Raw genomic sequence first — 57,671 nt, 5'->3', positions numbered from 1 at the left:
ATCTAAGAAAAGGTGTTATTGATGCTTTATTTGAAGATGAAGATGTAACATGGTATTTAGAAATGAAAAATGGCAAGTATAATGAGTTTTATACAACAATTAACTATCTTTTTTAAAATTTAAATAATTTCAATAGAGCAAAGTTTAGCAGGTTTGAAATAAGAACTAGATTCTCTTTTAAATATAAAAACCCGACAGATTTTTAAAATCTGTCGGGTTTCTTATTTTAGATATTAGTGTTTTTTACATTTTAGCTTTTACACCCTTATTTCTTCCGAGTTAAAAATTTAAATAATGGATAAGAAACTATTGTGATACCAACTATGATTATAAAGCTTTCTGGGTCACTATATATGAATCCGATTAATAATGCTAATGAAACTAAAATTGCCAAAATAGTAGTCCAAGGATACCAAAATGAGCGATAAGGTCTAGGTAAATCAGGTTCTGTGATTCTTAGTTTTATAAGCGAAAAATAAGCCAATCCCCAAACAATAATAGAGGTGAAGGCAGCAAAGGAAAACAGTACTTCAAACGAGCCGATACAAATCAGGAACAAGCTAAATATTGAGGAAACCAAAAGAGCAACAATTGGAGTACCGCCTTTATTTACAGTTGTTCCTTTTTCAATAAAAAAGCCATCACGACTTAATCCGTATAAAATTCTCGGCGGAATCATCATAAAGGCATTCAGAATACTGATTAAAGAAAAAACTGCAATCACAGTGACTATAATAGCGCCATTCTTTCCAAAAATAATGTTTGCTACATCGGCAGCAGCCAAATTAGATTTAGCCAAAGTTTCGATTGGTAAAACATGAAAGAAAGCAATATTTAATAAAACATAAATAGCAATTACAAGTAGTGCTCCGCTGTATAAAGAACGTGGAATGTTTTTGCTTGGATTATCATTTTCTTCTGCAAAAAAGCAAACACCATTCCAACCATTATAAGTTCCGATAATAAGCTGAAGTGATTTGAAAAATCCAAATAAAAGTCCGATATGATAAAAAGAACTGTCTTTTTGAATAGAAGGTAACTTTACTCCAGAATACATAAAGCAGGCAATAACCAAGGCTACAAAACAAATGACTTTAATAAAACTGGTAATTTGTTGAATGACACTGCCATTTTTTACACCGCTTAAGTGTAGTAATACAAATACAACGAGTAATACTATAGCAATTTCGGTTGAATAGTTTCCTAGATTAGGAAATAGGATAATAAGATATTCGCTAATAACGATGCAGTAAAATGCGGGCGGAATTACATTGGTGATATAATCAAACCAACCTGACAAAAAACCAGCATAATCACCAAAAGCTCTTTTGATATAATTATAAGATCCTCCAGCCTTAGGAAGCATAGTTGCTAGTTCAGCGTACGAATTAGCACCTATTAAGATAAAAAGACCACCAAAAAGCCAAGAAGCAATAATAAGCCAATAATTATCTAGCATTCCAGCAATACTACCGGGTGTTCGTAAAATTCCAACTCCTATTGTTCCTCCAATTAATACCGCAATATTAAAGCTCAGTCCCAGACTTTTCTTTAATTGGTTCTTTTTGGAATCTGACATATTTAGATTTTGTTTTTTGAATTATTAAGTCCACAAAAGTAGTATAAATTAGAGCGCCTTTTTTAAAACAAAAAACCTCGTTTATTAATAAACGAGGTTTTTGATTTAGGAAACTGAAACTATTTCTTAGAATTTATATCTTAAACTTGTCATTACTTGACGAGGTGCAATAGGATTTACACTATAATTCTCGTGTACAGTATAATTTAACTCGTTTGTAATGTTTGATAATTTACATAAGATCGAGAATTTATTCCATTCGTAACCAGCAGAAACATCAATTGTAGTGTATCCAGCTAATGGAATTTCTCTGTCATTTATTGCAAGGATTTTAGCATTTGGATTGTTTGGATCAACAACTTCAACATACTGACTGTTCCATCCACCAGTTCTTTTACCGATATAATTTCCGATAGCACCAAATGTTATTCCTTTTAATACTCCTGTAGGTAATTTATAGAAGAAACTTAAATTAGCTGTATTTGCAGGGGTTCTAGCCAAACGATCTCCTTCAATAAAACTTCCTGCTTTTCCTGATGTTTTAGTATAACGCATATCATTATAGCTATAACCAGCAATTATGTTTAATCCTTCAACTGGTCTTGCAGTAATGTCAATTTCGATACCTTTACTCTTAGTCTCTCCACTTAAGGCTTTAAAGGTTGCATCTGAATTTAGTGTCCCATCAGCTTTAAATTCAGCTGTTTGAACTAAATTGTTATTGGTGATTTGATATACAGTAACATTTGTACTTAATAGTCCTTTAAGGAACTCTGTTTTAATTCCCGCTTCGTATTGGTCAATAATCGATGCCTTTAATGGTTGAGAATCAACAGTTATTCCTGTATTTGGTGTAAAAGAGCTAGAATAGCTAGCAAATAAAGAGATTTCTTTTGTAGGTTGGTATATTAATCCAACTTTTGGAGAAAAAGCATTATCTAATTTTTTATCACCAACAGCTGCTACAGCATTTTCAGGAGCTACGGTTTGCACTCCTCCTGCAAATTTTTCTTTATAAGTTGTAACCTCTGCTTCTTGCCAAGACCAACGAATACCAGCTAATACTTTTATTTTATCTGTAATCGAGATTAAGTCTTGAAAATAAACTCCAAAACGATTGGTATCTGTTTTTAAGATTTGAGTAGCTCTGGCATCAGGAATGTCATTTCTTTGTGTCGAAGGATCAAAGTCAAAAAGATTGATTCTGTCATAAATACTTGGGTCGATTTTGCCGTTTACCATAATTGCTTTTTCGCTGAAAGCATAAGTATAAGCAGTTGCAAATGAATTTTCCCAATCAGCGCCAGCAAATATTTGGTGTTTTACAGATCCAGTATTAAAGTTTCCTTGTATGCTTAATTGGTCTCCAAGTATTTGTTCTAAGTTCTTACCTTGTGTTAATCCTCTATTCCAGTAACCAGGAGTTGGATATATTTTAATATCATCTAAATTAGATAACTGAGCTGTTGATTTTTGAGTTCTATCGTAAGTTTGAAAAGAAGCATTGAAATTAAGTTTCCAATTTTTATTGAATTCATGATTTAATAATGCTGATGCACTGGCAGATTTGGTGTTACCATTAGACCAAAGAGATCCGTAAAAAGAATTACGAGGTAAATCAAGAATTTGTTTACCTATGATTCCTGTTCCAAAATCTGGAGTCCAATCTGCAGTTAAATAATCTCCCTGAACTGTAATTTGCGTTTTAGAGTTTACAACAAAAAGTAAGGAAGGATTCACATATAAACGCTCATTTTTTACAACATCTCTGAAGCTTTCTGAGTTTTCATAAGATCCATTAATTCTAAAAGCAATAGATTTACTAAGAGGTCCGTAAAAATCAAATGAAGGTTTGTAGAAAGAATAGCTTCCCATTTGCATAGAAATTTCTCCACCTTTTTTGAAAGAAGGAGTTTTGGTTACCAGATTTAATATTCCACCTGGAGCTACATTTCCGAATAATAAAGCAGAACCACCTTTAAGGAATTCAACTTTTTCTAAACCAGATACATCAGGAATAGAACCGGCATTATAACGAAAACCATTTTTAAACATATTGTTGGTAGACATGTCGTAACCTCTCGAGAAGAAAGATTCTTGAGCACCACCACGTGCAGAACCTACATAAATACCATTTGCGTTTTTTATAACATCGCTTAATCGTATCGCTTGTTGTTGCTCGATTATTTCGCTGCTTATTATTTGTATATTTTGAGGATTGTCCATTGGTTTTAAACCTGAACGAACAGCAGTAATAGGTTTATGTTCTTTGTTAGTAGTAATGATAACTTCATTAAGTACTTCGCCTTTTTTGTTTTTTACCGTATCAGTAATTACTGTAGCAGTATCTTGATTATCAGTTCTGTTTACTCTACCTTGTGCAAAACCTGACAGACCGAACAATAAGCCTAGTGTAGGCAATAATATATATTTCATGTTTGTTTATTTGGAATAAAAAAAAATAACGGCACAAAAGTAATATCTATGTTTGTATTATCAAAACTTATTTAGATTAATTATATTTAATTTTTAACAAATTTTTATAATTTGGTTTAATGCAAAAAAAAGAAGGAAACCTTATTTGAATTAACAAGGTTTCCTTCTTTTTATATTTAAAATAGGTAAACTATTTTTTGAATTAATTTGGCTTATTTAACTTCTATAGAATAAGTAGCCATTTTCCAGATTTCGTCATATTTTTTTCCATTATGTTCACCAGCACTTTTCTCGGTGTGAGCAAACTCTACCATATATTGTCCAGACCAAATTGGTGTAAATTCAAATTGCCCTTTTTCATCAGTATATAGTTCTTTTTCCCAGCCATTAGGAGCAATTACTTTAATTTTTTGTTTTTTAGCAGCAGTACTTTCATATGAAGCAACACCAGTTATTTTTGTGTTTTTCTTTGCTACATCAGCATTTTCAGAGAATAAACCAATTGTGTTTTTGTTTGCTGTAGTATTATTACCTGCTGCTTTGTTACCAACCACTACATTTGCACTTGAATTATAATCTAATTTCATAGTACCATATACATCTTTTACAGTATGTTGCATTACTACAGTATATACTCCATCTTCTTCAGGAGTAAAAAATGCTTGGTATTTTTTGTCTAAAGCAGTAGGGGTTAATTTGATTTCTTTTTTAGAAGGACTTATCAAAGTCAATGAAAAATCTTTTAAATCAGAAAACCATTTAGCTGCAGGAGTAATATCATTATCTGAAAATTCTCCAAAGTATACCGAAATTTCTTGTGGTTTTCCTTTTGTACCTGTTGCTTTAGTTTCTATCCATAGTGCATGAGCAAACAATTGAGGACTAAGTAATACTGTTAGTAATACTAAAAGAGTTTTTAATGGTGATAATTTCATAATGAAAGTATTTAAGTTAATTTTTGTTAAAAATTTTAAATCAGGGTTTGTATAGAAATTCCATTTTTTGGAATCGAAAGCAAATTTAAAATTTAATATTTATTTACCAATATTTATTTAGACTAATTATTGATAACTTATGAAAAATAATATGGGAATGATTATATTATAACGTTTTCTTGTAGTAATTTCTAATAAAGTTTCAGAAATAACCTCAAAAAAGGATTGAATAGGAGATGTGTTTTCGGAGTAGTTTAATTATTAGGTTTTTATTGCTATTAAAAAATGTGCTATTGCGTTTATTTTTTATTTAAAAGCCCAAAAAGACTTGTTGCTTAGTTTTATAAAGTCTTAATTTTGCAGCTTTAATAAAATGAAATCTTGCTACATGATTATACCTTATTTTAAGAAACTACAGCATTCCCCTAAAGGATTTAGATTAGCAAATACTGTATTTTTCTTTGTTTCTGGATTTGGATATTCATCTTGGGCATCACGAATCCCGAGTATAAAAGCACAATTGCATTTGACAGAAGCGCAATTTGGAGCAGTTTTATTTGCGTTTCCAATAGGTTTGATGTTAACGATGCCATTTACAGGAAAATTATTAAATAAATACAGCAGTAGGTATTGTATGCTTCTTGGAGCTGTTTTGTTTAATATTGTTTTGGCTTTACCCGGGTTTAGTGCTTTTGTTTGGCAATTGGTTATTATCCTTTTAATATTTGGTGCTTCACGAAATATCCTCAATTTATCCATGAATGCTCAAGCTCTGGAAGTACAAAAACTATATCCAAAATCGATTATGACTACTTTTCATGCAGTTTGGAGTTTGGCTGGATTTGCAGGAGCGGGTTTAGGATATATAATGGTGGCTCAGAATATTGCACCGTCATACCATTTGCTTGGGATAAGCGTTGCTATGATGGCAATTACAGCATGTTTTTACCCAATGAGTATTCATACAGAACCTGTGCCAAATAAAAAGAAATTCTTTTCGATGCCTGATAAAAACCTGATGAAGTTTGCTTTAATCTGTTTTGTTTCGATGGCATGCGAAAATACGATGTACGATTGGAGCGGAATCTATTTCCAGAATGTCTTACATGCATCGCCCAAACTTACAACAGCAGCGTTTGTGTTTTTTATGACAGCTGTTACTTTAGGACGTTTTTTTGGAGATTATGCAGTAATGAGATTTGGTGTTAAAAAGATTTTGTTTTACAGCGGTATTTTTATCACAATTGGGTTTTTAATTTGCTTTCTGTTGCCTTTTATTTACCCAACAATATTTGGTTATCTCTTAATCGGAATTGGGGTTTCTTGTGTCGTTCCGTTGGTTTTTAGTATTGCAGGACGATCAAAGAGTTTGAGTAACGGCTCGGCTTTAACTTCTATTTCTACTATTGGCTATCTTGGGTTTTTAATTGTACCACCAATGGTTGGTTTTATATCTGAATTCCTAAGTATGAAATGGGCTTTCTTAATCATGGCATTTTTAGGCGTAATGATGATTTTGATGGTGAATAAGATTGGGGAAGAAGAGGAGTAGGTTTTTTTGAGGTGCTGAGGTACTGAGTGACAAAGGTTCTGAGGTTTTTTTCTTGGTGCGCACATTATACTATAAACTTAACTAGAGAAACTATAACTATAAAAAAAGCTTTATTCTGTTGAGAATAAAGCTTCGCTATTAAAAATTGAATCTTATATAAGATTTTATTTCTTCGTCATTAGATATTTCTCTGAACTTGGTTTTCCTAATTGAATACCAGAAATTTCTGCAGTTAAAGTATTGTTAGCATCTTTTGTATAGCTAATTTTTTGAGGATAATCGTGTTTTGGGTTTTCAAAAACTAATCCTTTTTCTGTTGAATTAGTTAATTTAAAAGCAACTGCCTCATCGTTATTTTGTCCTTTTACGGTGGCGTTATAAGTTAAGATTTCTCCATTTTGTTGTAGTTTGATTGATTCAAAATGAATTGTATCTTTTCCTTTTATGAAAAAAGAACTTCCTTGAAAAGTACTGTCATTTACTTTATTCCATGTTTCGGTTAAAGTTCCTTGTGGAGTAACATTCTCCCATTTTCCAATAAGCCAATCGGCAGCTTTTATTTTATCTTTTTCTGGAGTTTCAGTCTTTTTGCAGGAAACAATTGCCAACAAAAGAAGTATAAGGGTAATTTTTTGAAACATTAGTGTGAATATTAGGGGGTTATTTTTAAATGCTAAAATATAAAAAAAAGGATAGTGAAATGAGAAAATGAGAAAATGAGAAAATGAGAAAATGAGAAAATGAGAAAATGAGAAATATAAATGATAAACATCTACGCTCTTACTTTTGCATCTCTCTTTTTACATCTCACATTTTATATGCCTACATCTAGTGCTAACTGCAAAGGATAGCATAAACGAGTTCTTTGGTAGGCTTTTGATCTTTTAGTTTCTCTCTAACCGTATCAAAAGTAACTTTAAAGTCACAACCTAATTTATAATTGCCACAACCATAAGCAGTATTCCCCTTCATGATTTTCCCTTTTTTGCACTTAGGGCATGCTAATGAATCTGATGTTGCTTTTGTGGTTTTAGGTGTTGCTTTTTTAGGTTCTAATTTGAGTTTATAATTTTCTTCAAAACGAATTAAACCTTCTACAGTACCAGCATCGGTTTTAAAGCCTTTTATATTTACCGTTGATCCTTTCTGAACTAATCTTAAATATTGGTTTTCTGATATTTTTTTGTCTGCAAAAGTATAAGGTAATACAAAATCGCAACCTGCTTTATAATTGCCACAACCATAAGCTGATTTGCCTTTTATAAGTGTTGCTTTTTGGCATTTTGGGCAGGTTTCTGCTAAAATCCCTGCGGCTTTCTTTTTCTCAATAGTAGCTACTTGTTTCTGAACGCTTCCTGCATGCGAAATATTGGCGTGTCTGGTTTCACTTCGTACTTCATATACCAAAGCTTCAACCATTCGTTTCATATTAATAATAAATGCACCAGCGGTAAAAGCTCCTTTCTCAATATCTTTTAACTGCTTTTCCCAAGAACCAGTAAGTTCTGCCGACTTTATTAATTCATTTTGAATAGTTTCAATAAGCTGAATTCCAGTTGGAGTAGGTAGAACCTGTTTTTTATTTCGAACAATGTATTGACGTTTAAAAAGCGTTTCAATAATATTGGCTCGCGTAGATGGACGCCCGATACCATTTTCCTTCATCAGTTCGCGTAAATCTTCATCATCTACCTGTTTACCTGCAGTTTCCATAGCACGCAGTAAAGTTGCCTCTGTAAACTGATTGGGTGGTTTGGTTTCTTTTTCTAAAAACGAAGGTTCGTGTGGACCTTTTTCTCCCACAACAAAATTCGGTAATAAATCTGCTTCTTTTTCTTTAGCATTCGGATCTTCAAAAACAACACGGAATCCTTTTTTTAAGATTACTTTTCCAGTAGTTTTAAAGCTTACATCAGCTGCCTTTCCTATAACGGTAGTATTGGCTACTAAACAATCGTCGTAAAACACAGCAATAAAGCGTTTTGTAATAATATCATATACTTGCTGCTGATTGTATTGCAAATTAGATTGTATCCCTGTTGGAATAATTGCGTGGTGATCCGTTACTTTTTTATCATTAAAAACCTTTGGTGATTTTTTTATCTTTTTCTCTAAAAGAGGTTGGGTTAATGCAGCATAATTAGTTAGATTTTGCAAAATACCAGGTACTTTTGGATAGATGTCGTTTGGTAAAAATGTAGTATCAACTCTAGGGTAGGTAACTACTTTTTGTTCGTAGAGCGTTTGAACAATTTTAAGAGTTTCATCTGCCGAAAATCCAAATTTTGTATTGCAGTATACTTGTAAACCAGTTAAATCAAACAGCTTAGGCGCATACTCATTACCATTCTTTTTATCGATAGAGACAATTTCAAAATCACTCTCTTTAACTTTATTAGCCAAAAGTTCACCGTCTTCTTTTTTCAGGAAGCGTCCTTCTTCATAACTAAAAAGTGTTTCTCTATATAAGGTTTGTAACTCCCAGTAGGGTTGAGGTTTAAAATTCTCGATTTCTTTAAATCGGTCAACTACCATAGCCAATGTTGGGGTTTGTACCCGACCAATAGATAATACTTGTTTATAGCCACCGTGTTTTACAGTGTACAAGCGGGTAGCATTCATACCAAGCAACCAGTCGCCAATGGCTCTGGAAAATCCGGCATAGTACAAATTATCGTAGTTAGCAGAAGGTTTTAAATTTTCGAAACCTTCTTTTATAGCTTCGGTAGTTAAGGATGAAATCCATAAACGCTGAACTTCGCCTTTATAATTGGCTTCATTCATAACCCAACGCTGAATGAGCTCTCCTTCTTGTCCAGCATCCCCACAGTTTATAACCAATTCGGCTTTATCGAATAAAGTTTTTATGATTTTAAATTGCTTCTGAATACCAGAATTCTGTACCACTTTGGTCTCAAATTTTTCAGGAAGCATTGGTAGGTTGTTCAAATCCCAACTTTTCCAATGCGGTTTGTAGTCGTTAGGTTCTTTTAAAGTACATAAATGCCCAAAGGTATAGGTTACAGCATAGCCGTTGCCTTCATAATACCCATCGTGTTTGGTATTGGCTCCTAAAACGGATGCAATTTCTCGTGCTACACTTGGTTTCTCGGCAATACAGACCTTCATTATCTCCTTCTAATTTGAGTCGCAAAATTAAGGATTTTTTATAAGAAAGGAGCAAAGGTTCTTAGGAACAAAGGCACAAAGATTTTTTTAAATATCGCAGAGACACAATTTTTTTGTCCCACGCATATTTTTTAAGAGATTCAAGCAGATATGCGCAGAGAATTTAATAAAATCCGTAGAATCTGCGGAATCTGCGTAAAAAAAAATATTTTATCATAGAATGCACAGCAAACATACTTTTTAATAATATTTATTTTGAATGACTAACTTTCTTTCTCCTAGTGGTTAGGTATTTTCGAATTGGAATATCATAAAAAACCATAGTTAAATAAGCTACGCCAAGTAGTAAAATTGTTCCTGTAGTTATAATAAAAACAAGCTGAGTTGTATCTGGTTTGTAGGTTGTATAATAGTTGGCAAATACAAACATCACTGCATAGTGAGTCATATATAACGGATAAGATATTTTTCCAGAGAAGATACACAATTGTTTGAATTCTTGCTTTAATGTGGCGCCAGCTCCTAGTGCAACTAGCAAAGGAAAATAGAATAATACGATAATGGGCTCAGTTAGCCAATTCCAATTGTTAAAAGGTATTAAGAAGGCTAAGAGCAGCAATGCAGATAAACCAATGAAACCGAGGTTAGATTTAATAATCCAATTAGAACGATAAATTAGCATTCCCGCTAAAAAGGAATACGAAATACGTGCACAACCATCCCAAAAGTTTTCTCCGCTCCATCCGCCCATCAAAGAACCTCCCGCACGATTACTAACAAAACAGATTCCCACTGCAGCTAAAAGAGTTAATAAAAAGAGGTTACGTCGGCTCAATTTGTGAAGGAAAAGTATATAAAGAATATTGGCAACATACTCCCAAAACAAAGACCAAGCAGGGGCATTAAAACCAAATAAGTTAAAATAACGATCTGGCATTACCGGAAATGGAATCATAAATAGAGAACACAGGAATATCAAAATCAATTTACCTGTTTCGTAGGTTTCAGAGTGACTAGAAAATGGATCAAAAAGAAATGTCAGTAAACCCAAGACTGAACCAAAAATTACCAAAGGATGCAATCTGATTAACCTTAATTTAAAAAAGTCGGTAATTTTCATTTTGTCAATGCGATCATGATAAGCATAAGCAATAACAAAACCAGATAAGCAAAAGAAAAAATCAACAGCTAAAAAACCATGTGCGATGAAATTTTTACCAGGTTCATAAACGATTTCCATAAAATGAAAAATTACAATTGCTAATGCTGCTATTCCTCGTAGGCCATCAAGAATTTCAAAATGTTGCTTTGGTTTTAAAACGCTGGTTTCTTGTTTTGTCATGGTTAGTAGTGTGGTATTTTAATAATATGGCTTATAAACTCAATAATAAGAATTTGTAATCGGTTTCTACAAAGATTGATTTTTTCTGTTTATAAAAAAAGCTACAGGAATTATTTTCTTGTAGCTTTTTTGTGTATTTGTTTACTTGTCTAAGAGCAAAGACTATATTGTATTTTATACTTTAAAAACATCAAGTTTTTTCATCCAGAAGATTCCTGACTCTAAAAACGTAAGTTTTGTTTTGATTACTTGATCTGTTTTATCTTTCGGATTTTTGGTTACAAATCTTGCCTTCGAATTATTAAAATCTAATGTGTATTTGTCATTAAAATCTTCTTTTTTATTAGATGAAAAAGTAATTACATTGTCTTTTGAGCTCCATTTTCCTTTTCCGTATTTATTTACTTCTGGAGGATTTCCCCCTTGTATTTTGGAATACGAGTGAAATAGGAATGCCCCGTCTTGATTTAAGGTCAATTTATATTCAATTTCATGCTTGCCTTCTTCTGTAAGTGTACGATTATAATCGCCAAAAAACGGAGTCGTTTGTGCGAATAAAGTCAGGTTGAAAATTAAAAGTAAGGTGGTAATTAGTAGTTTCATTGGTTTGGTTTTGTTGGTTTTGAATTTGGTTGTTTGTGTTATTGCATTATGAGATTTGTATTTTTAACGATAAAATTAATTGCCAATTTTACTTTCTCAGGCTTCGTTAATCTAATAATCTTTTTTCTAAAATAACTTTCATTTTATAAATCTTTAATTAAAATCACTTCGATTTATGAATACCTATTCGATTTTGAAAAATTTAAATTATGACGAATATAAAGCTAAAAAGTCTAATTTAATAATCTTTTTTATGGGCTCAGTTGAATACAACCGATTGTTTACAATCACTTAAAAGTGATTGATTACTTGTAATTTAGTTTCGATGAACAAAGAACTAGAAATCTAACAATTAACGGAAATTCAATCATGGAAGTGCAACATAAAGAATCAGCCACAGAACTTTTAGAATTAATGCATAGAGTAGATTATTTTAAAAAACTAAAGCCAGAGAATAATGCAGATAATTCGTTTGGCGTAACGCTCAAACGAATTAAATCTAATGGTTTCAGATCTTCTTAAGGCAAGTATTATTCTGCTTAATGAAGATGCTCGAAATATGTCAAATGTAGCAGCTGTGACAGATATTAATGTAATGACTTTACTTGAAATAGCCTTACAACTCTTGCCAGAAGATGAAATGGTGTTATTAGATAATTTACATAAAATTCATTTGTAGTCTGAAGCTAGATTTGCTAAATAGAAAAAGGTACAGTTTGATGCTGTACCTTTTAGAGTTTTGTTTTTCGTTGTACGAAGTTCCCTCGTTTGGTGTAATAATTTCAACACATAGAAAGATAGTTTAGCAAAGTCTAAAAAGGCGTTTCACTTAAAATAAATCACATGAGGCTATGCGAAAAAAAATATTTTTACGACCCGAGCGAAGCGAATTGACAAAGTAATTACACCAGCGGGTTGTTTTATTTTTTTCTGAAGAAATTTTTCCTATGTCAGTAGCTTATTGAAAATATGTGCGAAGTCGGGAGACTTTGTACTGCAAACCTCAATTTAATGAAATTATTTCGGTAGATGTGCAATCAATTCAACCTCTAATTTTGCGCTTTGCATGTATAATCGTTGTACTTGTACCCATGTAGCGGCAGGAAAGTCGCCATTGTAGAATTTTTTTCTAGCAGAATTATATTTTTTCACTGTCTCTATATCTGTTGTATATAAATTTTCTTTTACAACATTTTCAAATGTGGCACCATAACTCGCTAGTGAAGCCTTTAAATCGTTATAAACAGTTGTGATTCCTTGTGGAGTTATTTCGGTTGTTACAGCACCCGAAATGTAAAGCACATTGCCAATTTTTAAAACTTGAGCATAACCAATAGCTGTGTCTTGTTTTGTTTCATTGTTCCAATGCCATTTTTCCTTTTTTATTTTGGCTTCTTGTGTGAAACTTTTGTTGAAAATAAATAAAAAAGAAAGTAAAAGAAAGTACTTCATAATTGTTTGGTTTTTAATTGATTGTTAAATGTTTTATAGGTTATGTGCAAAGATATTTAAGTTTTAATCTCCTTGTTGTGAATGATTTGCAAATCAATTGTTAATATCAATGAAGAAGAATATAGGCAGCAGCCTCTTCGCTGAGCGAGGGAATAATGTAATGACTTTACTTGAAATTGCTTTATAACTTTTGCCTGAGGAAGAAATGGCGTTATTTAATGATTTACAGAAACTTCATCTGATGTCTGGTAGAACTTTATGTAAATGATTTTATAAACCTGAATAGTTTTGAGTAGTATTGAAATAGAAAAAGGTACTGTTCACTATGAGCCGTACCTTTTTTGTTTTTTATTTTAAGTTTCGAGAATCTAATTCTTTTTGAAGTTCTTGTTCTAAGATTTTATTATTTTTTGAATTTCTAACAATAAGAAAGGTCAGTATCAAAGGAAAGAAAGTAAAAAAAGTAAACCCGTTTTTTACCGCGCTGAAAACTACAATCCCAATAGTAAAGCCAACTGCTGCAGCATCAATTATTTTATTGTTTTTCATTCCCTTTATTTTCAGTAAAAGTTCTTGGTCGTTTAATTCGGTTAGGTTTTCTGGTTTCATAGATTGAATGGTTGTTATAAATGGTTAGTTTTAGTCTTGTTTGGTTCTGAAATATCGGCTGATATTCTATTAAACGAAAATAGAAAAAAAATGTTAATCATACTATAACCAGTACTTTGATCTTGTCTTTTTGTGTTTGTTGTAGTGTTGGAGTAGGGACGAAATAGTGAAGTCCCATAAAGCAATCGTGAGCTTTAAGAAGATAAATTTCGGATGAGGGGGCTATAACAAATAAACTCTCTTAGTTCCTATAATAATGCTTATCAATAATTAACCCTTGTTTCTATTTTAAACTAATTTTAGAATAAGAATCCAAGAAAGTGTCGGTTGAAATACTATCTCTAACTAATGTTTTTATTCTAAGAATTCTTTTACCCAGATAATAATAAAGCCTTTTATAGTAGATTTTTGCATCAAAATATTCGGCGTTTGCGTTAATCAATAATTGTTGCTTCATCAGTAAATTTTTTTCCATTTATATTGAATTCATTACAAAATGGTCTCCCATATGAAGTTTTTAATCCTCTCTTACAAGCTCCCGTTATATTATATTTCTGCTTATTTATGTAGAAAACAATACTATCCGATTGAAATATTGTGTCCTTTAACTTGAAAATAATCTCTGTCGAAATTGAATTAGAATATTTATTATAAATCTTAAAATTCCCTATATTGATTGTTTTATTGTTTCTTTTAACTTTTACAACTGAATTTAAAATAGCTTTCTCATTAATATTTTGAAATTCAATCTTAAATTCATCTGTTAAAAGGTAATTCTTCTCATAATGACTGTTGCTATTACAATTAAAGAACATAAAACACGATAGTATTATAATTTTATTTTTTAAATTTAACATACCCATAAAAATTAGAATTAAATACTGATTTAAGAAAGTTGCATTTTTGCTATGGTTTTTTCGGTTATGGAGTACTTCATCCTCAATCATATTACTGTCTGTCATCATTAAAATAGTATGGCCTTGTTTGTATTTTCGATCTATAATTTTAAGAAGTGTAACATCTATATCATCAATGGTCTCATTTAATTTTTCTAGCAGAATCAAATGGAAAGCTCAGGTCACCTTCATCGGCAATATATATATTATTATTTACTTCAAAAAGACATTAGTTTACAGCCTATTGCCCAACCTCCCATAGTTCTTCCTGCTGTGTCAATCTTCATTTGCATGTTGCTAATGTCGTATGCTAAAGAGTCATCGAGTACCACGCAATAGTTATATTTCGCCTTAAATACATCAGGAGGGTCTTTGAAATAAACATCAAGTCTATTTTCAACTATTCTTGCTTCTAATAAATCTAAAGATTCAAAATATTTTGTACTTTTTGTATTCTTCTCAAAAAAATATAAACTACCTTTTTTGGGTACATAATTACTTTCTTTATTAAAAATGAAAGTGATATTATATGTTCCTCCATCTTCATCACAATCCACTTTTTCTTGACAAGAAAAAAATAGAATAGCAATCATAAAAAATAGTAATCTTGGTTTCTTTTTAATTTGCTTCGATATATCCATAATAATTACTTTTAAATAACTCGATAGAAATTATTGCTTTACTTATTTCTTTATAATCTTTCCTATCTTGGTTGGAATTTCGATACTCAATGGTGCATTTTTATTATCTAGTTTATGACCGTTAACAACAAGTGATTTTATATTATTCATTATTATCCATTTTTTTCTACCTCTATCAGCAATTGTATCTATCTCATCTTGAATGGCTGTTATTTTGTATTCAAGACTATCATCAATAACTAATCTTATATCATAATTTATTTGACCAGTGAAAAAAATATAAGGGGTTAATACCATTTGATCATTGTAAGTTGATGTTGGTACTTTTTTATTGAATTTATCATATTTTGGTAAGCAATTACTATTTATATCAAAATCAGAACTGCCATTAATTAAATTTTTGAAATTGGAGTTTTTTTTGTATTTCTCAAAAACAACTTTTTGAGGGCATATTGATGAGTTCCATTCTCTAAGATAAATATTTTGAAATGAGTCCTCACTTTTTTTATATTCATTTTTGTAACAGCTTGTAAACAAAAACACTAAGCCTAATAAGCTAATAAATTTCAATGTATCCATAATAATTACTTTTAAATAACTCGATAGAAATTATTGCTTTGATTATTTCTTTATAATTTCCCCAATTTTGGTCGGAATTTCAATAGTAACTTCTCTTGGAGTATGAATTACAGTAGGCTTAGCTATTGTATTGTCTAATTGATGTCCGTTAACAGCTAATGACTTTATACTATTCATTATAACATAATCTCCAGGTCGACCACCTAAAAAAACAGTATCGATTCTATCGTGGATGTCTACTATTTTATATTCAATACTATCATCAATAACCAACCTTATATCATAATTAATCCGTCCTACAAACATCTCATTAGGAAATAATATTCTCTGATTATAAGCTATAGATTTATCATTACAATTAATAACAAAGTCGGAATAACTTTTAATTTTATTTTTAAACTCTGAATTCTTAACATATCGTTCGTAGACAACTTTTTTCGGACATATGGATGAATTCCACTGATCTAAAACGATGTAATAAAAAGATACATCACTTTTTTCATATGTAATTCGTCTGCAATTCACTAATAAAATGCTTAAACCAACTAAGCTAATATATTTCAATATACCCATAATAATTACTTTTAAATGATTCTAACAAAATTCTTTGTTTTTCACGAATTAATACCTTTCTAAGTGGAGCAGGATTTTTATTTTCATCAACTTGATTAACGGGATCATATCCCCAAGTATAAATACGGAAGCCAACAAATTTACTATCTCCAACCTCTAAAAAATTTAATCCTCCTTCATAAACCACCCAATGTACGTTTGTTGTTAAAGCTTTTGGGTTATAACCAGCTTTATCCTCAATCATATCGCTGTCTATCATCATTAGGATAGTATGTCCTTGTTTGTACTTTCGGTCAATGATTTTAAGATGCATAATATCCATATCGCCAATAGCATCGTTTAATTTTCCGGACATTCCTTTTTTATTTGCAATTTGAAGCAACAAAAACAGAACTATTTCATAATCAGTCTATTTTATATAAATATTTATAGTATTAATGTAGTTTGAATTATTTTGAAAATCTTTGTCATCAGAAAAATTATTTTTATAAATAAGACTACAATAATAATCCCCTCTATCTTTCCCCGCTCTTATTCTAGTTGCAATGTTTCTGAAATCATAAAGTTTATATACTTTATTTTCTTCTCCCTCAATTATTAGAGTATCAGATTTTAGAATTTTATAATCTGTATAATATTTATTTACTGCATCTATTTTTTTTTGATATTTATTTTTTTTTCTTTTACCATCTTTTCCTACTGAAATAATAGAAAAATTTCTCATCATTTTGGTAGTACTTATATTCATAGAAAAACAAAAATAAATCCTATTTCCGTCTGCTAAAAATTTGGATGATTCACATTTAGCTTCATTTGTATAATCTTCTACTTTAATGTAGAAAAAACGAAAAATAAAAAAACCAATTATTACTACTAATAAAACTAAAATTATTTTCTTCATTACTTTATTTTAATATATCCGTTATAATTATTCATAAAATGTAATTGAATCATTTTCTTTGTTATTGCCATAAACTCTGGCATACTCGTTATTGTTTTTATGAAAATAATGACGAATAGATACATTCTTATCATTAGAATGAATAATCAAATAATCGTTATTGACAATTTTACATGAAGAGACAATAATAAATAAAATACCAATAATTAATTTACCCTTTTTCATTTGGTTAAATTGCCTTTAGAAAATTTTATTATATCGATTTGTCTTCATTTCCTCTTTTAATTCTAAGATTTTATTCTCAATTACATTTCCTTTTGTGCCTACTTTAAAGCACAGGTAAATATACCCACTTCCAATAGTTGAATATGAAAAACTATATAATTCAATTATTATAACTGTATAATTTATTTTTTTTAAAGCACTTATTCTTTTAGGAATTAGATTTGTAAAACCCGTTAAACTAATGTCCCCAATTGCCCAATTGTTTATTTTAATTATGGGGTTTATAAAAACGTCAGCCTTCTTAATATGTTCGTCTGCAATATTGTAGTTAAGGCATTCTTTCGTAAGTACGTTCTCGGTTTTTAGAACTAATTTGATATCGTTATTATATAACTTTTCATGAATGTGATATACACTTAAAGAATCATTAATTGGTATTCTACAGGATTCGATATTTTTCTGAATAAAATTTTTAGTTTTATTCTGAGAATGTGAATATGCTATACCAAATAAAAAACAGAAAAAAAATGTTGCTATTTTCATAAATTACCAGCAGAATTATTTTCATAACTAAATGAAGTTGACTTATAAATTATAGTTGTACCGAAATCCTCTTTGAATACTGAAACAGATTCAAAAAATGACTCTTCTAATGTATAAAAGTTCGACCAGTTTTTATATGCATTTTTTTTATGTTCTTCCATCTTCATCACAATCCACTTTTGCTTGACAAGAAAAAAATAGAATAACAATCATAAAAAATAGTAATCTTGGTTTCTTTTTAATTTGCTTCGATATATCCATAATAATTACTTTTAAATAACTCGATAGAAATTATTGCTTTACTTATTTCTTTATAATCTTTCCTATCTTGGTTGGAATTTCGATACTCAATGATGCATTTTTATTATCTAGTTTATGACCGTTAACAACAAGTGATTTTATATTATTCATTATAATAAAATCTCCTGGTCGACCGCCAGAGAAAACTGTATCAATTTTATTAACAACATCGGTAATTCTATATTGAATACTGTCATCAATAATTAACCGTATATCATAATTTATGGGACCTACAAATTCGATATTTGGTCTAAGGATCCTTTGATTAGATTCAAAATGTATTGAATCACAATCCATAACTTCAAAATCAGAATAGCTACTTGTCAAAATTTTGAAATTAGAATTTTTAACATACTTTTCTAATACAATTTTTTTGGGACAAATCGATGAATTCCATTTTCTCAAATAGATATCATAGAATGACTTATCAACTTTTGTATATTCGATTCTCTTACAATTTATAAGAATAAAGCATAGTGATAAACTAATATATTTCAATATACCCATAATAGTTGCTTTTAAATGTTACTACACGCTATAATTATTTCTTTAGGGCATGTCCTTGCTCAGATGGTATAATAATATTTGTGTCAGCATGTTTATTATCTGACTTATGACCATTAATCATCATTGAGTAAATTCTATTATTTATATAATACTTCCTTCCTAATGTAAATGTATAATGTGTAGTATCTAATTTACTCTTAATATCTGTTATTTTATACTCTAAACTGTCATTGATTATTAATCTTATATCATAATTTATTTTATTTATATAAGGAAAATATGGACTTAATATTATTTGTTTATTTATGGAATCACAGATAATGTTAAAATCAGGGTCCTTTCCTGTTAAATCTATAAAATTTGAATTCTTAGTATATTTCTCTAATACAATTTTTTCTGGGCAAATTGGAGAATTCCACTCTCTAACCAAAATTGTATTAAACGAATAATTTTCATTATAATATTCATCACAACTTGTGAATAACAAAATAATGAACACTAAACTAAAACATTTCAATATACCCATAATAATTACTTTTAAATGATTCTCTCAGTATAATTATTTCTTTATAATCTTTCCTATTTTTGTTGGAATCCAAATATTATTTTTCGCATCTTTATTGTCTAATTTATGGCCATTAACCATCATTGAGTAAATTCTATTATCTATATAATATTTCCGACCTAAAGTAAATGTAAAACTTGTCGTGTCTAATTTACTCTTAATGTTAGTTATTTCATATTGCAGGCTATCATCAATAATTAATTTTATATCATAATTTATTTGACCTGAATAGAGTGTGGAAGGTGTAAATATCCTTTGATTAAACTTAGACTTAGATCTATTGCAACCCTCAATATTAAAGTTAGAATCTTTTTGAATCAAATTTTTCAAGTTTGAGTTCTTTGCATATTTCTCAAAAACTATTTTTTTGGGACATATCGACGAATCCCATTCTCTTAAATATATCCCATCAAACGAGTAATCTTCTTTATAATATTCATCACAACTTGTGAATAACAAAATAATGCACACTAAACTAAAACACTTCAATGTATCCATAATAATTACTTTTAAATGATTCAATAGAAATTCTTTGTTTCTCACGAATTAATATGTGTTCAATCCTTGCTTTACTTCCAAATTCATCTTCTTGAGTTACTGGGTCAAACCCCCAAGTATAAATACTAAAACCTACAAATCGACTATCTCCTACATCAATAAAAAACAATCCTCCCTCATAAACCACCCAATGTACGTTTGTTGTTAAAGCTTTTGGGTTATAACCAGCTTTATCTTCAATCATATCGCTGTCTATCATCATTAGGATAGTATGTCCTTGTTTGTACTTTCGGTCAATGATTTTAAGATGCATAATATCCATATCGCCAATAGCATCGTTTAATTTTCCGGACATTCCTTTTTTATCAGCAATTTGTAGCAAACCTAAATCAATTGCTTCTGCATTACTAAAACCTGCAACTTCTTTACACATTCTGGTTAACATCTCAGGCCAATTTGCTCCTTTTAACATATCAATATCACCATTTTCAAAACCATTGTACACAAAATAATCGTTTAAACTTTCTTTGCTTCGGGTTGTGGCAAGAACTATCCAATCTATTTCTGGGATCCTCATTGCTTTATATGCTACATCACTTGGCTTTACATCATACATGCTTAAAGCTTTTTCATGGGGTTTAATTATATAACTACCAATTGCATATTCTCCTGTTCTAAACAATTCTTTGGCAAGTTTCTCATATCCTTTTGGGTCACGCTTTGCCATTGCATAATACAAGGCAGCCATGCCACAAAGTGAAGTTTGTGCTTGATTAATCTTCCAAGGGTCATTAACACGGTTTTTTATTTGCTTATGAACAATCATTCTATCAAAAAATCTAAACCTATTGTGTTTCCAAACTTTAAGTTCTCCTTCGTTTTCAGCATCTTTTATGTAAGCTCTAATATACACAAAACGACCGCACATATCTTTTTCGTTTACAGTAAATTTTAGTGTGTCGCCTACTGGAGAAAGTTTTTTTTCTATCCACTTGTTTTCAGATAAGTTATGGAATCTGTACATCCAGTTTATCGACGATTTATTTTCTGGAATTCCCTCGGTATACTCGGTTACTTTAAACTCGTAGGTTTCCCCATAAAGCATTCCTTGCTGTTGGTTTGTTCCTGTACCATCATTAGTAGAACCTAAATCAAGAGTTGTAACACATTTTATTGTTTTTACTCTGGTTTCCTTTTTCTCTTGTTTAGGTACATAAAAAACGGGTTCACTTGGCGGAATCCAAGATTTATTCCAGTATTTTACCAATTCTGCCCCATAATCCTGAATTGCAGGAGATATGGTTAAAACAATGTGCATGCTTTCTGTTTCATCAGTATTAAATACTTCTGAATACTCTATCAAATACGCATCACTAAATTTATATTTTCTTATCGGAATATCTTCATCGCCTTTGTTATAAAAATGTACTTCTCCTTTTTCCATTCTGTCCGTTTCTTTTTCAACGGTCTTTGTCATGTTATGCCAAAATACATCATCGTTTTCTTGTGACATAAAACTTAGGCTCAGAAAGCCTCCTTCGGTATCACTAGTTGGTGAGCCATCTGCTCTCGTACTTCTATAATAATTGGTGTTTATCCATAGTAATTCTCGTTCTTCTCCTAAAATAAATAATTTAGCTGAGGTCATAAATCTATTTCTTTTTATTATTTTAACGGCTGTAAATATAAGTAAAAAGCTATAATTTTTACAATTAAATGATATTTTTTGAAGGATAAAACCTAAATAAAGTACCCGATTGCTATTAGATAGCACGATTTGTTCCATAAAAAAACGCGGTAAAACCTAAGTTTTACTACGTTTTTTAAGTAAATGAATAATAAGAATAAGAGGCTATTTGAAGTTTCTTTGTTTCGTGCTTGTTCCGACTTTTTTAAATTAATTTTTTATACTCAACAATAGGAATCAGGAGGCTTTACTTTATTTTACTTTGCGACTGTGACTTTTGATAAGGAATATTTTGTAGAGCGAGTATTATTGGATAATTTGCATAAACTTCATTTGGAATCTAATACAAAATAAGTATTACCACGCCAGCGGGGAAATATATTCGCATAATAAGTTGAAAATCTAATATAATTTGTCATAACCTATGTCTGTTAATCTTAAGCATTCTATTGCAGTATTTTTTCCCTCATAGGTTACATAGCCGTTTGCTTGTAAATTATTTATAGCATCAGAGAATAAATCTTTTTCTATTGGATTTAGTTGTTGAAATATCGTAAAATTTAAATTCTTAAGCTGTACAATATCATTAGCTCTAGAATTTTGTTGTTTAAATTTATTTAAAATCAATTCTTCAATGTCATCTGTAGATTTACTGTTTTTGTACAAACGTTGAAATCCTAATTCTGTTAATCTCAAGCATTCAAGTTTGCCATTTTCATAGGTTATAAATCCACTATTAATTAAGCTATCAATTGATTTTAATACTTCATCTTGTTGTTTAGGGTTTAACTTTTGAATTATTCCATTACGTAAACTTCGCATCATTATCATGTCTCCCGTAGATGAATTCTGTTGTTCAAATTGTGACAGTATTAAATCTTCCATTTTTTGTTATATTAAATTAGTTTTTTCTGAAATTTTATTTTGCAATTACTACGTGTGCAGATTGGGCCCCGCTTGAATTAATCGAAAAGATATATCTATAAAATCTAAATTATATATTTTCATCACTTTATATTATATAGATAGTTTTCATAAAAACAAACATCGTCTTTTAATTTAAACTAACCACCCCGTATAAATACCTGTTTTATACTGAAATGAAAGTAAAAATCAGTGTTATTGGATTTTATTCCCCTTTTTTATATTCTTTAATGTATTCAGAACCATCATCATAAATTTGAATTATATTAAGTTTATCATCATTTTCGATAAAGCTTATTTTTTCATCATATTGAGAATTTCTCCATCTGCCATCAATATTTGCCCAAAGAATTTTATTTCCATTAAATTTTATTTTGTACTCATATTTTTGATTGTCAGATTTTCTAGTGTATGATACATAATACAAATCATTGGTTTTTGTAGCTTTAATTATTTTTGGAGATTGATCCATAATAGCTGCCATTGTATATCTAGCAATATCTTCATAAGTGAAAGTTTTTGGAATGTTTTCTTCAACTTTACTTATTTCTTGAGTTTGATTTTGTTCTTCTGTGATAGCTTCTTTTTGTTCACTTTGTTTGCAACTAATGATTAAAAGAAAAATTAAAAAAGATATAATTGATTTCATGTTGTGAAAATTATTTAACTTCCTTCAACATTGTAAGCAATTCAGGAATTTTACTTACTTGAGATTCAGTCCAGAAATAATGCTCATTATCTGTAGAACCATTATCTTTTAAATAGATGGATATTCTTCGTACACTTTTCTCAATATAGAAACTGAATGTAATTTCTCTTGAGTTAAAAATATAAGTTGTTGATTGTTTCTTATCAGTTTTATCTTTAAGATTCGGGATAACGTATTGTTCTATAAAATAAATAAATTCATCAACTTCGTCTAAATCAATCCATGAAGATTTGAAGTAGTTATTGTTTTTTCCTCCACTTTGGTATATTACAGTCATATCCATTTGCAATGACTTCACTTTTTTATTTGATTTTAAATCAATTGCTTCAACAGGAAAGAAAGAGACTATCTCTCCAAGTCCAGATTTAAATTCGGCTTTTACATTCCAGTTCTTATTTACTTGTGTTATATCGGCGTTATCAATAAATTGTCTCGTTTCAGAATTTGGTTTTTGTTGAGCATAGTTTATTGACATTATTGAAAGCAGTAAAAATGTAAGTAATGGTTTGTTGAGTTTCATGTTATATTGTTTTAATTATCATTTGTTTTATTGTTTCCCAAAACTAACTCCTTAAAATTCAACATGTTTACGGAAAACCATAAATAGACAAAATTCTAGCCCTGATAGAAGTGAAAATCCTTTTGTGAAGCTTTAGCGGAACAAAAGATTGAAATGTATAGCAGGATAAAGCTCCCAAAAAAGGCTATAATTCCAATAAAATTAAGGGTGGGAGGGTTCTTGAAAAACTTGAAAGTTGAATGATAGAATTTTAAACAAAAATTTTGTAATTTTGCACTCCATAAAAGGATACATAAAATGTTAGATAGACTTCAAATAGTAAAACAACGTTTCGACGAGATTTCGGATTTAATTATCCAACCGGATGTTATTGCGGATCAGAAACGTTATGTGCAATTGAATCAAGAGTACAAGAACTTAAAAGCATTGGCAGAAAAGCGCGACGAGTACGTGCTTTTGTTGGCAAATATAGACGAGGCTAATGAGATAATTTCAGATGGTAGCGATGCCGATATGGTCGAAATGGCCAAAATGCAATTAGACGAAGCTAAGCAGAGATTACCTGAACTAGAGGAAGAAATCAAGTTTATGTTGATTCCTAAAGATCCAGAAGATGCCAAAAACGTAATGGTAGAGATTCGTGCAGGTACGGGTGGAGATGAGGCAAGTATATTTGCTGGGGATCTTTTCCGTATGTACACAAAATACTGTGAGAATCGTGGTTGGAGAACTTCGGTTGTAGATATGAACGAGGGAACATCGGGAGGATTTAAAGAGGTGATTTTTGAAGTTACTGGTGAGGATGTTTATGGAACGTTGAAGTTTGAAGCAGGAGTACACCGTGTACAACGTGTACCTCAAACAGAAACTCAAGGGCGTGTGCATACATCGGCAGCTACGGTAATGGTTCTTCCAGAAGCCGAAGAATTTGATGTACAAATTGATATGAACGATGTACGTGTTGACTTTTTCTGTTCGTCAGGACCAGGAGGACAATCGGTAAATACAACTAAATCGGCAGTGCGTTTAACGCATATTCCAACAGGTTTGGTGGCACAATGTCAAGATCAAAAATCACAACACAAAAATAAAGACAAAGCATTAGGTGTTTTACGTTCTCGTTTATATGAGCAAGAATTAGCCAAAAAAGAAGCTGAAGATGCTACTAAGCGTACATCACAAGTAAGTTCTGGTGACCGTTCGGCTAAGATTCGTACGTATAACTATGCTCAAGGACGTGTTACAGATCACCGTGTAGGGCTTACGTTATATGATTTGGGTAATATCATGAATGGTGATATCCAGAAGATTGTAGACGAGTTACAATTGGTTAACAATACTGAGAAATTAAAAGAAGCTAGTGAAGTTTTTTAATATAAGAAGCTGAAAAACTAGATTTTAAAATTATATAAAATGCCTGACTAAAATTAGTCAGGCATTTTTTTATGTCTTAAGTTTTTTTAAATAAAAAAACCTAAGTATGCTCATACTTAGGTTTTTAGGGTAATATTACTAATTGCGGTATTAATATATAGTGAGAGCATTTACTCAATTAACCGTTTATATAGTAAAACGTATAAAGAAGTAATATACTATGAGAATACTTTTTTTTAAGGTTTTTATTAGAGGTGCAAAGGTTCAGAGTTGCAAAGTGACAAAGGTTCAAAGCTTTGCGCTCTTTGCGGTTAAATCCTTTATCATTACTCTTTACTACTACTTGCTGTTTTTCTCGAAATAAAATTGGTAACTGCCAGTTGAAACATCGAGCCAAAAAAGCCAGTTATTTTGTTCCGTGTGCTTCCTATTAGTATCTTTTTGGATAAATATCCGGCTCCAATACTAAAGATAGATTTCAGCAAATTACTTTTTATGTCGATGCCTTCATTAATTTCCTCCAACGTATTTTTTATAATATTCAGAGGTTTTAGGTCTTCCTTAAAATCATGAAATTTTTCTTTTAAATCAATCCATTCGGCTTCTTGCTGATTTTTTAATTGCAAAATCATTTGATTTAAATCATCGGTAGCAGTGGTATTGGCTCTCATAAGAAATTGGTTTTAAGATTAATTTCAAGACATTTTAATTCCTTTTTTTTAATAAAAGCGAAATTATGATGTTTCCAATAGGACCCTTAATCCATTTGTCTTGTTTTTTGAATAATACAATAGCAAGGATTAAATAAGCTAATGCCAATATGAAAAAGCCATAATAATATTCGCCCAAGAGTTTACCTATCAATAAACTAAGTCCAATATTGAAAAACAAACTAAAAAAAGCAACAACAATCGCTACAATAATTTGTGATGTTAATGACGAAAGCACATCGGCAGATATTGATACCGATTTAAGTTTCAATAATTCAAAACTTGTTTTGGTATAATTCTCGGCTTTATCAAAAAGTGTTTCGGTTGTTGTTGCTTTAGTTTCCATGTGGTAGTATTTGATTGTTAAAAAGAATCACATTTCTCCTTAATTAGTTATGTGTTCAATTCCGTCGCTTACTTCGGCTTTGGCATTATTGTATTTGGATTTTCCCTGATTCATCAGATCTTTACCATTTGCAGAAATAGTGCTTGCAATATTCTCTAATTTGCCTTTGAGTTCATCTTTATAATCTTTGCTTTTGTCAGCTATCTTTTGTCTGGTTTTTGATCCTTTGTCTGGTGCAAACAATACTCCTAATAATGCTCCTGCAGCTGCTGCTCCAATAATTCCTAAAATGGTGTTACTAGTTTTCATAATATTTGTATTTAATGTTTAATAATATAATTTGTTTCTAAACTTCTCGGCCTTTAATTAATCTTAAAAGCACTGCGATAATTGCAATAATCAATAAGATGTGGATAATACTTCCCAGGCTATAAACAAAGAAACCTAAGGCCCACAGAATAACTAAAATAATGGCAATGGTGTATAATAAATTTGACATGGCATTTATATTTAAGGGTTAATAATGGGGGATGCGTAATTTAGCTTGTAGTATAATTTTCTAAAAACATCTTGAATTTAAAATCTAAATCTATGTTTCTAGGCGTTAAATAACTTTTCTACAAATTATACCCAGTGGGTTAATTCAATTTATAGGCAACATATAAGCTTAAATTACTATTTTTTGCATCAGGAAAAGTATAGTTAGTTCCTAAGAAACTGCGTTCTTTTCCTACGGTTGTTAGTCCGTAATTGTAACGTAAACCAATGCTTAGGGGATCAAAATCGACTCCAACACCAGCAGATAATCCAGCGTCGAATCGGTTAAAATCATCAGCATTAATATTTTCTTCAAAATCAAATGCTCCACCGGCATTAGATTCGTTGGTAACTTTACCATCTACCAAATAAGAGGCGTAACCACCTACATGGATATTGAAGTTTTGTGTTAATTTGAATTTCACTAATAATGGAACTTCGATGTAATTAAGTCTAAAACGACCTACTCCGCTTACGAAATCACTATTGTATTCAAGTTCAGCTCCTTTTGTTGTGTATAATATTTCGGGTTGTATAAATATATTATCCGAGATAGGGAATGCTGCGTAAAATCCGGCATTAAAACCATATATAGCATTTTTATCATCGACATCACCAGAATATAGGTTAGACATATTTGCTCCACCTTTAATTCCGAATTCAGGTCCTACGGGAGCGCTTTGAGCATTTAAAATTCCAAAAGAAGCAGAGATAAATACCGTTAGGGCGTATAATAATTGGGCTTTGTTTTTCATAGTTTTTAATTTTATGGCTTAGACATTAATTATGGGATACTATTTAAAAAATTATTATTTTCTTAGTGCTTTCGATTCGTCTAGAAAACGGTATTGAGTAGGCAAATATTTAATTGATAGTTTAATTATATCAGTATCGTTTGTCTCTCTTGTTATCGATTTTAGCAATTCAATCTGGTCGCTTATAGATTCTATTATCAGATCAATATAAGCTTTGTCAAAATTGGCTTTAGTAGCGTCTATTAATGAGTATAAATCATTTTTAGAACCCTTTTCATCTGTATTTATAATAATGATAAGCTTCTGGTTGGCCATTTCGCTTATTTCATGAAGCAATTCATTTTGATTGCTTTCTATTCTACTGCTTAACCTTTTTATTCTTTCGTCTTGGCATTTTTGTTGTGCAATTTGACTTTTTGATATGATAGCTTTACTAATATTTGCTGTAGCTATTAAAAAATAAGCGTCAATTTCTTCTGAATTATTTTTTGAGAAAATCTCATTATCTGGTGTTTTTTCAAAGGCTTCATTTTTTTTACATGACAGCATAGTCGTCAGAATTGCAAAGACAAAAATTGCTTTAATAAGCAAAGATTTAGTGGCTAAAACATTGTGAATTTTCACTTTCTAAAAGTTTATATTACAAAGATGCAACCGATATAGAGTTTATGCCTTACAGCATAAAAAAGAATCGTTATATAATTCCCATAAAATGAATTATATAACGATAAATTGTAAAAGTATAAGAGGTTTACTCAGGTAGGAAAATGGTAAAAACAGAGCCTTTGTTTGGTGTACTGTCAGCAATAATGTGTCCTTTGTGGTTTTCGACAATTTTTTTGCAAATAGCCAATCCAATTCCGGTTCCAGGATATTCATCCGTCTTGGTGTGTAGGCGCTGAAACAGTACAAAGATGGTTTCCTTAAACTGCGGATCAAATCCCATTCCGTTATCGGTAAAAGTAATTTTATAATATTTCTTTATAGACTGTTCTAGTAAATCTGGAAATTCTTTAGCTGTTATCTTTTCACAAAAGATATTGATCTTAGGTGCAATATTTGGTTGGCTGTATTTTAAAGAATTACTAATCAGATTAATGAATAGCTGTTCTATTTGGTAAGGAATCACATGGAGCTTAGGTAGTTTATCGGCTAAGATAATTGCATTCTTTTCCTGAATTATTTCAGATAATTCTAATTTAGCTTTTTCTAGTAAATCAGTTATATTCGTTTTTAGGAATTCTTTCTTGGTTGTATTTGTTCTTGAAAAGAGTAATAGATCATCAATTAAAATACGCATCCTCTTTGCAGAAGTTCCTATTTTTAGAATATAACCTTTTCCGCTTTCAGATAAAGAATTCATATCGTCATCAGAAATTCTGGAAATAAATGTTTGTATCTTTCTAAGAGGTTCTTGCAAATCATGACTCGCAACATGATTGAACGAAGCTAATTCTTTATTACTTTTTTCAAGTTCTTTGTTACGTTCGTAAATCGCAATGTTTTGAAAATGCTCTTCGGTGATATCAAATGTTATCCCTAGCATTATTTTGCTTCCTTGTTCATCTATCAATAGTTTTCCGATAGTTTTGAAGTATCTAATTTCTCCATTTTTTCGAATAACTTTATAGTAAATAAGAGGGAGTTGCTTATTCTCGATGATACCTTGCATTAGGCTTGAGAAAGCTTGTTTGTCTTCGGGATGAACGTACTCTAAAAACGTTTCTTTTTTTGGAACAAATGAGTTAGGTGGATAGCCTAATAAACGATACTGATTATCAGAGTAAACAATTTTATCAGAATCCATATCCCATTGCCAAGTACTAAAAGCTCCAATTATTTCTGATTCGGCCATAAGCTTAGTCGAAATTAAAAGCTTTTTGTTAAATACTTTCAAACGGTTAAGATCATTGCTTATTTGTCTGTAAGATAGTAGAATAAATGATAGAGCTACCAAAAATAAGATTATCGAAAAGATTGGAGTTAACGAAATTTCGCTCTGGTATATTTTTTGTCTTTTTTGTAAAATGTCTTTCTCAACATCGTTCATTTCGTCTATCTGAAAGCGAATGTTTTCCATTACAATTCGACCACCAAACATACAGTTGTCGAGCTTTCTTTTGTCATAAGTTTTCTCGTTGCTGTATTTTAAAGAGCCTTCTAGATAAGTATAACGCTGAATGATTAAATCGAAAAGATTTTTAAGATTTTGTTGCTGCTTAGGATTATCATTCATTAACTTTTTAAGCTTAATAAAGGATCTGTTTACTTTATCACGAGAAAAAAGATAAGGTGCAAGAAAACGGCTATTTTTGGTTATTATATAGCCTCTTTGACCTGTTTCTGCGTCTTTTACAAACGATAATAATCGTTCTAATTGAATGTTTATTTCATAGGTATGCATCATTAACTTGCTAGAATTCTGCAAGTCACGATTGTGTTTGTAGGATACCGATGTAATAAATAATAAAATAAATATCGATATTGCAAAAATAATCCTCAACGCAAGTGGGGAATTAAAATTGGGTATCAATTTCATCCGGTTTTAATTATTTTAAGCGTAACAAAAAGGTATCACGATTCAAGCCAGAAGTGTGATAATGCCAATTTAGAGTTACAACTTCATTAATTATTTTTTTTAAAGCGTCAAAGCTGCTTGGTTTTTTAATATAAATATTTGCCCCTTGTATAAAAGTATCTTCTATATCTTCTTCAGATGAAGAGGTAGAGTAAATGGCAACAATTAAATGTTTTAAATGCTCTGTTTTTTTTATTTCTATTAAACATTCTTTGCCAGTTTTTTTAGGCATATTTAAATCCAGAAATAAAATGTCAGGCAATATGGTTTCTGGATGCATTAAATGCGCCATTAATTCTATGCCATCATGTGCAAACTGTACTTTGGTCTGTATCTTTACTTCTTCAAAAGCATCTTTGAAAAAAAGGCGATCATCTTCATCATCATCTGCCAGTAAAATATGTAATGCGTTTTTCTGCATTTATAAATTCTTTATTTTAAGTTTTCGCGTCGTTTTTTTATGATTCTCTGAAATGCCGAAGGTGTAATTCCTGTCGTATTTTTAAACTGAGTACTTAAGTGCGCAACACTAGAGTAATTGAGTAAAAATGCAATTTCTGTCAAGCTCATTTCATTTATAATTATGAGATGTTTGGCTCGTTCAATTTTTTGTAAAATGATGAAATTTTCAATAGATGAATAGGTTACTTCCGAAAAAATATTCGATAAATACCCGTAACTATGATTTAATTTCTCGGCCAAATAAACAGAACTTTTTAAATTATTTCCGTTTTCATCCATGAAAACCATCTCAATGATGGCATCTTTTATTTTTTGTACCAGAACACTCTTTTGATTCTCTACAATTTCCAGACCAAAAGGTTCTAAATCATTCTTCATACAATCTAATTCTTCCGATGTTAGGTTTTTATCTAGTTCAATTTCTCCAAAACCTAAAGGGGTATAATTTATTTGTCGCTCTTCCAATTTCTCTTTCAGGAATTGAGAGCAAACAGTATTAATATCAAACTTAATAAATAACTTCATTGTTTAAAAAATATTGCTAAAGGTAAATAAAAAAACATTGGTAAGTAAAGTAATAAATAGTAATAAAAACAAGGTCGTTGTAAGTGTATGTCAGTCAACATTAATTTTTTATCAAAACAAAAAATACCGCCTAATTAAAAAATTAGGCGGTATCATAACCGAGTTTAATAAGGTTTTACAAATCTGAAATGATTTTATGCACTTCTTCTTTTGATTTACCTAATTTTTGCTGAAGCCTTCCGATCACTTCATCTTCTTTTCCTTCAGCAAACATTAAATCATCGTCGGTTAATGTAGCATATTTTTGTTTCAGCTTTCCTTTTAACTCATTCCAGTTACCTTTAATTTCTGTAATATTCATAATGCTATATTTTAGTTGTTAATACTTTAGTAAAGATGCAATTTGTTGTGGACTAGTATGTTATTGAACTAGGTTGAATAATTGTATAATTCCCACTTTAATAAAATTTAACTCAGATAACGTCTTAAAATCCAGGACATTTTTTCGTGCTGTTCTAATAAGCCAGTTATAAAATCGGCAGAACCTATATCATGATTTTCATTTTCAAACACAGGAATGTACTTTCTAAGTTCGGTAATAAGCTGTTCGTGGTTTTCTAATAATTCACTTAGCATTTCTTTTTGCGAAGGATATCTATTAGGGAATTCTTTTAATGTCGAATTACCGATAAATTCAGTCATGGTTCCGATTGTTTTCTCGCCAAGCTGATTAATTCTTTCGGCTACTTCATCAATGATTGTTTCTAAAACACCATATTGATCTTCAAATAATTTATGCAATTCCATAAAACTGTTTCCGGATATGTTCCAATGAAATTTTCTGGTTTTTACATACAATATCATTTCATTTGATAGAATAGAGGTTAAGATGTCGGCACTTTTCTTTAAATCTTTTGGGGATATTCCTATATGGGGGTTCATATGAATTTTATTTTTAATGTTGTTCTTCAAAGTTAAAACGATACTTCTTTCGTATGTTACATTATTTGTAATAAAAGTTATATGAATTCAATGTTTTGGTAATAGCTTAATGGATCTATTATTGTAGTTTTGCCGCCAATTTAATTTTAAACCTAATTTGAATGAAAAAACAACTACTTATTTTATTACTATTAATTACTTCTTTTGCAGCCAATGCCCAGTCATACACTGGATATTTTCATGATAATTATGCAGGTGTACAAAGTGTACTTTTTAATCCTGCTTCTATAGCAGACTCTCGTTTTAAAACTGATATTAATTTGTTCTCTATCAGCGGTTCGGTGCAAAATGATTTGTATGGAGTTCGCCTTTTTGATGTTTACAAAGATGGGTATGACTTTAATACTCAGTCTAAAATATCTCCGTCAAATGGAAATAATGGTCTTGTGAATTTTGATATTATGGGGCCCTCTTTTATGTTTAATATTGCGCCAAAACATACATTGGCAGTATTTACAAGAGCAAGATCAATAAGTAACGTTAGAAACATTAACGGATATCTTGTAGATCAGGTTAAAGATGGTTTAGATCAATCAGGTGATTTTAACTTTAAAGCAGGTGATGTAAACGGAGCTTCAAATACATGGGCAGAATTAGGAGTTTCTTATGCAGCAGTTTTGTATCAAAAGAACCAACATTTCTTAAAAGGAGGTTTAACTGCCAAGTACTTACAAGGTGGTGTAAATGGATATGTTCAGGGAAAAAATGTTAGCGTTTCGTATGTTGAAAACGTTGCAGATCCAAAGGCAGGAGTTCTTGCTTCTACAGGAGAAATTACAATAGGTGCAAGTCAGGATTTTGAAACCAATGAAAAATATGACTTTGATACCAACTCAAGAGGATTTGGATTTGATCTTGGACTTGTTTACGAATGGAGACCAGATTATGACAAATATGATGTAAGCAAAGCAAAGCCTGCAGATAATAATTTTAGAGATTTAAATAAATATAAAGTACGTTTTGGATTGTCTGTTACAGACATTGGATCTATAAATTATAGAAACGCAAAACAAGATACCTATAATGTTACAGGAGTGGTTACGCAGCAAATGATTGATGATGCGGGTAATTTATATGATTTTTTGAATGACAACTATAATAAAACGTCAAGTTCAAAAGGAAGAAAAACAAATTTACCAACAGCACTTCATGCCGATGTAGATTGGAATATGTATAAAAAATTCTATCTTAATCTTAATGGAGATATTAATATGGCTAATTCCGACAAGCTTAACGGAATCACTGTTGCTAATAGAGTAAGTTTAACTCCTCGTTACGAAAGCAGATGGTTTAGCTTTTATGTACCAATGACTTGGATGGAATATAGCGGAATGCAAGTAGGTTCAGGAATCCGATTGGGAGCTTTCTTTGTAGGATCAGGTTCAGTACTTACTAATTTGGTTTCAAAAGAATCAAAAGGAGTTGATTTTCATTTAGGGATGAAAATTCCAGTTTACGAAAAGAAATTTAAAGATACTGATGAAGATGGAGTTATAGATAAAGAGGATGCTTGCAGAAAAGTAGCGGGACCAGCAGAAAACAAGGGTTGTCCATGGCCAGATACAGATAAAGACGGAGTTTTTGATAAAGATGATGCTTGTCCAAATGTTGCAGGTCCGATAGAAAATAAAGGATGTCCTTGGAAAGATACTGATGGAGATACATTATTAGATAATGTTGATGCTTGTCCAGATGTTGCAGGTCCGGTAGAGAATAAAGGATGCCCTTGGCCAGATACAGATAATGATGGCGTTTTAGATAAAGACGATGCTTGTCCAGATGTTGCAGGTCCAATAGAAAATAAAGGTTGTCCAGTTCTGGATGCAGACAAAGATGGTATTCCAGATAGCGAAGATGATTGTCCTTTACTTGCAGGTCCGATAGAGAATAAAGGATGCCCTAAAGTATCTAAAGCGACATTAGAGCAATTAAAAGTAGAAGCAAAGTCAATCTTCTTTGAAACAGGTAAAGCTACTTTAAGCGATGCTAAAAAAGAAGAAACATCAAAAAGATTAGATGCTATCAAAGAAATTTTGAAAAACTATCCAAATGCTAAGTTTGCAATTAATGGACATACTGACAATGTAGGTAATCCTAAATTCAATCAAAAACTATCTGAAGCCAGAGCAAAAGCAGTTATGGATTATTTAATTGCTAAAGGAGTAAATCCAGCTAATTTAACTTCTCAGGGATTTGGAGCTTCAAAACCAGTTAAATCAAATAAAACAGCAGCAGGAAGAGCAGAAAACAGAAGAACAGAAATTGTTTATCTAGGCAATTTGTAAACGAAGTGAATATAATAGTAAAAAGCCATTCTTAATTGAGTGGCTTTTTTTATTTTTGCATACTTTCTAAAAAGAATTATTTATTATGAATTAGAAGGCTAAAAAAACAAGCATGACTACACAACAACTACACGAACAAATTCTTTTAAAAAAATCATTTTTATGCGTCGGTTTAGATGTCGATTTAACTAAAATTCCAGAACATCTTTTAGAGACAGAAGATCCAATCTTTGAATTTAATAAAGTGATAATCGATGCAACACACGACTTAGCTATTGCTTATAAACCCAATACCGCTTTTTATGAAGCATACGGAATAAAAGGATGGCTGTCGCTGCAAAAAACAATTAACTATATAAACGAGAAGTATCCTGATATTTTTACAATTGCCGATGCTAAACGTGGTGATATAGGAAACACATCAAGTATGTATGCCAAAGCTTTCTTTGAAGATTTAAAATTTGATAGTGTAACAGTTGCACCATATATGGGAAAAGATTCAGTTGAACCATTCTTGGCCTTCGAAAATAAACACACCATAATGTTAGCCTTAACATCAAACGAAGGCGCATTCGATTTCCAGACATTAATTACCAACGGTACCGAATTATATAAACAAGTTTTGGAAACTTCTAAAACATGGAAAAATAGCGAGAACTTAATGTATGTAGTAGGAGCTACCAAAGCCGAATATTTTACAGAAATTCGTAAGATTGTTCCAGATAGCTTTTTACTAGTTCCAGGAGTAGGCGCCCAAGGAGGAAGCTTATCCGAAGTATGCAAATACGGAATGAACAATAAAATAGGATTACTTATTAATTCTTCTCGTGCCATTATTTATGCATCCAAAGGAACTGATTTTGCTGAGAAAGCAAGAGAAGAAGCCTTGAAAATGCAACAAGAAATGGAAGAGATAATGAGTTTAAAGTTTAAAGTTTAAAGTTTCAGGTTTCAAGTTTTCGTATGCTTAAAATTTATCGCAAAATTAGCAATTTCAATACACAAAGAACGTAAAGAACATAAAGCTTAGCGAACTTAGCGTAAAACCCTTGTGAACTTAGCGGTTAAACCTGAAACCAAGAAAACCTGAAACTAAAAAAAACTTGTATAGTCTAAAACTTCTTTTTAACAAAAAATCTCCTTTTGAAACAATTAATAGATCAAATCGGTACTTTGCATTCTTTTGAAACTGCACCAAAACGAATTATTTCGCTTGTTCCTTCGCAAACCGAATTGCTTTATGATTTAGGTCTCGAAGATAAAATCGTTGGAATCACCAAGTTTTGTGTACATCCGTATCACTTAAAATCAACTAAGAAAATGGTTGGAGGAACTAAAAAAGTGCATTACGAGAAAATTCGATTACTGAATCCAGATATTATCATTTGTAATAAAGAAGAAAACACAAAGGAAATTGTAGATAAACTATCAGAAATATGCCCAGTTTGGGTAACCAATATTTTGACTATCGAAGACAATTTCCAGATGATTACCGATTTCGGACAATTATTTAATTGCAGAACCGAAGCACAAAAATGGAACGATAAATTGGCTTTTGGATTGCAAGAATTTAAAACCTTCATAAAAGACAAGCCATTAAAAAAAGCAGCTTATTTTATCTGGAAGAATCCTTTTATGGTAGCAGGTTCGGATAATTATATAAATGAGCTATTAAAGCTGAATCATTTTACTAATATATACTTGGATAAAGGGCGCTATCCCGAAATAGAACTTAAGAAAATGCGCTTAGAGGGCGATCCAGATGTCGTTTTATTGTCCTCAGAACCTTATCCGTTTAAAGAAGAAGATGCATTCGAAATTGGGCGATTTACGCATCATGCTAAAACCGTTTTTGTAGATGGCGAAATGTTTTCCTGGTACGGAACCCGATTGCTAAAAGCGTTCTCCTACTTTAAGCAAATGCACGAGCGCTTGCAATAATTTACTTTTAAACTTAAATTAAAAATAAAGATTTCCTAACAAGTCCGTTAGAGAAGAGGGCTTTTGTAGGCTATAAAATCCAAGAAAGTTCAAAGCAAAAAAAAAGCCGACATCTAACAGATGCCGGCAATCATTTAACTAACCAAAACCAAAATAATAAATAACCAGTTTATTACATTGCAAAGATCATACATAAGCCAATGTTATCCTGTTAAGGTTTTGTTATTACTTTGTTGTACATAAGTTAACTTTTTTTGATTACTTTTAGGTAAGCTTAAAATGTAGTAATTTAATGTTCTTTAATAGAATATTACTATTACAATATAAAAACAATCAATTTTGTTTATAGACGCAAGTACGTTACCTTTGAATATAATCATTAAAATTTGTTACTTATGGAATCGAAAGACAAACTTACCACGGCAACAGGAACACCTGTGCCAGACAATCAAAACATAATGACTGCAGGACCACGTGGTCCTGTATTATTGCAAGATTTTTGGTTTTTAGAGAAAATGGCACATTTTGACCGAGAGGTAATTCCTGAGAGAAGAATGCATGCTAAAGGATCAGCTGCATACGGAACATTTACCGTAACTCATGATATTACTCAATATACTAAAGCCGATATCTTTTCAGAAATAGGAAAAAAAACAGACATGTTTGTTCGTTTTTCAACAGTTGCAGGAGAAAGAGGTGCAGCAGATGCAGAAAGAGATATTCGTGGTTTTGCCATGAAGTTCTATACAAATCAAGGAAATTGGGATTTAGTAGGAAACAATACGCCAGTATTCTTTTTCCGTGATCCTATGAAATTTCCAGACTTAAATCACGCAGTAAAACGTGATCCGCAAACAAATTTAAGAAGTGCCGATAACAATTGGGATTTCTGGACATTACTTCCCGAAGCATTACATCAAGTAACAATTGTAATGAGTGATAGAGGTATTCCTAAATCATATCGTCAGATGCACGGATTTGGAAGTCATACTTTTAGCTTTATCAATGATAAAAATGAAAGACATTGGGTTAAATTTCACTTTGTAACACAGCAAGGAATTGAAAATCTATCCGATGAAGAAGCTGCAAAACTAGTTGGAAATGACAGAGAAAGCCACCAAAGGGATTTATTTGAAGCTATCGAAAGAAAAGATTTTCCAAAATGGAAATTGTCTGTGCAAATCATGACCGAGGAGCAAGCTAAAACGTATAAATATCATCCATTCGATTTAACAAAAGTTTGGTTAAAAGGAGATTTTCCGCTTATTCCAGTTGGAGAATTTGAATTAAACAGAAACCCAGATAACTATTTTGCAGAAGTAGAGCAGGCAGCATTTAATCCGGCCAATATTGTTCCCGGAATCGGATATTCACCAGATAAAATGTTACAAGCCCGTTTGTTTTCTTATGGAGATGCACACCGTTATCGTTTAGGAGTAAACAATGCACAAATTCCAGTAAATGCAGCCAAATGCCCTGTAAATAGTTTCCACCGTGATGGCGCAATGCGTGTAGATGGAAATTACGGAAGCAAAAAACATTATGAGCCTAATAGTTTTGGAAAATGGCAGGAACAACCAGAATACAAAGAACCACCATTGTCAATTCACGGAGATGCTTATGCTCATAACTTTAGAGAAGATGATAATGATTATTTTTCTCAACCAGGAAAATTATTCCGCTTAATGACCGACGATAAAAAACAGTTTTTGTTTAAAAACACAGCGGCACAAGTAGGAGGAGCGCAAAAGTTTATTCAAGTAAGACATATTCGTAACTGCTTTAAAGCCGATCCAGCCTATGGAGAAGGTGTTGCAAACGCATTAGGAATGACTATGGACGAAGTAAATAACTTTAGTGATCCAAGATTATTGATAGAAGTTAGATAAGTTTTTTTTTTTGAGTTACAAAGGTTCAGAGTTACAAAGGTTCAGAGTTACAAAGGTTCAGAGCTACAAAGGTTCAGAGCTTCAAAGCTTCAAAGGTTCAGAGCTTCAAAGGTTCAGAGCTACAAAGGTTCAGAGCTTCAAAGGTTCAGAGCTTCAAAGGTTCAGAGCTACAAAGGTTCAGAGCTACAAAGGTTCAGAGCTACAAAGGTTCTGAGTTGCTGAGGTTCTAAGGTTTTTTTAAGACTCAAAATTTGCATAAAATAAAACCCGATAGATTTTAAAATCTGTCGGGTTTTTTATTTTTGAAGATTTAAAGTTACCGAAGTTTGAAATCTGAAATATTTTTAAAATCCACTAAATCTGCGTGCTAAAAAAGCTCAAAGTTACAAAGGTTCAGAGTTACAAAGGTTCAGAGTTACTGAGTTGCAAAGGTTCTAAGGTTTTGAGTTGCTAAGGTTCTGGTTCTAAGTTTTTTTAAAATCTGCTAAATCTGCGTGCTAAAAAAGCTCAAAGTTATAAAGGTTCAAAGTTACAAAGGTTCAGAGTTACAAAGGTTCAGAGTTACAAAGGTTCAGAGTTACAAAGGTTCAGAGTTACTGAGTTACAAAGGTTCTAAGGTTTTGAGTTGCTAAGGTTCTGGTTCTAAGTTTTTTTAAAATCTGCTAAATCTGCGTGCTAAAAAAGCTCAAAGTTATAAAGGTTCAAAGTTACAAAGGTTCTGAGTTACAAAGGTTCAAAGAATGAATCCTTTGCACTCTTTGCGGTTAAATCCTTATGAGAAAACTACTGTTTTATTGCTGTAAACCATTGTTTTACGCTCAGCATGTAGTTTTATGGCTCTTGCCAAGACGATGCGTTCTAAGTCACGCCCTTTCATGATAAAATCATCTACCGAATGGATGTGCGAAACACGAGCGATATCTTGCTCGATAATCGGACCTTCGTCTAGTTCTTCAGTTACATAATGGCTTGTGGCTCCAATAATTTTCACCCCTCTTTTAAAAGCCGAATGATACGGCTTAGCACCCGGAAATGCTGGTAAAAAGGAGTGATGAATGTTAATGATTTTGTTTTCGTAAAGACCGATTAATTTAGGAGTGATAATTTGCATATAGCGTGCCAATACAATAAAGTTGATATCATATTTTTTCAGCAATGCAATTTGCTGCTTTTCACCTTCTTCTTTAGTGTCTTTGGTAAACGGAACACAGTGAAACGGAATATCGAAACGTTCAGCAATCGATCTTAAGTCGTTATGATTACTAATTATTACAGGAATTTCAACGCCCAATTCATCAGCACTATAACGTCCTAGAATATCAAATAAACAATGGTCATATTTAGAAACAAACAATGCCATTTTAGGTTTTTGCTCCTGATTGTATAATTCCCATGACATCTGAAAACTGGATGCGATAGAGTCTTTAAAATCTGTTTTTATATCCTCAATGGCAATGCTTCGATTGGTTAATTCACATTCTAGTCGCATAAAAAAAACATTTTGCTCCACATCAACATGCTGGTCAATGTAGGTAATATTTCCTTCTACTTTAAGGATGAAATTAGTCACAGCAGCAATAATACCTTTTTGGTCTTTACAGTGAATAAGAAAAGTTATTTTTTGCATTTTAGTTTTTTGGTTAATCGGTTAGCTATTTATTTGTTTAATCAGGTTTATAGCAATTAGCAGTTGAACAATAAAATTAATTAAACATAAATTTATTTTTTATCCTGCATAGCAAATACTTTTTTTAATAAAGGAGAAGTTCTTGAACTTATATCAGTTCTAATCGTTTTTTCTTCTACAGCAATCATTTTAAAAACACCAGCAAGAGCTTGGTTGGTAGTATAATCTGTTAAATCTGGATTAACTTTCTTTACAAGCGGAATACTATTGTATTTAGTAATGATGTTCGACCAGATTTGGTCGGCACCAACTTTACTAAAAGATTCTTTAATGACAGGATTAAATTTACTGTATAATGAAGTAGTAGTGCTAGATTGTAAATAGCTTGTAGCTGCACTTTCATCACCTAATAAAATAGATTTAGCATCATTAATCGACATGTTTTTTACCGCCGATACAAATATTGGAGTAGCTTCTTTTACAGCATCTTCGGCTGCGCGATTCAATACCTTAATTCCTTCATCAGCAAGAGACGAAAGACCGATTCTTCGTAAAGTAGCATCTACTTTTTGTAATTCGGTTGGCATTAGGATTTTTACAGCTTCATTTTTATAAAACCCATCAGTAGCAGTTAATTTTGTTACTTGTTTCGCTATTCCTTTGTCTAAAGCTTCCTTTAAACCAGAAGCGATATCAACACCGCCAAGGCTCGATAATTTTGAAGATAGTTGAGGTAGTTTGTTTAGCGTTTGTTGCACTTGAGCATAAGATGTAATAGAAAATGCAAGTGTTAAAAGTAAAATCTTTTTCATTAAGTAGTAGTTTTATAAGTTTCAAAAATACTACTTATTCAAAAATAAAGCCACAATTTTATTTTAGGAGCAGAAACATTTTGTTTCATTAGTAACATTGTTTCCACTATGCAGCAATTCTGCGCTATAATAGCACAGAATACAGTTTGCTATGTTAAGTGAACATCGTTTTGTAAAAATGGTAAGATGCGACGTGTGCGGTCGTTATTAATCACGGTTTGCATTTGGATATATTTTTTCCTTGTTTTTAATGTGTGTGATAATTTCTCCTGTTGTAGCATCGATTTCGAATCTCTCTTCGGGAAATCCATGAGGAATAAATTCGCATGGAATACGAATGTCATATTGCATTTTCTGAGAGTTTCTGGATAGATATGATACCGAATTGTTATTTTTAATTTGGTCTAACTTATCCATTAGGTCTATATCGTACTCTGTTTTCATTTTTTTTACTAGATTCTGCCAGCTAAACTTATAAGGAGCATCGTTATCTATCTCTACTATAAGTACTCCATCTTCATTATATTCTCTTCGGAAACCTATAATACAATCATAAAAGCTTGAGATCTCTTTTATGATGTTTAATGTATACTTATCATACATATACCTTTTTTTAATAGGTGTGTTTAAATAAACAATAGTTTCTTGATAGGAATCTTTGTTCTCGATAAGATAAGTTTCGATTGTAGCTCCCTCATCATTTATTTTGATATATCGGTAATAGTTTTTGTTTTTTTTGTTTTTACTAAATGCTTTTAAATCGAATTTTCTCATTTGAGGTATTTTTGTAATTACTTTTGTTATAGCGAGAGACATTATTTTTTTAGTCTTTATAAATTATAGCTTGCTTATAAAACAATATCAGTTTTATAAAGTATTAGGTAAATTTTAAAATTTGAAGAGCAAATATCTTTTTAATAATTATTATTGATGGCTACTATAAGTTTTAAAACTAACACGTTATGGTAATATTATTTTTAGTTTGGGATACTAAAAACAAAATCAATAAGCAAGAATAACACGACAGGGGGGATAGCGTATTAATCTAAAATCTATTCTTACTCTAAATGTTTTTGTTATAAATAATTACATTGATTAAGCCTTCTGAATCATAAAATTCTCCATTATCATATTTTTAATGAAAAACCATCTGTTAGGATAGTCATAGGATCTATACATTTATTTGAAAGTAGACAGCTAAGCGTTACTAGAATAAATGTTCTTTTTTGTGATATAATTAGGACTTAATTAAGTAATTAATTTAAAATTTTGTGCAAATATATGCGAAAAAAGCTATAAAATAAAATTTATGCTTTGAAAATATATTTCAGGACTATTTTAAATAAATATTTTTTTAATAAGGTTTAAAACTAGATTCAAGAATCATTAAATTTTTTTGTAAATTGCTCTCCTAAAATTATCATATTCTCAAAATGGAACCACAAATACCTTATATTCCTAAAAATAAAGTAAGAATTGTTACCGCTGCATCACTTTTTGATGGACATGATGCGGCAATAAATATAATGCGCCGTATTATTCAATCCACAGGAGTTGAGGTAATTCATTTAGGTCACGATCGAAGTGTTGAAGAAGTTGTAAATACAGCTATTCAGGAAGATGCAAACTCTATTGCGCTAACTTCGTATCAAGGTGGTCACAACGAATATTTTAAATATATGTATGATCTGCTTCATGAAAAAGGAGCTGGACATATTAAAATTTTTGGTGGAGGTGGTGGAGTAATTTTGCCAAGCGAAATTGCAGAACTACACGAATACGGAATTACAAGAATTTATTCTCCAGATGATGGACGTTCTTTGGGATTACAAGGAATGATTAATGATTTGGTAGAACGTTCTGATTATCCTATTGGAGATAAACTTACAGATGAAATAGATCATATCGAAGATAAAAATCCAACAGCAATAGCTCGTTTGATTTCTGCAGCAGAGAATTTTCCAGAGATTGCAAAGCCTGTTTTTGATAAAATACATCAAAATAATGCTACTTCTAAAATTCCTGTACTGGGAATTACAGGAACTGGTGGAGCAGGAAAATCTTCATTAGTAGATGAATTGGTACGTCGTTTTTTAATCGATTTTCCAACAAAAACAATCGGAATTGTATCTGTAGATCCATCGAAGCGTAAAACAGGAGGAGCACTTTTAGGAGATAGAATCCGAATGAACGCTATTAATAATTCTAGAGTTTATATGCGCTCGTTGGCAACTCGTCAATCAAATTTGGCTTTGTCTAAATATGTTGCCGAAGCGATTCAGGTTCTTAAAGCGGCTAAATATGATATTATCATTTTAGAAACTTCAGGAATCGGTCAGTCAGATACAGAGATTATGGATCATTCAGATGTTTCTTTATATGTAATGACACCAGAATTTGGAGCTGCAACACAATTGGAAAAAATCGACATGCTTGATTTTGCCGATTTAGTGGCATTAAACAAATTCGACAAACGTGGCGCGCTAGATGCTATACGTGATGTGAAAAAACAATACCAACGCAATCATAATCTTTGGGATAAAAATCCTGACGATATGCCTGTTTTTGGAACAATTGCTTCACAGTTTAATGATCCGGGGATGAATACATTGTATAAATCTATCATGGATAAAATTGTCGAGAAAACGGAATCGGATTTAAAATCGACTTTCGAAATTACTCGTGAAATGAGCGAGAAAATATTCGTAATTCCACCACACAGAACAAGATACTTATCCGAGATTGCCGAGAACAATCGTAAGTATGATGATACAGCTTTGTCGCAACAACAAGTAGCTCAAAAGTTATACGGTATTTTTAAAACTATCGAAAGTGTTACGGGCAAAATCCCTGTAATTACAAAGGCAGGAATCGATGATAGTGTCATCCTGAGCGGAGTCGAAGGACTTGATGAAAATCGTGTTTTCCTGAATCTTTTACTAAATCAGTTTGATAAGGTAAAAATGGATTTAGATCCATACAATTGGGAGATGATCCTAACTTGGGATGAAAAAGTAAACAAATACAAAAATCCTGTTTACAGCTTTAAAGTTCGTGATAAGGAAATAAAAATAGCAACACATACCGAAAGTTTATCGCACCAACAAATCCCGAAAATAGCGTTGCCTAAATACGAAGCTTGGGGAGATATCTTGCGTTGGTGTTTGCAAGAGAATGTTCCTGGTGAATTTCCGTTTGCATCAGGTTTATATCCTTTTAAGAGAGAAGGAGAAGATCCGTCTCGTATGTTTGCAGGAGAAGGTGGACCAGAAAGAACCAACAAACGTTTTCATTATGTAAGCGCAGGATTACCTGCAAAACGCCTTTCGACAGCTTTTGATAGTGTGACATTATATGGTAATGATCCCGATGTACGACCAGATATTTATGGTAAAATCGGAAATGCAGGAGTTTCTATTTGTTGTCTGGATGATGCCAAAAAACTATATTCAGGTTTTGATTTAGTTCATGCTTTAACATCTGTGAGTATGACTATAAATGGACCAGCACCAATGTTGCTAGGTTTCTTTATGAATGCTGCAATAGATCAGCAATGTGAGTATTACATTAAAGCTAATGATTTAGAGAAAGAAGTAGAACAAAAAATTACTAAACTATACGCAGCAAAAGGAATTACAAGACCTAAATACCAAGGCGATTTGCCAGCGGGGAATAATGGTTTAGGATTAATGCTTCTTGGAGTTACTGGTGATGAGGTTTTACCTTTAGAGGTTTATAATGATATAAAAGCCAAAACGCTTTCGCAAGTGCGAGGAACAGTTCAAGCCGATATTCTTAAAGAAGATCAAGCACAAAATACTTGTATCTTCTCTACCGAATTTGCTTTACGATTAATGGGAGATGTTCAGGAATATTTTATTACGCAAAACGTACGTAATTTTTATTCGGTTTCTATTTCAGGATATCATATTGCCGAGGCAGGAGCAAACCCAATTACACAATTGGCATTTACGCTTTCTAATGGTTTCACTTACGTAGAATACTATTTGAGCCGCGGAATGAGTATCAATGATTTCGGACCTAACTTATCCTTCTTTTTCTCGAATGGAGTAGATCCAGAATATGCAGTAATTGGTCGTGTAGCGCGTAAAATTTGGGCTAAAGCCATGAAGATTAAATATGGCGCCAACGAAAGAGCGCAAATGCTTAAATATCATATTCAGACTTCAGGGCGTTCATTACACGCACAAGAAATTGATTTTAATGATATTCGTACGACATTGCAAGCATTATATGCTATTTATGATAACTGTAATTCATTGCATACCAATGCGTATGATGAAGCAATTACAACACCTACCGAAGAATCGGTTCGTCGTGCGATGGCAATACAATTGATTATTAATAAAGAATTAGGTTTGGCTAAAAACGAAAACCCAATACAAGGTTCATTTATAATCGAAGAATTAACCGATTTAGTAGAAGCGGCTGTTTTACAAGAATTCGACCGTATTACGGAGCGTGGAGGAGTTCTTGGCGCAATGGAAACCATGTACCAGCGTTCTAAAATTCAGGAGGAAAGTTTGTATTACGAAACCTTGAAACATAACGGAGATTTCCCAATTGTAGGAGTAAATACTTTCTTGAGTTCAAAAGGATCTCCAACAGTTATTCCAGCAGAGGTTATTCGTGCTACCGAAGAAGAAAAACAATATCAGATAGATATGTTGAACAACTTACATGAGTATCATAAAGAATCAGTAAAAGACCATTTAAATACTTTGCAAGAAGCAGCTATTAAAAACGAAAACTTATTCGCCCATTTAATGGAAGCTACCAAAGTATGTTCGCTTGGTCAAATTACTTCAGCTTTATTTGAAGTAGGAGGACAGTATAGAAGGAATATGTAATCTTAACTATTTTATAGATTTAGGAAAACCTCTCAGAAATGGGAGGTTTTTTTGTAGTAAATAAAAAAATAATTAGCCCATTTAAGAATTAACATAAATTGCTTAATTAAATTTTCAATACTTTAGCAAATCAAAATAACAGAATACTTTTACAATGCCAAAAGTTAAAAAAAACAGTTAGAACAATAACTTTGGAATATTGCAATGCCTTTTAAGATGGAAAAACAAGATATCATTATTTATAATACAATTGATGGAAAATCTTCTGTAGCACTTTTTACCAAGGATGAAGACGTTTGGTTGAATCAAAATCAATTAGCAGAACTTTTTGACACCTCTAAACAAAATATTAGCTTGCATATTAGGAATGTGTTAAAAGAGAAAGAGTTACAAGAGAAATCAGTTGTCAAGGATTACTTGACAACTGCTTCAGATGGCAAAAAATATACGGTTACTTTTTATTCTTTATCTATGGTTTTGGCAATAGGTTTTAGAGTAAGAAGTAAAAGAGGAACTCAATTCCGCCAATGGGCAAACCAAAACTTGCAAGAATATATGATTAAGGGGTTTGTTATGGACGACGAACGTCTTAAGAGTCCTAACGGTAGAATTGATCATTTTGATGAATTACTCGATCGTATACGCGATATTCGAGCCTCCGAAAAAAGGTTTTATCAAAAAGTTCGTGACTTATTTTCTTTAAGCAGTGATTATGATAAAACAGATAAAGCAACTCAAATGTTCTTTGCCGAAACACAAAATAAAATTCTATATGCTATTACTGAAAAAACGGCGACTGAAATAATAGTTTCCCGAGCCAATCCAAATGATCCTAATATGGCTTTAACCAGTTGGAAAGGTACCGTCGTAAGAAAACAGGATATTTATATTGCGAAAAATTATCTAACTAGTGACGAAATTGACAGCCTAAATCGCTTTGTGGTTGTATTTCTTGAAACGGCAGAGTTAAGAGCCAAAAATAGACAGGACATCACTATGAGTTTCTGGAAAACCAATATAGATCGTATTATAGAATTTAACGATAAAAAAGTATTAGATCATAAAGGAAAAGTAAGTCATATACAAATGGAAGAAAAAGTTGATCTTATTTATGAAATGTTTAATACGCAACGAAAGAAAATAGATGCTCAAAAAGCCGATGAACAAGATTTGGAAGAGTTGAAACAATTGGAAGACAAACTAAAAAATAAATTATAGTTTAAAACATTAAATATTTACCTCAATTAATTAACAAAAACTGCAGTTTGATAAATCTTGACAAACTGATTAAAAACACAAATACAGTATATAGAATGAAAACAAAATTACTCTTATTTCTTTTAATGTTTGCAATTGCCAAAATTGATGCTCAACAATTAATTTATGATTTTTCAGGCGGTTCATTAGGCTTTGTTGAATTTAATAATAACATTTTTTTTAATGCTGCTAAAGGCGATTTTGGTGCTGAAATATGGCAAACAGATGGAACTACGTCGAATACAACTTTATTAAAAGACATAAATCAAGGAAAAGAGAGTAGCTACTTTAGTTCATTAAAAAGGAGCTCAGCAATTTTAAATAATAAGTTATATTTTATTGCAAAAGATGGGAGTTCAGATGGTGAAATTTGGAAGACAGATGGAACTGAAAATGGGACTACAAAAGTTACAAATTTCATCAATGGAAGGACTTTAAAACTTACAAGTGTAGGGAACTATATATATTTTCTAATCAGAACAACTAATGACCCATTAGGCAGTACATTGCAAGTTTGGAAAACTAATGGAACCGAAGGAGGAACTGAATTAGTAAAGGATAATTTACCGATTATAAACACACATTCTTTTGAGGGTGAATGTAATAACACTTTTATGTTTTCGTTTAGCTCTCCAGGGAATACTAGTTACACTAGAGTTTGGAGAAGTGATGGAACTTCTGAAGGGACGTTTCCTATAACTGATAATTTAGATGGTAATGGAACTGATTGGAGCACTTCTACTTTAAGTCAATATATAAACTATAATAATAAATTATATTTTGTTAGTAGATATTTTTTACATGAGACTGATGGTACTCTTGAAAACACAAAAAAAGTTGGAAGTTTATATGTACCAAGTACTACATTGGTAATGCATAGTGATGTTATCGAGGCGAATAATAATTTATATTTTATGTTTTTTTTAAATGATAGTAAATCTCTGTCAATATGGAAATTTGATCCAAAAAATAAAAATATAAGCATTGCGTACGATAATAAGTATGCTACTCAATTTTTTTCTCCTTCTAATCTTTCAAAAACAGATAATTCATTACTTTTTTGCTCATCAAATGAAACAGAGGGAGGTGCATCTTTAGTATCTTTAAATCTTAGTAATAATGTAGTTACAGAAATAAAAAAATTTTCAGATGCTAATGTAGAAAAGCCACTTATATTTAGAAAAGATTTTCATGCATATACGATTTCTAAAATTAATAGTGATGAGTATTTTGTGGTATCTGGAGGAGATAAGGATTTCAAAAGAAAGGGATGGATTTCTAATGTAGTATCACATAATACCGAAAATATTAGTTTGCTAGATGATGTAACGAATGCTATTGCTTATAATGATTATTTATATTATTCAAAAGATAATAAATTATGGAAATATGCTAATAATTTGAATACAGAATTAATAGAAAGTAAAGCGTCTTTAATACTTTATCCAAATCCTTCATATGATTTTATCCAAATAAATTCAAGTAACGAAGATGAGATAAAAGGTATTCGTGTTTTTGACTTGAACGGTAGATTGGTAATTAACTTGTCTAGTAACAATAATAACAAAATTGATGTTTCTAAATTGAGTCAAGGGACTTATATTGTTGAATTTAAGTTTAATGGCACTTTGGTTAGTAAGAAAATAGTAAAAAAATAAAAATTGAAGGTATAAAAATAAAGCCCTAATTCTTTTTAAGAATTGGGGCTTTTTATAATAACTAAATTGTAATCGTTTTGTGCTTACTTAAAAGCCTCTTGCTGGCATGAACCCAACGTTGTTGTTAAAAATTTAAAATCAGTTTTATGTGCACGAGCGGGACGCTCGCGCAAGCATATAAACACTTCATAACTCCTATTTATTAGTTAACACTCTAAGAATCCCCACCAACCATTTCACTAACATCACTTAAAAACTCAAATTCATCCATAGGGAAAAGATGTAGAACAGTTTCTAAAATAAGACTGACATTAATCGATTCATTTTTGTTTTTCTCAGAAAATTTATGAGTTTCCTCATCGAGTGCCAGAATGCATAATTTTAGCATATCGGTAATAACACAACCCAAATCATAATAATTTACGAACTTAATTTGGGCGATATAAGCTTTAGATTTATCATTGGCAGGTTTTAGGGTTTGGAAATGTAAGGCGGTTAATTTTCTAAGATGCTCTAAAGTTTTAGTTTCATTGGTTTCCATGATTGTAGATTTTTTTAGCAGTAAATTGTTAATCGTTTTATAATTAGACTTTATAATTTATTATAAGAAAAATTGTACTTTTGTTTAATTCGCTGCAAGAAAGAAATAGATTCTATCGTACCAAACCATTTTGGCTGGTATTCGACAGTTTAAATAAGTTTTTTACTAGTTGAATTTTTTTTCACACTTAATTATTATCTTTGAATTATGAGCACACTTACAAAACCAAATCATATAGGGCGAAAAATAAGCCGTATTCGTGAACTTCGTGATATGAAACAAGAAGCTTTGGCACAGGCTTTGGGAATAAGCCAGCAAACGATTTCTGCTATTGAAAACAGCGAAATCATAGAAGAAGAAAAACTGATTGAAGTAGCAAAAGCACTTGGCGTAACTGTTGAAGCAATTAAGAATTTTTCAGAAGAAGCTGCGATTAATTATTTTAATACTTTTAATGATTCGGGTAGTAATACTTTTGGGGATTATAATGCCTGTACATTCAATCCATTAGATAAATTAATGGAAACAGTAGAAGAAAATAAAAAACTTTACGAGCGTTTACTTCAAGCCGAAAAGGATAAAATCGAATATTTAGAAAAATTACTACAACAGAAATAAAGATATTAATTCAAAAACCTTTCAGAGATGAAAGGTTTTTTTATATTTTAGTGTTATGAAAAACGCTATCTATTCTATTCTGTTTCTTTTTGTTACGGTTTTTTGTTATAGCCAAGACAAGCAATTATTACAAACGGGAGTTATTAATGATTCGGTGAAAATTGCAACTACTCCAACGGAATCCTATGCAATATATTTCCCTAAAAAATATGATGCTAAAACCCCATTGGCTTTGGTTTTTATTTTTGAACCAGGTGCGAGAGGTAAAGAAGGGATTGAGCCATTTATATTGGCAGCAGAAACGTATAATTATATTTTGGTATGTTCTAATACTTTAAGAAATGGATCTACCGAAGTTAATATTGCTGTTGCCAACAGATTATTTGATGATGTATTACAAACCTATCCTATTGATACTTCACAACTCTATATTTCAGGTTTTTCGGGCGGTGCAAGATTAGCTAGTTTTTATGGAATATCTTCGGGTGCTTTTCAAGGAGTTATTGCCTGTGGTGCTTCTTTTAGCGGTATGGATAAACTCATTCCACCTTCTAATAATTTTTCATACGTAGGTATGGTTGGAGATAGGGATATGAATTATCTAGAAATGATAGCAAATAAAGAATGGTTAGATAAGGCAAAGATTGTAAACACACTTTTGGTTGCTCATGAAGAGCATGTTTGGCCTAAACAAAGCGAAATGCTTCGCGCATTTGATTGGTTAGAAATTCAGGCATATAGAAAAAAGATAAGACCAAAGAATGATACAATTATTAAAAGGATTTATGATACCAATTTGCGAATAGCCGATAGTTTAAAGGCGAATAATGAAATGGTTGCTTCGGTGAATGCCTATGAAAAAGGGATCACTTTATTTAATACAAATGAAGACAATTCCCTAAGAGCTAAGATTTCCGAAATTAAAAAATCCAGAGCATATAAAGATGAAGTAGCAAAAATGGAGAAGATAAAGGTTCAGGAAAATGAAATTTTAGACAAACTTTCGCTTCGATTTGATCAAGAATTAAAGTCGGCTAAGAGTACTAGTAATTTTAAGTTTTGGAAATCTGAAATTCAAAATTTGAATGCTATGAAGTTAGACGATAAAAATATTTTGGACAAGAATATGGCTATTAGGATATTATATTGGTTTCAGGTTTTGGTTTATGAAACTGGGCAGGAAAATAAAAGAAACCAACAAAATGACAAATTTGCTTATTGTAATGAATTGTATAAAATCATTACCGAGAATTAAAGAAAAATCCCAACTCTTAGAAAAGAATTGGGATTTTTATAAATAACTAAAATTGTAATTGTTTTGCTTACTAAAAAGCTACTAAATTAACGACGAAAAGCTGGGCTTTGATTATAAGATTCGTCTGCTGTTTTGTTTACTTTAGAAGATTTTACAACAATTTCGTGTTTTACTTTCTTAGTATTGTCTTGTAATTCAAGGTAGTAAGTTCCTGCAGGGTATGCTTCTAAGCTTAATGTTTTTGAAGTTTCCAACTCATTAGTAGCTATTCCTTTGTATATCAAATGACTCTCGTTATCAAAAATTGAGAAGTTCGACTTTTGTTCCTCATTCAATGTAAAACTAACTACTTTGCCATTTCCGGTTTTTATATTCAAAATATAATCTCCCTTTCCATCAATTGCATAAGTACTCATCGTTGTCAAAAAAATAACCAATACTAAGCTTAATCCTAAAATCTTCTTCATGTCTTTGTTTTTTGTTTTAATTTTCAAATCGCGGTGCGCAAAACTACAAATAGTTTGCTAACTGCAAAATATTTTTTATGTTAAATTTTCACTCTAAGTCGTTGATTTAAAAGTGTTTCTGTGTGACCTGTGATTATATACGGATTTATAGCGGTTTTGGATCTTATTTTATAACTTTTTTTTAATCAGTATTTTACGATTTTGTAGTACTTGGCGTATAAAAAATGATTTTAGAGCAAGAAACAACTAGATAAACATCTTATTTTTGAATATTTGTCACTCTTTTAAATAAAAAAATAACTCTTTTAAGTAATAAAAGTGCTGTTTTTTAAATGATTTGAAGCCTTTAACTTTACGAATTAAATTAATTCATTTTATAAATAAGGGAATGCAATCTTTTAACGGAATGTTACAGCAGTATTTTTAGTATTAGTTGTTTTGTATGTTTGTAAAAGAGATTTGTTAAACAATATTGATACTTTATTGGTAACATTAATTTCATATCTCAATCTTTTCATATTGTCTTCAATAAGCAAGAAGCTCTTCTTAATCTGTGGCTAAAAAAATAAATCTACGTCATTTTGTAAGTGAGAAAAAATTATATTTACATACTTGTTTTTGAATATTGTAACAAACAAGCAGTAATTAGTTAGATTTATCAAAACAACCAAAATTATAACTTAATGAATTTATTTAGAACACTTATCGTATTTGCTCTAACAGGGATAACCGTTTCGAGCTGTGGCAAGAAAGAGCAAACAGTATTTCCAGATCCTTTAATAACCAATCGAGATACAACTGTAAATCCTGCAGATGATTTTTTTAATTATGCTAATAATGGATGGTTTAAGAAACATCCAATTCCGAGCACCGATAGTAGTAACGGTATTGGGAGGATTGTTATGGATACAATTAATGAGCAAATAAAAACTATTTGTGAAAAATCGGCAACAGATGAATCGGCTTCAAAAGGAAGTAACAAACAAAAAATAGGCGGTTTTTATGCTTCGGGTATGGATACGATTGCTATCGAAAAAGCAGGATTGTCTCCGCTTAATAGCGAAATGAAAAAAATTGCAGCTATAAAAGATGTTCCTTCTTTAGTAAATTCTATTGCGCATTTACAAACTATTGGAGCAAGTCCAGCTTTTTCATTTTATGTAAGTCAGGATGATAAAATAAGCACAAAATATGCGTTATTTTTTGGTCAGGGCGGATTAGGTATGGGTGAAAGAGGTTTTTATCTTGATACCGATAAACGAAATGAATCTATTCGTAAGGAGTATTTAACGCATCTTAAAACGATGTTGAAATTTACTGGCGAGGATGAAGCTACGGCTGCCAAAAGCGCTGCAACTATCATGAAGCTAGAAACTGATCTGGCAAAATCTTCTCGTAAATTAGAAGAACTTAGAGATCCTATAAAAAACTACAATAAACTTACAGTAGAACAATTTAATAAGTCGACTCCAAATATTGATTGGAAAACAATCTTGCCAGTTTTGGGTATTACCAAAGCCGATTCGGTAATTGTAGGTCAGCCAGAGTTTTTTAAAGCATTAAACGGATTACTAAAAACACATCCTATTGAGGAATGGAAAACATACCTTAAATGGAATTTGGTTAATTCTTATGCAGAATACCTAAATGCAGATGTAGAGAAGCAAAATTTCAAATTCTTTTCTACAGTAATGAACGGAGTAAGTACTCAAAAACCACGTTGGAAAAGAGTTGTTGGACAAACTGACAATTATTTAGGTGAACTAATAGGACAGGTTTATGTAGCCGAGTATATGCCAAAAGGAGTTAAAGAAAAATTACTAGAAATAGGTAATAACATACGTGACGTATTTGCTGTTCATATTAAGAAATTAGATTGGATGAGCGATGCAACAAAAGAGAAAGCATTACAAAAATTGAATAAAATTGTTATGAAAGTGGGCTATCCGGATAAATGGAAGGATATGAGCAAACTTACTATCGATAAGAATTCTTATTGTGGAAATGTGATGAGAGCCAATTCTTGGCATTACAATTATATGGTAAACAAATATGGTAAACCTGTAGATAGAAACGAATGGAGTATGCAGCCACAAACATACAATGCGTATTATAATCCAAGTAATAACGAAATTGTGATTCCTGCATGCAATACCATCGTTCCGGGTTATGAAGGAAGAATGCCTGATGATGCTATATTATACGGAATTCTTGGAGGTTCTTTCTTTGGACATGAAATCACGCATGGTTTTGATGATCAAGGAAGTCAATACGACGAAAAAGGAAATCTAAATAATTGGTGGACTGCCGAAGATTTGAAAAAATTTAAAAGCAAAACCAAATTAATTGTAGATCAATATAATAAGTTTACTGTATTAGGTAAACACGTTAATGGCGAAGCAACTCAAGGAGAAAATATTGCCGATTTAGGCGGCGTTGTAGTAGGTTATGAAGCATTTAAGAAAACGGCACAGTATAAAAACAATGAAAAAATTAGCGGATTAACTCCTGATCAGCGCTATTTCCTTTCTTATGCCTATTCTTGGATGATAAATAGGAGAGATGAGTCGAAGATTAATCAAATCATGACCGATGTACATGCTCCAGAACAATTTAGAGTAAACGGACCATTAAGCAACATGCCAGAGTTCTATAAAGCATTTAATGTGAAAAAAGGCGATAAAATGTATCAGCCAGATAGTTTACGTGTAGTTATTTGGTAGCTTTTTGAGATTCTGAGAATTTTAGGTTCAAAGTAGCAGAGGGGCAAAGGGACAAAGGTTTTTGTAGAGGCGCACCGCAGTGCGTCTTTGTTTAGGAAGGAACTATGGGTTGGTTGAACAGAAAACAATTACAATCTTATCTATAAACTTGCACGAGAAATCTCCGCAAGAAACAGGCAGTAAAGTGTCACGTTTCTTGCGGAGATTTTTTTTAGAAGGATAAGATTAGGAATGTTTATGTTCAATACAAACCTTTGTCCCTTTGCACCTCAGTACCTCAGTACCTTTGTCCCTTTGCACCTTTTTTTATATCTTAGAACCTTAGAACCTATAGAAAAATGAAAAACTTTAAAATTGTATTGATAGCTGCTTTTTTATGCAGTTCTTTTATGTCTTATGGAGCCAAAGTAGATACGCTGCAAATAGCTAGTGTGGCAATGGGGAAAACCTATAAAGCGGCAGTTGTTTTGCCCAATTCGTATGCCAAAAGCAAAGCATCGTTTCCAGTATTGTATTTATTGCATGGAGCATACGGACATTTTGGAGATTGGTTAAAAAGCACGCCAGATAAAAAACTAGTACAAAATTTATCCGATCAATATAATTTGATTATCGTAATGCCAGAAGGAGAAACGTTTAGTTTTTACTTGGATAGCCCAGTAAACAAAGAAAGCCAGTTTGAAACCTATATTACCAAAGAAGTAATTCAGAAAATTGACAAAACCTACCGAACTATTAATGATAGAAAAGGAAGGGTAATCTCGGGGCTTTCTATGGGAGGACATGGAGCATTGTCTTTATCGGCTAAACATCCAGATTTATTTTGCGCAGCCGGAAGTATGAGTGGGGCAGTCGATATGGGAGTTATGTTAAATCGAGATTCAGCAGCTCAGGTTATAAAACTGATGCAACCCGTTTTTGGAGATAAAAGCGATAACATCGAACTGTACAAGCAAAATGCAGTTTTAGGAATGGTAGATAAAATAAAAGCCAATCAACTAGCCTTAATTATAGATTGCGGAGTAGATGATTTCTTGATAGAACCCAATCGTGAATTGCACAGAAGATTGTTGTATAATAAAGTAGCCCACGATTATACCGAGAGACCAGGAGCACATACATGGGAATATTGGGAAAATGCATTACCCTATCATGTATTATATTTTAGTAAAGTTCTGGCTAAAAATGGTGTTACTGTAAGATAAATATAATCAATTGATTGTAATTGATTTAAATACATAGAAACATAGGTTTTGTATTCTCAAAAAAGGCGTTTCACTTATTTTAAATATGCATAGCTATGTGAAAGAAATGTATTTTTTTCACACATAAAAGCCATGTTTTAATGTGTAAAATGTACTATTTATGAATTACATCTAATATAATTCTAAAAAATAACGTTGTGTGATATTTGTGTTTTTGGCTGAAAACTAATAAGATAAGGATTGTTTTATAATATTTTTTGAATAAATCACTATCAATTATTTTTTTTGGTTTGATTTTTGGAATACCTTTATATATAAAATTTAAAAAATAAAAAAGATGAAAAAGATAATTACACTTTTTGCCATAGTAGGATTGATAGTATTCTCAAGTTGTGAAGGAGACGAAGGACCTCCGGGACCTCCAGGATTACTTAGTTATGTTTTTGAAGTTAATAAAGTTAATTTTAGCGCAACTTCAAATTCTCAAATATATGTAGATTTTGATTCCAGAATATATAGTGGTGATGTTATCTTAGTTTACAGATATGATGGAGCTGATCCTGCCACTGGGCGTGATATATGGGTTCCGCTTCCAGAATCTCATTATTATAGTAATGGTTCTCTTTATTTTGCCTTTAAATTTGATTTCACTCAAGATAATGTGAGAATTTTCACTGAAGGTTTTGGATTGGCGGCTAATCCTATTCCAGCAGATTTTGTGGTTGATCAAATATTTCGTATTGTTATAGTACCTGGCGATGATGGAATTAATACAAAGAAATCAGTTAATAAACCAGATTACTCAGATTATAATGCCGTTATCAAGAAATACAATATTGATGATAGTAACGTTAAGAAATTAAATTAATGTTTTTACAATAGAAACACAAAAAGGGAATCGTAAGATTCCCTTTTTGTTTTAGCATATGTTTAATTTTTTATAAAAGTTTTTTGAACCATGCAATAATTATAATCTACTGTGATAAAATATGCTCCTATTTGTAAATTAGAAATGAAGTTTAATAACTTAATGGTTCAAAGAAAAAGATTTTCCATTGTAATTATTCTTCTGTTTTAGAAATCCCTTCATTGCTTTTGCTTGATTGCAATGAAACAATAATACCTACTATAAGCGAAAGGGCAATAAATGCAAGAGAGCCCCATTCGGGTACTTCGATATAATCGTGAAGTAACATTTTAAGACCTACAAAACTTAGAATAGCGATTAGGCTGTATTCTAGATAACTGAATTTCGCCAGCATATTAGCAAGGAAAAAATACATCGAACGTAATCCGAGAATAGCAAATATGTTTGAGCTGAATACCAAAAAAGGATCTTTTGTTATGGCGAGAATAGCTGGAACGCTGTCGATTGCAAATAATACATCCATAAACTCAATTACTATTAAAGCGACAAATAGTGGAGTGGCTGCCTTCTTTCCTTTTTCGGTTAATATGAAAAATTTCTCATGCTCCATGTGAGAAGTAATCGGAATTACTTTTCCTAAAACTTTATATATAAAAGAATCCTTTGGATGAAAATCTTCCTCTTTACCCGAGAATAACATTTTCATAGCTGTAAAAAGTAAGAAACCCCCAAATAGGTACGTTGTCCAAGTAAATTTATTAATAAGCATTACACCAAAGAATATCATAAGACCTCTGAATACGATAGCACCCAAAATTCCCCAGAATAAAACACGATGTTGGTATTTTTGCGGAATCTTAAATGAGGCAAAAATAATAGCTATCACAAAAATATTATCAATACTTAAAGAGAGTTCGATTAAATAGCCTGTGATGAATTTTATAGCTGCTGCTGTAGGTTTTAATCCATCTGGATTTTCGATATAATTGGTAGTGTACAGCCAATATATAACACCAGAGAATAAAAACGAGACGCTTACCCAAATAAGAGTCCATTTACTGGCTTCCTTAGTACTTATAATATGAGGAGTTTTGTTAAATACACCAAGATCAAGCGCTAGGATACCCATTATCGCTGCTAAAAATAGAATCCAGACAATCATAAACTATTTTTTTTAATGAATTACAAAGATAGTTTTTGGCGAGAGAAGTGGAATGTGAAATTTGAAAAAAGTAAAATGTTATTTTTTTTACCATTAAGAGATTAAGAGAAATTAAGTTTTAAACTGTTGGAGGGAAATTTAACCATAAAGGGCGCAAAGGGATACGCAAAGAGCGTAAAGTAGGCAAAGAAACTCTCCAGTATTGTCATTTCGACGTAAGGAGACTCGAGCGATAGCGAACAGGCGAAGCAAATCTTCGCAAGAAACTCCGTAACGAAAGTTCAATCTTTATCAGGATGACAAGTTTGTGTTAGTTTGCTCGCAGATTAAGCAGATTTTAATTCTTTTTAATTTTTTAATCTGTGGCTTATTTTACCGCAAAGGGCGCAAAGTTTTAAATTCTGTCCAACTCTTTGCAAAAGGAATGCGGATGAGGCGGATTCGCTAAAGCGAAAACACTGATTAAACGGATTTTGTCCTGTTCCGACATTTCGGAAT

The 57,671-nt window shown here is 31.5% G+C and carries 59 protein-coding genes (1 of these 59 cut by a window edge); 17 read left to right on the top strand and 42 right to left on the bottom strand.

All coding sequences use genetic code 11. From position 1 onward, the window contains the following. Positions 1-116: the 3' portion of a retron system putative HNH endonuclease gene (locus OIU80_RS01040; RefSeq protein ID WP_264285258.1), read on the top strand. Its footprint begins 481 nt before the window's first position; only the last 116 of its 597 coding nucleotides appear in the window; its start codon lies off the left edge, out of view; its stop codon occupies positions 114-116. Between the two features lie 149 nt (positions 117-265). Here the strand turns inward: OIU80_RS01040 and OIU80_RS01035 are convergent, their stop codons facing one another. From OIU80_RS01035 to OIU80_RS01025, 3 genes are all read right to left on the bottom strand, one after another. Continuing rightward, positions 266-1,579, bottom strand: a complete 1,314-nt coding sequence (locus OIU80_RS01035; RefSeq protein WP_264285257.1) for an APC family permease — start codon at positions 1,577-1,579, stop codon at positions 266-268. 126 nt (positions 1,580-1,705) lie between these two features. Further along, complete coding sequence (locus OIU80_RS01030) at positions 1,706-4,015, bottom strand: TonB-dependent siderophore receptor (protein WP_264285256.1); 2,310 nt, start codon at positions 4,013-4,015, stop codon at positions 1,706-1,708. Positions 4,016-4,227: 212 nt separating this feature from the next. Continuing rightward, positions 4,228-4,950 carry a DUF4198 domain-containing protein gene (locus OIU80_RS01025; protein ID WP_264285255.1) on the bottom strand — a complete coding sequence of 241 codons (723 nt, stop codon included), beginning with the start codon at positions 4,948-4,950 and terminating at the stop codon, positions 4,228-4,230. Positions 4,951-5,338: 388 nt separating this feature from the next. Between OIU80_RS01025 and OIU80_RS01020 the strand changes: the two genes are divergently transcribed. Then, positions 5,339-6,502: an MFS transporter gene (locus OIU80_RS01020; RefSeq protein ID WP_264285254.1), complete on the top strand. Its 1,164-nt coding sequence runs from the start codon at positions 5,339-5,341 to the stop codon at positions 6,500-6,502. 164 nt (positions 6,503-6,666) lie between these two features. On the opposite strand, the gene OIU80_RS01015 is transcribed toward OIU80_RS01020, so the two are convergent. The 4 genes from OIU80_RS01015 to OIU80_RS01000 all read right to left on the bottom strand — a co-directional run bounded on the left by OIU80_RS01015 (position 6,667) and on the right by OIU80_RS01000 (position 11,576). Further along, entirely contained in the window at positions 6,667-7,143 is a 477-nt protein-coding gene (locus OIU80_RS01015; RefSeq protein WP_264285253.1) for a DUF6265 family protein, read from the bottom strand. A gap of 193 nt (positions 7,144-7,336) precedes the next feature. After that, positions 7,337-9,631, bottom strand: a complete 2,295-nt coding sequence (locus OIU80_RS01010; protein ID WP_264285252.1) for a type IA DNA topoisomerase — start codon at positions 9,629-9,631, stop codon at positions 7,337-7,339. Positions 9,632-9,881: 250 nt separating this feature from the next. Continuing rightward, on the bottom strand, positions 9,882-10,973 hold the full coding sequence (locus tag OIU80_RS01005) for an acyltransferase family protein (protein WP_264285251.1): 1,092 nt from the start codon (positions 10,971-10,973) through the stop codon (positions 9,882-9,884). Between the two features lie 174 nt (positions 10,974-11,147). Next, a complete protein-coding gene (locus tag OIU80_RS01000) occupies positions 11,148-11,576 on the bottom strand; it encodes a copper resistance protein NlpE (protein ID WP_264285250.1) in 429 nt (142 codons plus the stop codon). A 369-nt stretch (positions 11,577-11,945) separates the two neighbouring features. Here OIU80_RS01000 and OIU80_RS00995 point away from each other — a divergent pair, with 369 nt between their 5' ends. Together OIU80_RS00995 and OIU80_RS00990 are read left to right on the top strand one after the other, a co-directional pair. Next, a complete protein-coding gene (locus tag OIU80_RS00995; RefSeq protein WP_264285249.1) occupies positions 11,946-12,098 on the top strand; it encodes a hypothetical protein in 153 nt (50 codons plus the stop codon). Then, complete coding sequence (locus OIU80_RS00990) at positions 12,079-12,255, top strand: hypothetical protein (RefSeq protein ID WP_264285248.1); 177 nt, start codon at positions 12,079-12,081, stop codon at positions 12,253-12,255. Before OIU80_RS00995 ends, OIU80_RS00990 begins: the two co-directional genes overlap by 20 nt. 338 nt (positions 12,256-12,593) lie before the next feature. Here the strand turns inward: OIU80_RS00990 and OIU80_RS00985 are convergent, their stop codons facing one another. The 18 genes from OIU80_RS00985 to OIU80_RS00900 form a co-directional block, all read right to left on the bottom strand. Then, a complete protein-coding gene (locus OIU80_RS00985; protein WP_264285247.1) occupies positions 12,594-13,028 on the bottom strand; it encodes a RidA family protein in 435 nt (144 codons plus the stop codon). Positions 13,029-13,376: 348 nt separating this feature from the next. Further along, on the bottom strand, positions 13,377-13,637 hold the full coding sequence (locus OIU80_RS00980) for a hypothetical protein (RefSeq protein ID WP_264285246.1): 261 nt from the start codon (positions 13,635-13,637) through the stop codon (positions 13,377-13,379). Between the two features lie 434 nt (positions 13,638-14,071). Continuing rightward, positions 14,072-14,701, bottom strand: coding sequence for a hypothetical protein (locus tag OIU80_RS00975; RefSeq protein ID WP_264285245.1), 630 nt, complete (start codon positions 14,699-14,701; stop codon positions 14,072-14,074). A gap of 50 nt (positions 14,702-14,751) precedes the next feature. Beyond that, a complete protein-coding gene (locus OIU80_RS00970; protein WP_264285244.1) occupies positions 14,752-15,174 on the bottom strand; it encodes a hypothetical protein in 423 nt (140 codons plus the stop codon). A 42-nt stretch (positions 15,175-15,216) separates the two neighbouring features. Continuing rightward, on the bottom strand, positions 15,217-15,753 hold the full coding sequence (locus OIU80_RS00965) for a hypothetical protein (RefSeq protein ID WP_264285243.1): 537 nt from the start codon (positions 15,751-15,753) through the stop codon (positions 15,217-15,219). A 42-nt stretch (positions 15,754-15,795) separates the two neighbouring features. Then, complete coding sequence (locus OIU80_RS00960) at positions 15,796-16,326, bottom strand: hypothetical protein (RefSeq protein WP_264285242.1); 531 nt, start codon at positions 16,324-16,326, stop codon at positions 15,796-15,798. After that, positions 16,304-16,681, bottom strand: a complete 378-nt coding sequence (locus OIU80_RS00955; RefSeq protein ID WP_264285241.1) for a hypothetical protein — start codon at positions 16,679-16,681, stop codon at positions 16,304-16,306. Before OIU80_RS00955 ends, OIU80_RS00960 begins: the two co-directional genes overlap by 23 nt. Before the next feature lie 54 nt (positions 16,682-16,735). Further along, positions 16,736-17,227: a hypothetical protein gene (locus OIU80_RS00950; protein WP_264285240.1), complete on the bottom strand. Its 492-nt coding sequence runs from the start codon at positions 17,225-17,227 to the stop codon at positions 16,736-16,738. Positions 17,228-17,254: 27 nt separating this feature from the next. Further along, positions 17,255-17,452, bottom strand: a complete 198-nt coding sequence (locus OIU80_RS00945; protein WP_264285239.1) for a hypothetical protein — start codon at positions 17,450-17,452, stop codon at positions 17,255-17,257. A 15-nt stretch (positions 17,453-17,467) separates the two neighbouring features. Further along, positions 17,468-17,995: a hypothetical protein gene (locus tag OIU80_RS00940; RefSeq protein WP_264285238.1), complete on the bottom strand. Its 528-nt coding sequence runs from the start codon at positions 17,993-17,995 to the stop codon at positions 17,468-17,470. After that, the gene (locus OIU80_RS00935) at positions 17,992-18,162 is read right to left on the bottom strand and encodes a hypothetical protein (RefSeq protein WP_264285237.1); all 171 of its coding nucleotides are present in this window, start codon (positions 18,160-18,162) and stop codon (positions 17,992-17,994) included. Before OIU80_RS00935 ends, OIU80_RS00940 begins: the two co-directional genes overlap by 4 nt. Before the next feature lie 136 nt (positions 18,163-18,298). Continuing rightward, positions 18,299-18,622: a hypothetical protein gene (locus tag OIU80_RS00930; RefSeq protein ID WP_264285236.1), complete on the bottom strand. Its 324-nt coding sequence runs from the start codon at positions 18,620-18,622 to the stop codon at positions 18,299-18,301. Positions 18,623-18,836: 214 nt separating this feature from the next. After that, a complete protein-coding gene (locus OIU80_RS00925) occupies positions 18,837-19,301 on the bottom strand; it encodes a hypothetical protein (RefSeq protein WP_264285235.1) in 465 nt (154 codons plus the stop codon). A gap of 60 nt (positions 19,302-19,361) precedes the next feature. After that, entirely contained in the window at positions 19,362-19,865 is a 504-nt protein-coding gene (locus tag OIU80_RS00920) for a hypothetical protein (RefSeq protein WP_264285234.1), read from the bottom strand. Beyond that, positions 19,843-21,513 (bottom strand): type VI secretion system tube protein TssD, encoded by a 1,671-nt coding sequence (tssD, locus tag OIU80_RS00915; RefSeq protein WP_264285233.1) that lies wholly within the window; start codon positions 21,511-21,513, stop codon positions 19,843-19,845. The genes OIU80_RS00920 and tssD overlap by 23 nt, the downstream gene beginning before the upstream one ends. 441 nt (positions 21,514-21,954) lie before the next feature. After that, positions 21,955-22,437: a hypothetical protein gene (locus tag OIU80_RS00910; protein WP_264285232.1), complete on the bottom strand. Its 483-nt coding sequence runs from the start codon at positions 22,435-22,437 to the stop codon at positions 21,955-21,957. A 244-nt stretch (positions 22,438-22,681) separates the two neighbouring features. After that, the gene (locus tag OIU80_RS00905; RefSeq protein WP_264285231.1) at positions 22,682-23,125 is read right to left on the bottom strand and encodes a hypothetical protein; all 444 of its coding nucleotides are present in this window, start codon (positions 23,123-23,125) and stop codon (positions 22,682-22,684) included. A gap of 10 nt (positions 23,126-23,135) precedes the next feature. Then, entirely contained in the window at positions 23,136-23,705 is a 570-nt protein-coding gene (locus OIU80_RS00900) for a hypothetical protein (RefSeq protein WP_264285230.1), read from the bottom strand. A gap of 297 nt (positions 23,706-24,002) precedes the next feature. Between OIU80_RS00900 and prfA the strand changes: the two genes are divergently transcribed. Next, entirely contained in the window at positions 24,003-25,079 is a 1,077-nt protein-coding gene (gene prfA / locus OIU80_RS00895; protein ID WP_264285229.1) for a peptide chain release factor 1, read from the top strand. Between the two features lie 326 nt (positions 25,080-25,405). Here the strand turns inward: prfA and OIU80_RS00890 are convergent, their stop codons facing one another. From OIU80_RS00890 to OIU80_RS00840, 11 genes are all read right to left on the bottom strand, one after another. Next, entirely contained in the window at positions 25,406-25,750 is a 345-nt protein-coding gene (locus tag OIU80_RS00890) for a hypothetical protein (protein ID WP_264285228.1), read from the bottom strand. Between the two features lie 34 nt (positions 25,751-25,784). Further along, a complete protein-coding gene (locus OIU80_RS00885) occupies positions 25,785-26,135 on the bottom strand; it encodes a hypothetical protein (RefSeq protein WP_264285227.1) in 351 nt (116 codons plus the stop codon). A gap of 39 nt (positions 26,136-26,174) precedes the next feature. Beyond that, on the bottom strand, positions 26,175-26,444 hold the full coding sequence (locus OIU80_RS00880; protein ID WP_264285226.1) for a YtxH domain-containing protein: 270 nt from the start codon (positions 26,442-26,444) through the stop codon (positions 26,175-26,177). Between the two features lie 37 nt (positions 26,445-26,481). Next, positions 26,482-26,634 (bottom strand): lmo0937 family membrane protein, encoded by a 153-nt coding sequence (locus OIU80_RS00875; protein ID WP_264285225.1) that lies wholly within the window; start codon positions 26,632-26,634, stop codon positions 26,482-26,484. 139 nt (positions 26,635-26,773) lie between these two features. Continuing rightward, complete coding sequence (locus OIU80_RS00870; RefSeq protein ID WP_264285224.1) at positions 26,774-27,427, bottom strand: porin family protein; 654 nt, start codon at positions 27,425-27,427, stop codon at positions 26,774-26,776. 54 nt (positions 27,428-27,481) lie between these two features. After that, positions 27,482-28,051 carry a DUF4142 domain-containing protein gene (locus OIU80_RS00865; RefSeq protein ID WP_264285223.1) on the bottom strand — a complete coding sequence of 190 codons (570 nt, stop codon included), beginning with the start codon at positions 28,049-28,051 and terminating at the stop codon, positions 27,482-27,484. 127 nt (positions 28,052-28,178) lie between these two features. Then, entirely contained in the window at positions 28,179-29,966 is a 1,788-nt protein-coding gene (locus OIU80_RS00860) for a CHASE3 domain-containing protein (RefSeq protein WP_264285222.1), read from the bottom strand. Positions 29,967-29,976: 10 nt separating this feature from the next. Beyond that, positions 29,977-30,426 carry a response regulator gene (locus OIU80_RS00855; RefSeq protein WP_264285221.1) on the bottom strand — a complete coding sequence of 150 codons (450 nt, stop codon included), beginning with the start codon at positions 30,424-30,426 and terminating at the stop codon, positions 29,977-29,979. A gap of 11 nt (positions 30,427-30,437) precedes the next feature. After that, positions 30,438-30,992 carry a helix-turn-helix domain-containing protein gene (locus OIU80_RS00850; protein WP_264285220.1) on the bottom strand — a complete coding sequence of 185 codons (555 nt, stop codon included), beginning with the start codon at positions 30,990-30,992 and terminating at the stop codon, positions 30,438-30,440. 175 nt (positions 30,993-31,167) lie between these two features. Further along, positions 31,168-31,353, bottom strand: coding sequence for a CsbD family protein (locus tag OIU80_RS00845; RefSeq protein ID WP_264285219.1), 186 nt, complete (start codon positions 31,351-31,353; stop codon positions 31,168-31,170). A gap of 107 nt (positions 31,354-31,460) precedes the next feature. Then, positions 31,461-31,934 (bottom strand): Dps family protein, encoded by a 474-nt coding sequence (locus OIU80_RS00840; protein WP_264285218.1) that lies wholly within the window; start codon positions 31,932-31,934, stop codon positions 31,461-31,463. A gap of 161 nt (positions 31,935-32,095) precedes the next feature. Here OIU80_RS00840 and OIU80_RS00835 point away from each other — a divergent pair, with 161 nt between their 5' ends. From OIU80_RS00835 to OIU80_RS00820, 4 genes are all read left to right on the top strand, one after another. Beyond that, positions 32,096-34,279, top strand: coding sequence for a DUF5723 family protein (locus tag OIU80_RS00835; RefSeq protein ID WP_264285217.1), 2,184 nt, complete (start codon positions 32,096-32,098; stop codon positions 34,277-34,279). Positions 34,280-34,391: 112 nt separating this feature from the next. Continuing rightward, positions 34,392-35,219: an orotidine-5'-phosphate decarboxylase gene (gene pyrF / locus OIU80_RS00830; protein WP_264285216.1), complete on the top strand. Its 828-nt coding sequence runs from the start codon at positions 34,392-34,394 to the stop codon at positions 35,217-35,219. Between the two features lie 203 nt (positions 35,220-35,422). Then, positions 35,423-36,220 carry an ABC transporter substrate-binding protein gene (locus tag OIU80_RS00825; RefSeq protein WP_264285215.1) on the top strand — a complete coding sequence of 266 codons (798 nt, stop codon included), beginning with the start codon at positions 35,423-35,425 and terminating at the stop codon, positions 36,218-36,220. A gap of 395 nt (positions 36,221-36,615) precedes the next feature. Next, positions 36,616-38,109 (top strand): catalase, encoded by a 1,494-nt coding sequence (locus tag OIU80_RS00820; protein WP_129537671.1) that lies wholly within the window; start codon positions 36,616-36,618, stop codon positions 38,107-38,109. 772 nt (positions 38,110-38,881) lie between these two features. Here OIU80_RS00820 and purU read toward each other — a convergent pair. The 3 genes from purU to OIU80_RS00805 form a co-directional block, all read right to left on the bottom strand. After that, positions 38,882-39,736: a formyltetrahydrofolate deformylase gene (purU, locus tag OIU80_RS00815; RefSeq protein ID WP_264285214.1), complete on the bottom strand. Its 855-nt coding sequence runs from the start codon at positions 39,734-39,736 to the stop codon at positions 38,882-38,884. Positions 39,737-39,828: 92 nt separating this feature from the next. Continuing rightward, positions 39,829-40,548: a DUF4197 domain-containing protein gene (locus OIU80_RS00810; protein WP_264285213.1), complete on the bottom strand. Its 720-nt coding sequence runs from the start codon at positions 40,546-40,548 to the stop codon at positions 39,829-39,831. Positions 40,549-40,755: 207 nt separating this feature from the next. Beyond that, a complete protein-coding gene (locus tag OIU80_RS00805) occupies positions 40,756-41,322 on the bottom strand; it encodes a hypothetical protein (RefSeq protein ID WP_264285212.1) in 567 nt (188 codons plus the stop codon). 659 nt (positions 41,323-41,981) lie between these two features. On the opposite strand from OIU80_RS00805, the gene OIU80_RS00800 reads away from it, so the two are divergent. The 3 genes from OIU80_RS00800 to OIU80_RS00790 all read left to right on the top strand — a co-directional run bounded on the left by OIU80_RS00800 (position 41,982) and on the right by OIU80_RS00790 (position 48,334). Then, positions 41,982-45,419, top strand: coding sequence for a methylmalonyl-CoA mutase family protein (locus OIU80_RS00800; RefSeq protein WP_264285211.1), 3,438 nt, complete (start codon positions 41,982-41,984; stop codon positions 45,417-45,419). 216 nt (positions 45,420-45,635) lie between these two features. After that, complete coding sequence (locus OIU80_RS00795) at positions 45,636-46,637, top strand: virulence RhuM family protein (protein WP_264285210.1); 1,002 nt, start codon at positions 45,636-45,638, stop codon at positions 46,635-46,637. 95 nt (positions 46,638-46,732) lie between these two features. Further along, entirely contained in the window at positions 46,733-48,334 is a 1,602-nt protein-coding gene (locus tag OIU80_RS00790; RefSeq protein WP_264285209.1) for a T9SS type A sorting domain-containing protein, read from the top strand. Between the two features lie 214 nt (positions 48,335-48,548). Here the strand turns inward: OIU80_RS00790 and OIU80_RS00785 are convergent, their stop codons facing one another. Then, positions 48,549-48,875, bottom strand: a complete 327-nt coding sequence (locus OIU80_RS00785) for a hypothetical protein (RefSeq protein ID WP_264285208.1) — start codon at positions 48,873-48,875, stop codon at positions 48,549-48,551. A gap of 207 nt (positions 48,876-49,082) precedes the next feature. On the opposite strand from OIU80_RS00785, the gene OIU80_RS00780 reads away from it, so the two are divergent. Further along, positions 49,083-49,493: a helix-turn-helix transcriptional regulator gene (locus tag OIU80_RS00780; RefSeq protein ID WP_264285207.1), complete on the top strand. Its 411-nt coding sequence runs from the start codon at positions 49,083-49,085 to the stop codon at positions 49,491-49,493. A gap of 55 nt (positions 49,494-49,548) precedes the next feature. Then, positions 49,549-50,748, top strand: coding sequence for a hypothetical protein (locus tag OIU80_RS00775; protein ID WP_264285206.1), 1,200 nt, complete (start codon positions 49,549-49,551; stop codon positions 50,746-50,748). An 86-nt stretch (positions 50,749-50,834) separates the two neighbouring features. On the opposite strand, the gene OIU80_RS00770 is transcribed toward OIU80_RS00775, so the two are convergent. Continuing rightward, positions 50,835-51,215, bottom strand: coding sequence for a T9SS type A sorting domain-containing protein (locus OIU80_RS00770; RefSeq protein WP_264285205.1), 381 nt, complete (start codon positions 51,213-51,215; stop codon positions 50,835-50,837). A gap of 683 nt (positions 51,216-51,898) precedes the next feature. Here OIU80_RS00770 and OIU80_RS00765 point away from each other — a divergent pair. The 3 genes from OIU80_RS00765 (at position 51,899) to OIU80_RS00755 (ending at position 56,011) form a co-directional block, all read left to right on the top strand. Then, positions 51,899-53,938 (top strand): M13 family metallopeptidase, encoded by a 2,040-nt coding sequence (locus OIU80_RS00765; protein WP_264285204.1) that lies wholly within the window; start codon positions 51,899-51,901, stop codon positions 53,936-53,938. A gap of 338 nt (positions 53,939-54,276) precedes the next feature. Then, complete coding sequence (locus tag OIU80_RS00760; RefSeq protein WP_264285203.1) at positions 54,277-55,143, top strand: alpha/beta hydrolase; 867 nt, start codon at positions 54,277-54,279, stop codon at positions 55,141-55,143. 337 nt (positions 55,144-55,480) lie between these two features. Continuing rightward, entirely contained in the window at positions 55,481-56,011 is a 531-nt protein-coding gene (locus OIU80_RS00755) for a hypothetical protein (protein ID WP_264285202.1), read from the top strand. A 193-nt stretch (positions 56,012-56,204) separates the two neighbouring features. Here the strand turns inward: OIU80_RS00755 and OIU80_RS00750 are convergent, their stop codons facing one another. Continuing rightward, complete coding sequence (locus OIU80_RS00750; RefSeq protein ID WP_264285201.1) at positions 56,205-57,173, bottom strand: TerC family protein; 969 nt, start codon at positions 57,171-57,173, stop codon at positions 56,205-56,207. Positions 57,174-57,671 lie beyond the last annotated feature (498 nt).

Origin of the sequence: Flavobacterium frigoritolerans (genome assembly GCF_025847275.1) — a bacterium.
In the GTDB taxonomy this organism is placed as follows: domain Bacteria; phylum Bacteroidota; class Bacteroidia; order Flavobacteriales; family Flavobacteriaceae; genus Flavobacterium; species Flavobacterium frigoritolerans.
This window is presented reverse-complemented; position numbering and strand designations above follow the sequence as displayed.

Excerpts from the sequence above, each read along its gene's own strand:
- OIU80_RS01035 (WP_264285257.1), bottom strand. The coding sequence starts at position 1,579 with ATGTCAGATTCCAAAAAGAACCAATTAAAGAAAAGTCTGGGACTGAGC.
- OIU80_RS01030 (WP_264285256.1), bottom strand. The coding sequence starts at position 4,015 with ATGAAATATATATTATTGCCTACACTAGGCTTATTGTTCGGTCTGTCA.
- OIU80_RS01025 (WP_264285255.1), bottom strand. The coding sequence starts at position 4,950 with ATGAAATTATCACCATTAAAAACTCTTTTAGTATTACTAACAGTATTA.
- OIU80_RS01020 (WP_264285254.1), top strand. The coding sequence starts at position 5,339 with ATGATTATACCTTATTTTAAGAAACTACAGCATTCCCCTAAAGGATTT.
- OIU80_RS01015 (WP_264285253.1), bottom strand. The coding sequence starts at position 7,143 with ATGTTTCAAAAAATTACCCTTATACTTCTTTTGTTGGCAATTGTTTCC.
- OIU80_RS01010 (WP_264285252.1), bottom strand. The coding sequence starts at position 9,631 with ATGAAGGTCTGTATTGCCGAGAAACCAAGTGTAGCACGAGAAATTGCA.
- OIU80_RS01005 (WP_264285251.1), bottom strand. The coding sequence starts at position 10,973 with ATGACAAAACAAGAAACCAGCGTTTTAAAACCAAAGCAACATTTTGAA.
- OIU80_RS01000 (WP_264285250.1), bottom strand. The coding sequence starts at position 11,576 with ATGAAACTACTAATTACCACCTTACTTTTAATTTTCAACCTGACTTTA.
- OIU80_RS00995 (WP_264285249.1), top strand. The coding sequence starts at position 11,946 with ATGGAAGTGCAACATAAAGAATCAGCCACAGAACTTTTAGAATTAATG.
- OIU80_RS00990 (WP_264285248.1), top strand. The coding sequence starts at position 12,079 with ATGGTTTCAGATCTTCTTAAGGCAAGTATTATTCTGCTTAATGAAGAT.
- OIU80_RS00985 (WP_264285247.1), bottom strand. The coding sequence starts at position 13,028 with ATGAAGTACTTTCTTTTACTTTCTTTTTTATTTATTTTCAACAAAAGT.
- OIU80_RS00980 (WP_264285246.1), bottom strand. The coding sequence starts at position 13,637 with ATGAAACCAGAAAACCTAACCGAATTAAACGACCAAGAACTTTTACTG.
- OIU80_RS00970 (WP_264285244.1), bottom strand. The coding sequence starts at position 15,174 with ATGGATATATCGAAGCAAATTAAAAAGAAACCAAGATTACTATTTTTT.
- OIU80_RS00965 (WP_264285243.1), bottom strand. The coding sequence starts at position 15,753 with ATGGATACATTGAAATTTATTAGCTTATTAGGCTTAGTGTTTTTGTTT.
- OIU80_RS00960 (WP_264285242.1), bottom strand. The coding sequence starts at position 16,326 with ATGGGTATATTGAAATATATTAGCTTAGTTGGTTTAAGCATTTTATTA.
- OIU80_RS00955 (WP_264285241.1), bottom strand. The coding sequence starts at position 16,681 with ATGTCCGGAAAATTAAACGATGCTATTGGCGATATGGATATTATGCAT.
- OIU80_RS00950 (WP_264285240.1), bottom strand. The coding sequence starts at position 17,227 with ATGAAGAAAATAATTTTAGTTTTATTAGTAGTAATAATTGGTTTTTTT.
- OIU80_RS00945 (WP_264285239.1), bottom strand. The coding sequence starts at position 17,452 with ATGAAAAAGGGTAAATTAATTATTGGTATTTTATTTATTATTGTCTCT.
- OIU80_RS00940 (WP_264285238.1), bottom strand. The coding sequence starts at position 17,995 with ATGAAAATAGCAACATTTTTTTTCTGTTTTTTATTTGGTATAGCATAT.
- OIU80_RS00935 (WP_264285237.1), bottom strand. The coding sequence starts at position 18,162 with ATGAAGATGGAAGAACATAAAAAAAATGCATATAAAAACTGGTCGAAC.
- OIU80_RS00920 (WP_264285234.1), bottom strand. The coding sequence starts at position 19,865 with ATGGATACATTGAAGTGTTTTAGTTTAGTGTGCATTATTTTGTTATTC.
- tssD (WP_264285233.1), bottom strand. The coding sequence starts at position 21,513 with ATGACCTCAGCTAAATTATTTATTTTAGGAGAAGAACGAGAATTACTA.
- OIU80_RS00910 (WP_264285232.1), bottom strand. The coding sequence starts at position 22,437 with ATGGAAGATTTAATACTGTCACAATTTGAACAACAGAATTCATCTACG.
- OIU80_RS00905 (WP_264285231.1), bottom strand. The coding sequence starts at position 23,125 with ATGAAATCAATTATATCTTTTTTAATTTTTCTTTTAATCATTAGTTGC.
- OIU80_RS00900 (WP_264285230.1), bottom strand. The coding sequence starts at position 23,705 with ATGAAACTCAACAAACCATTACTTACATTTTTACTGCTTTCAATAATG.
- prfA (WP_264285229.1), top strand. The coding sequence starts at position 24,003 with ATGTTAGATAGACTTCAAATAGTAAAACAACGTTTCGACGAGATTTCG.
- OIU80_RS00890 (WP_264285228.1), bottom strand. The coding sequence starts at position 25,750 with ATGAGAGCCAATACCACTGCTACCGATGATTTAAATCAAATGATTTTG.
- OIU80_RS00885 (WP_264285227.1), bottom strand. The coding sequence starts at position 26,135 with ATGGAAACTAAAGCAACAACAACCGAAACACTTTTTGATAAAGCCGAG.
- OIU80_RS00880 (WP_264285226.1), bottom strand. The coding sequence starts at position 26,444 with ATGAAAACTAGTAACACCATTTTAGGAATTATTGGAGCAGCAGCTGCA.
- OIU80_RS00875 (WP_264285225.1), bottom strand. The coding sequence starts at position 26,634 with ATGTCAAATTTATTATACACCATTGCCATTATTTTAGTTATTCTGTGG.
- OIU80_RS00870 (WP_264285224.1), bottom strand. The coding sequence starts at position 27,427 with ATGAAAAACAAAGCCCAATTATTATACGCCCTAACGGTATTTATCTCT.
- OIU80_RS00860 (WP_264285222.1), bottom strand. The coding sequence starts at position 29,966 with ATGAAATTGATACCCAATTTTAATTCCCCACTTGCGTTGAGGATTATT.
- OIU80_RS00855 (WP_264285221.1), bottom strand. The coding sequence starts at position 30,426 with ATGCAGAAAAACGCATTACATATTTTACTGGCAGATGATGATGAAGAT.
- OIU80_RS00850 (WP_264285220.1), bottom strand. The coding sequence starts at position 30,992 with ATGAAGTTATTTATTAAGTTTGATATTAATACTGTTTGCTCTCAATTC.
- OIU80_RS00845 (WP_264285219.1), bottom strand. The coding sequence starts at position 31,353 with ATGAATATTACAGAAATTAAAGGTAACTGGAATGAGTTAAAAGGAAAG.
- OIU80_RS00840 (WP_264285218.1), bottom strand. The coding sequence starts at position 31,934 with ATGAACCCCCATATAGGAATATCCCCAAAAGATTTAAAGAAAAGTGCC.
- OIU80_RS00835 (WP_264285217.1), top strand. The coding sequence starts at position 32,096 with ATGAAAAAACAACTACTTATTTTATTACTATTAATTACTTCTTTTGCA.
- pyrF (WP_264285216.1), top strand. The coding sequence starts at position 34,392 with ATGACTACACAACAACTACACGAACAAATTCTTTTAAAAAAATCATTT.
- OIU80_RS00820 (WP_129537671.1), top strand. The coding sequence starts at position 36,616 with ATGGAATCGAAAGACAAACTTACCACGGCAACAGGAACACCTGTGCCA.
- purU (WP_264285214.1), bottom strand. The coding sequence starts at position 39,736 with ATGCAAAAAATAACTTTTCTTATTCACTGTAAAGACCAAAAAGGTATT.
- OIU80_RS00810 (WP_264285213.1), bottom strand. The coding sequence starts at position 40,548 with ATGAAAAAGATTTTACTTTTAACACTTGCATTTTCTATTACATCTTAT.
- OIU80_RS00805 (WP_264285212.1), bottom strand. The coding sequence starts at position 41,322 with ATGAGAAAATTCGATTTAAAAGCATTTAGTAAAAACAAAAAAAACAAA.
- OIU80_RS00800 (WP_264285211.1), top strand. The coding sequence starts at position 41,982 with ATGGAACCACAAATACCTTATATTCCTAAAAATAAAGTAAGAATTGTT.
- OIU80_RS00795 (WP_264285210.1), top strand. The coding sequence starts at position 45,636 with ATGGAAAAACAAGATATCATTATTTATAATACAATTGATGGAAAATCT.
- OIU80_RS00790 (WP_264285209.1), top strand. The coding sequence starts at position 46,733 with ATGAAAACAAAATTACTCTTATTTCTTTTAATGTTTGCAATTGCCAAA.
- OIU80_RS00785 (WP_264285208.1), bottom strand. The coding sequence starts at position 48,875 with ATGGAAACCAATGAAACTAAAACTTTAGAGCATCTTAGAAAATTAACC.
- OIU80_RS00780 (WP_264285207.1), top strand. The coding sequence starts at position 49,083 with ATGAGCACACTTACAAAACCAAATCATATAGGGCGAAAAATAAGCCGT.
- OIU80_RS00775 (WP_264285206.1), top strand. The coding sequence starts at position 49,549 with ATGAAAAACGCTATCTATTCTATTCTGTTTCTTTTTGTTACGGTTTTT.
- OIU80_RS00770 (WP_264285205.1), bottom strand. The coding sequence starts at position 51,215 with ATGAAGAAGATTTTAGGATTAAGCTTAGTATTGGTTATTTTTTTGACA.
- OIU80_RS00765 (WP_264285204.1), top strand. The coding sequence starts at position 51,899 with ATGAATTTATTTAGAACACTTATCGTATTTGCTCTAACAGGGATAACC.
- OIU80_RS00760 (WP_264285203.1), top strand. The coding sequence starts at position 54,277 with ATGAAAAACTTTAAAATTGTATTGATAGCTGCTTTTTTATGCAGTTCT.
- OIU80_RS00755 (WP_264285202.1), top strand. The coding sequence starts at position 55,481 with ATGAAAAAGATAATTACACTTTTTGCCATAGTAGGATTGATAGTATTC.
- OIU80_RS00750 (WP_264285201.1), bottom strand. The coding sequence starts at position 57,173 with ATGATTGTCTGGATTCTATTTTTAGCAGCGATAATGGGTATCCTAGCG.